The 53,482-nt window shown below is 59.8% G+C and carries 33 protein-coding genes, 16 pseudogenes and 1 riboswitch; of the genes and pseudogenes, 18 read left to right on the top strand and 31 right to left on the bottom strand.

The features are described 5' to 3' along the window. Nucleotides 1-68: 68 nt before the first annotated feature. A pseudogene (locus NKJ23_RS29495) lies at nucleotides 69-1,082 on the bottom strand (IS256 family transposase); the annotation flags it as partial. A gap of 144 nt (nucleotides 1,083-1,226) precedes the next feature. On the opposite strand from NKJ23_RS29495, the gene NKJ23_RS29490 reads away from it, so the two are divergent. Further along, nucleotides 1,227-1,472: a transposase gene (locus tag NKJ23_RS29490; RefSeq protein ID WP_352684109.1), complete on the top strand. Its 246-nt coding sequence runs from the start codon at nucleotides 1,227-1,229 to the stop codon at nucleotides 1,470-1,472. A 96-nt stretch (nucleotides 1,473-1,568) separates the two neighbouring features. On the opposite strand, the pseudogene NKJ23_RS29485 reads toward NKJ23_RS29490, so the two are convergent. Next, a pseudogene (locus tag NKJ23_RS29485) lies at nucleotides 1,569-2,305 on the bottom strand (IS5 family transposase); the annotation flags it as partial. A 141-nt stretch (nucleotides 2,306-2,446) separates the two neighbouring features. Between NKJ23_RS29485 and NKJ23_RS29480 the strand changes: the two are divergent. After that, complete coding sequence (locus NKJ23_RS29480) at nucleotides 2,447-3,484, top strand: IS110 family RNA-guided transposase (protein ID WP_352684103.1); 1,038 nt, start codon at nucleotides 2,447-2,449, stop codon at nucleotides 3,482-3,484. Between the two features lie 247 nt (nucleotides 3,485-3,731). Here NKJ23_RS29480 and NKJ23_RS29475 read toward each other — a convergent pair whose 3' ends face one another. From NKJ23_RS29475 to NKJ23_RS29445, 7 genes and pseudogenes are all read right to left on the bottom strand, one after another. After that, on the bottom strand, nucleotides 3,732-4,241 hold the full coding sequence (locus NKJ23_RS29475; protein WP_352684101.1) for an amino acid kinase family protein: 510 nt from the start codon (nucleotides 4,239-4,241) through the stop codon (nucleotides 3,732-3,734). 138 nt (nucleotides 4,242-4,379) lie between these two features. Then, nucleotides 4,380-5,075: an OmpW/AlkL family protein gene (locus tag NKJ23_RS29470; protein ID WP_352684099.1), complete on the bottom strand. Its 696-nt coding sequence runs from the start codon at nucleotides 5,073-5,075 to the stop codon at nucleotides 4,380-4,382. Between the two features lie 165 nt (nucleotides 5,076-5,240). Continuing rightward, a pseudogene (locus NKJ23_RS29465) lies at nucleotides 5,241-7,329 on the bottom strand (prolyl oligopeptidase family serine peptidase). An 875-nt stretch (nucleotides 7,330-8,204) separates the two neighbouring features. Further along, nucleotides 8,205-9,402, bottom strand: a pseudogene (locus NKJ23_RS29460) (IS256 family transposase). 216 nt (nucleotides 9,403-9,618) lie between these two features. Next, nucleotides 9,619-10,392: a 4'-phosphopantetheinyl transferase family protein gene (locus NKJ23_RS29455; RefSeq protein WP_352684097.1), complete on the bottom strand. Its 774-nt coding sequence runs from the start codon at nucleotides 10,390-10,392 to the stop codon at nucleotides 9,619-9,621. Between the two features lie 216 nt (nucleotides 10,393-10,608). After that, nucleotides 10,609-11,975 (bottom strand): annotated as a pseudogene (locus NKJ23_RS29450) (M16 family metallopeptidase). 17 nt (nucleotides 11,976-11,992) lie between these two features. Continuing rightward, entirely contained in the window at nucleotides 11,993-13,414 is a 1,422-nt protein-coding gene (locus NKJ23_RS29445; protein ID WP_352684096.1) for a M16 family metallopeptidase, read from the bottom strand. A gap of 975 nt (nucleotides 13,415-14,389) precedes the next feature. Here NKJ23_RS29445 and NKJ23_RS29440 point away from each other — a divergent pair. Both NKJ23_RS29440 and NKJ23_RS29435 read left to right on the top strand, forming a co-directional pair. After that, on the top strand, nucleotides 14,390-14,758 hold the full coding sequence (locus NKJ23_RS29440) for a hypothetical protein (RefSeq protein WP_352684094.1): 369 nt from the start codon (nucleotides 14,390-14,392) through the stop codon (nucleotides 14,756-14,758). 217 nt (nucleotides 14,759-14,975) lie between these two features. After that, complete coding sequence (locus NKJ23_RS29435; RefSeq protein ID WP_023679670.1) at nucleotides 14,976-15,188, top strand: cold-shock protein; 213 nt, start codon at nucleotides 14,976-14,978, stop codon at nucleotides 15,186-15,188. A 219-nt stretch (nucleotides 15,189-15,407) separates the two neighbouring features. On the opposite strand, the gene NKJ23_RS29430 is transcribed toward NKJ23_RS29435, so the two are convergent. Next, nucleotides 15,408-15,878: a Ros/MucR family transcriptional regulator gene (locus NKJ23_RS29430; RefSeq protein WP_352684092.1), complete on the bottom strand. Its 471-nt coding sequence runs from the start codon at nucleotides 15,876-15,878 to the stop codon at nucleotides 15,408-15,410. A gap of 554 nt (nucleotides 15,879-16,432) precedes the next feature. Here NKJ23_RS29430 and NKJ23_RS29425 point away from each other — a divergent pair. Together NKJ23_RS29425 and NKJ23_RS29420 are read left to right on the top strand one after the other, a co-directional pair. After that, nucleotides 16,433-16,747 carry a DUF982 domain-containing protein gene (locus NKJ23_RS29425; RefSeq protein ID WP_352684091.1) on the top strand — a complete coding sequence of 105 codons (315 nt, stop codon included), beginning with the start codon at nucleotides 16,433-16,435 and terminating at the stop codon, nucleotides 16,745-16,747. 781 nt (nucleotides 16,748-17,528) lie between these two features. Then, complete coding sequence (locus NKJ23_RS29420) at nucleotides 17,529-18,584, top strand: cytochrome-c peroxidase (protein ID WP_352684107.1); 1,056 nt, start codon at nucleotides 17,529-17,531, stop codon at nucleotides 18,582-18,584. 277 nt (nucleotides 18,585-18,861) lie between these two features. Here the strand turns inward: NKJ23_RS29420 and NKJ23_RS29415 are convergent, their stop codons facing one another. The 3 genes from NKJ23_RS29415 to pdxR all read right to left on the bottom strand — a co-directional run bounded on the left by NKJ23_RS29415 (nucleotide 18,862) and on the right by pdxR (nucleotide 22,291). Next, nucleotides 18,862-19,191: a helix-turn-helix domain-containing protein gene (locus NKJ23_RS29415; RefSeq protein ID WP_352684089.1), complete on the bottom strand. Its 330-nt coding sequence runs from the start codon at nucleotides 19,189-19,191 to the stop codon at nucleotides 18,862-18,864. 432 nt (nucleotides 19,192-19,623) lie between these two features. Continuing rightward, complete coding sequence (locus NKJ23_RS29410) at nucleotides 19,624-20,331, bottom strand: B3/B4 domain-containing protein (RefSeq protein ID WP_352458254.1); 708 nt, start codon at nucleotides 20,329-20,331, stop codon at nucleotides 19,624-19,626. Nucleotides 20,332-20,785: 454 nt separating this feature from the next. Further along, entirely contained in the window at nucleotides 20,786-22,291 is a 1,506-nt protein-coding gene (gene pdxR / locus NKJ23_RS29400; protein ID WP_352684105.1) for a MocR-like pyridoxine biosynthesis transcription factor PdxR, read from the bottom strand. A 74-nt stretch (nucleotides 22,292-22,365) separates the two neighbouring features. On the opposite strand from pdxR, the gene NKJ23_RS29395 reads away from it, so the two are divergent. Both NKJ23_RS29395 and NKJ23_RS29390 read left to right on the top strand, forming a co-directional pair. Beyond that, nucleotides 22,366-23,598 (top strand): trans-sulfuration enzyme family protein, encoded by a 1,233-nt coding sequence (locus NKJ23_RS29395; RefSeq protein WP_352684087.1) that lies wholly within the window; start codon nucleotides 22,366-22,368, stop codon nucleotides 23,596-23,598. A 52-nt stretch (nucleotides 23,599-23,650) separates the two neighbouring features. Further along, entirely contained in the window at nucleotides 23,651-24,553 is a 903-nt protein-coding gene (locus NKJ23_RS29390) for a dihydrodipicolinate synthase family protein (protein ID WP_352684085.1), read from the top strand. A gap of 355 nt (nucleotides 24,554-24,908) precedes the next feature. Here NKJ23_RS29390 and metE read toward each other — a convergent pair whose 3' ends face one another. After that, nucleotides 24,909-27,245 (bottom strand): 5-methyltetrahydropteroyltriglutamate--homocysteine S-methyltransferase, encoded by a 2,337-nt coding sequence (gene metE, locus NKJ23_RS29385; protein WP_352684083.1) that lies wholly within the window; start codon nucleotides 27,243-27,245, stop codon nucleotides 24,909-24,911. A gap of 95 nt (nucleotides 27,246-27,340) precedes the next feature. Then, a riboswitch (cobalamin riboswitch) is annotated at nucleotides 27,341-27,541 on the bottom strand. Between the two features lie 555 nt (nucleotides 27,542-28,096). Between metE and NKJ23_RS29380 the strand changes: the two genes are divergently transcribed. Further along, on the top strand, nucleotides 28,097-28,351 hold the full coding sequence (locus tag NKJ23_RS29380; RefSeq protein ID WP_352684081.1) for a hypothetical protein: 255 nt from the start codon (nucleotides 28,097-28,099) through the stop codon (nucleotides 28,349-28,351). Between the two features lie 317 nt (nucleotides 28,352-28,668). Here the strand turns inward: NKJ23_RS29380 and NKJ23_RS29375 are convergent, their stop codons facing one another. Continuing rightward, entirely contained in the window at nucleotides 28,669-29,502 is an 834-nt protein-coding gene (locus NKJ23_RS29375; RefSeq protein ID WP_352684080.1) for a helix-turn-helix transcriptional regulator, read from the bottom strand. Nucleotides 29,503-29,715: 213 nt separating this feature from the next. Continuing rightward, nucleotides 29,716-31,034, bottom strand: a pseudogene (locus NKJ23_RS29370) (MFS transporter); the annotation flags it as partial. A 289-nt stretch (nucleotides 31,035-31,323) separates the two neighbouring features. On the opposite strand from NKJ23_RS29370, the gene NKJ23_RS29365 reads away from it, so the two are divergent. Continuing rightward, nucleotides 31,324-31,998, top strand: coding sequence for a transposase (locus NKJ23_RS29365; RefSeq protein ID WP_352684078.1), 675 nt, complete (start codon nucleotides 31,324-31,326; stop codon nucleotides 31,996-31,998). 32 nt (nucleotides 31,999-32,030) lie between these two features. On the opposite strand, the gene NKJ23_RS29360 is transcribed toward NKJ23_RS29365, so the two are convergent. From NKJ23_RS29360 to NKJ23_RS29315, 10 genes and pseudogenes are all read right to left on the bottom strand, one after another. Beyond that, on the bottom strand, nucleotides 32,031-33,023 hold the full coding sequence (locus tag NKJ23_RS29360; protein ID WP_352684076.1) for an adenosine kinase: 993 nt from the start codon (nucleotides 33,021-33,023) through the stop codon (nucleotides 32,031-32,033). Continuing rightward, complete coding sequence (gene metK / locus NKJ23_RS29355) at nucleotides 33,023-34,306, bottom strand: methionine adenosyltransferase (protein WP_502902591.1); 1,284 nt, start codon at nucleotides 34,304-34,306, stop codon at nucleotides 33,023-33,025. The genes NKJ23_RS29360 and metK overlap by 1 nt, the downstream gene beginning before the upstream one ends. 108 nt (nucleotides 34,307-34,414) lie before the next feature. Then, nucleotides 34,415-35,684 (bottom strand): annotated as a pseudogene (glyA, locus tag NKJ23_RS29350) (serine hydroxymethyltransferase). A gap of 917 nt (nucleotides 35,685-36,601) precedes the next feature. Further along, complete coding sequence (locus NKJ23_RS29345) at nucleotides 36,602-37,426, bottom strand: hypothetical protein (RefSeq protein ID WP_352684074.1); 825 nt, start codon at nucleotides 37,424-37,426, stop codon at nucleotides 36,602-36,604. Nucleotides 37,427-37,655: 229 nt separating this feature from the next. Continuing rightward, a complete protein-coding gene (locus NKJ23_RS29340) occupies nucleotides 37,656-38,126 on the bottom strand; it encodes a hypothetical protein (RefSeq protein WP_352684072.1) in 471 nt (156 codons plus the stop codon). Between the two features lie 309 nt (nucleotides 38,127-38,435). Beyond that, nucleotides 38,436-38,558, bottom strand: a complete 123-nt coding sequence (locus NKJ23_RS29335) for a hypothetical protein (RefSeq protein WP_352684070.1) — start codon at nucleotides 38,556-38,558, stop codon at nucleotides 38,436-38,438. Nucleotides 38,559-38,573: 15 nt separating this feature from the next. Continuing rightward, complete coding sequence (locus tag NKJ23_RS29330; RefSeq protein WP_352684068.1) at nucleotides 38,574-40,106, bottom strand: Fic family protein; 1,533 nt, start codon at nucleotides 40,104-40,106, stop codon at nucleotides 38,574-38,576. 401 nt (nucleotides 40,107-40,507) lie between these two features. Next, nucleotides 40,508-40,717, bottom strand: a pseudogene (locus tag NKJ23_RS29325) (bifunctional hydroxymethylpyrimidine kinase/phosphomethylpyrimidine kinase); the annotation flags it as partial. A 14-nt stretch (nucleotides 40,718-40,731) separates the two neighbouring features. Then, nucleotides 40,732-41,892: a porin gene (locus NKJ23_RS29320; protein ID WP_352684066.1), complete on the bottom strand. Its 1,161-nt coding sequence runs from the start codon at nucleotides 41,890-41,892 to the stop codon at nucleotides 40,732-40,734. A 162-nt stretch (nucleotides 41,893-42,054) separates the two neighbouring features. Next, nucleotides 42,055-42,420, bottom strand: coding sequence for a hypothetical protein (locus NKJ23_RS29315; RefSeq protein ID WP_352474850.1), 366 nt, complete (start codon nucleotides 42,418-42,420; stop codon nucleotides 42,055-42,057). A 517-nt stretch (nucleotides 42,421-42,937) separates the two neighbouring features. On the opposite strand from NKJ23_RS29315, the gene hemN reads away from it, so the two are divergent. Then, nucleotides 42,938-44,278 carry an oxygen-independent coproporphyrinogen III oxidase gene (gene hemN, locus NKJ23_RS29310; RefSeq protein ID WP_352684064.1) on the top strand — a complete coding sequence of 447 codons (1,341 nt, stop codon included), beginning with the start codon at nucleotides 42,938-42,940 and terminating at the stop codon, nucleotides 44,276-44,278. A 221-nt stretch (nucleotides 44,279-44,499) separates the two neighbouring features. Here the strand turns inward: hemN and NKJ23_RS29305 are convergent. After that, nucleotides 44,500-44,729, bottom strand: a pseudogene (locus NKJ23_RS29305) (PIN domain-containing protein); the annotation flags it as partial. Between NKJ23_RS29305 and NKJ23_RS29300 the strand changes: the two are divergent. Continuing rightward, nucleotides 44,726-45,067: pseudogene (locus NKJ23_RS29300) on the top strand (transposase); the annotation flags it as partial. The pseudogenes NKJ23_RS29305 and NKJ23_RS29300 sit on opposite strands and share 4 nt — an antisense overlap. Before the next feature lie 4 nt (nucleotides 45,068-45,071). Here the strand turns inward: NKJ23_RS29300 and NKJ23_RS29295 are convergent. After that, nucleotides 45,072-46,034, bottom strand: coding sequence for an NUDIX hydrolase (locus NKJ23_RS29295; RefSeq protein WP_352684062.1), 963 nt, complete (start codon nucleotides 46,032-46,034; stop codon nucleotides 45,072-45,074). Nucleotides 46,035-46,181: 147 nt separating this feature from the next. Between NKJ23_RS29295 and NKJ23_RS29290 the strand changes: the two are divergent. The 6 genes and pseudogenes from NKJ23_RS29290 to scpB form a co-directional block, all read left to right on the top strand. Continuing rightward, nucleotides 46,182-46,398 (top strand): annotated as a pseudogene (locus NKJ23_RS29290) (3-methyl-2-oxobutanoate hydroxymethyltransferase); the annotation flags it as partial. A gap of 1,629 nt (nucleotides 46,399-48,027) precedes the next feature. Further along, nucleotides 48,028-48,771, top strand: a pseudogene (locus NKJ23_RS29285) (DUF3734 domain-containing protein); the annotation flags it as partial. 358 nt (nucleotides 48,772-49,129) lie between these two features. Continuing rightward, nucleotides 49,130-49,573, top strand: coding sequence for a hypothetical protein (locus NKJ23_RS29280; protein ID WP_352684060.1), 444 nt, complete (start codon nucleotides 49,130-49,132; stop codon nucleotides 49,571-49,573). A gap of 83 nt (nucleotides 49,574-49,656) precedes the next feature. After that, nucleotides 49,657-50,011: pseudogene (locus NKJ23_RS29275) on the top strand (type II toxin-antitoxin system RelE/ParE family toxin). Between the two features lie 347 nt (nucleotides 50,012-50,358). Then, a pseudogene (locus NKJ23_RS29270) lies at nucleotides 50,359-50,637 on the top strand (DUF1403 family protein); the annotation flags it as partial. A 51-nt stretch (nucleotides 50,638-50,688) separates the two neighbouring features. Then, nucleotides 50,689-51,396, top strand: a pseudogene (scpB, locus tag NKJ23_RS29265) (SMC-Scp complex subunit ScpB). 132 nt (nucleotides 51,397-51,528) lie between these two features. Here scpB and NKJ23_RS29260 read toward each other — a convergent pair. From NKJ23_RS29260 to NKJ23_RS29250, 3 genes and pseudogenes are all read right to left on the bottom strand, one after another. After that, nucleotides 51,529-51,894 carry a hypothetical protein gene (locus tag NKJ23_RS29260; RefSeq protein ID WP_352684058.1) on the bottom strand — a complete coding sequence of 122 codons (366 nt, stop codon included), beginning with the start codon at nucleotides 51,892-51,894 and terminating at the stop codon, nucleotides 51,529-51,531. Between the two features lie 282 nt (nucleotides 51,895-52,176). After that, complete coding sequence (locus NKJ23_RS29255) at nucleotides 52,177-52,872, bottom strand: IclR family transcriptional regulator (RefSeq protein WP_352684056.1); 696 nt, start codon at nucleotides 52,870-52,872, stop codon at nucleotides 52,177-52,179. Nucleotides 52,873-53,101: 229 nt separating this feature from the next. Then, nucleotides 53,102-53,482, bottom strand: a pseudogene (locus NKJ23_RS29250) (hypothetical protein); the annotation flags it as partial.

Below are 53,482 nucleotides of genomic sequence, written 5' to 3'. Positions count from 1 at the left end.
GAAGAAACAGGCTCACCTGAGCCGAACAAAGAAACGCAACAGGAATCGAAAAAGTCGAAATCAGGCTTGTCGATGTCATCCGTCGTGTAGATGATCCGGCGCACGCTTTCTGGGAAGGCGAAGAACGGCACGACGTGCTGCCAGTTGCGCCGCCAGCTCTGAGTGATCGCCGGATATCGCTAGCCCCAGTAGCCGGCCTCGAATTCCTCCAGGGCCTTCATGCCGGCTTCGGCGTCCTTGGCCCGGTAGATCGCACGCAGCGCCGGCACGACGGGCTTGCGGTCCTTCCACGACACGAACTCCAGGGAATGGCGGATCAGGTGCACGATGCAGGTTTGAACCACGGTTTGGGGGAAGACGGCGTTGATCGCCTCGGGAAAGCCCTTTAGGCCGTCGACGACGGCGATCAGGACCTCGGCGACGCCACGGCTCTTCAACTCGTTCATGACGCGCAGCCAGAACTTGGCGCCCTCGGTCTGCTCGATCCAGATCCCCAGTATCTCCTTGCCGCCGTCGGGCAGGATGCCGAGCGCAATGTAGATCGCCTTGTTGCGGACGAAGCCCTCGTCGCGAATTTTGACCCGGATGGCATCGAAGAAGACGAGCGGATAGACCGCATCCAGCGGGCGATTTTGCCACTCTGCCACTTCCTCCAGGACGGCGTCGGTGACGGCCGAGATCAGGTCCGGCGACACGTCTATGCCGTAGAGCTCCTCCAGGTGGCCGCGGATCTCGCGCACCGTCATGCCGCGCGCATACATGGAGATGACCTTCTCGTCGAAGTCTGGGAAGCGGCGCTGATATTTGGCGATCAGCTTCGGATCGAAGGTTCCGGCACGGTCGCGCGGGATCGTCAGCGTCATCTTCGATGTGCCCGTCAGCACCGATTTCCGCGAATGGCCATTGCGGCGATTGGCGCTGCCGTCGGCCTGCTCCTCATCGAGGTGCTCGTCCAGTTCGGCGTTCAGAATCCGCTCCGAAAGCGCCTTCTTCAGATCGTCAAGCAGCCCGTCTCTGGCGAAAACCTCATTCGGATCGCGACCCGCAAGCAGTTGGTCCAGAAGTTCCTTCTCAATAGCCATGTGATGATTCTCTCCTTTCCATCATCATGGCCTCGCGCACAGAATTCCTGACAGTCCCCACGACGTGAGAGACCTCCTTGTAGGCGTCGCCTTCCGAAGCGGCGCCTTTTTCATGTCCTACTCTTCGTGAAATCGATTGTTTCGATGCATTGCATCCACAGAATGGATGCACCCTTATCGATCAGATGGAGATTTCAGAGTCTTCGAATTGCTCGCGCGACGCTGAAATGGCAACAGCCGTTTGCCTACCTCATTCTCGACGCCCGCTACGAGAAGCTGCGCGAAGCCGGCATCGTCATGAGCGAACGGTGCCGATCGCGGTCGGCATCGACTCCGACGGAAGGGCGCCAGATCCTGGCCGTCGAGATGCCCAATCGCGAGAGCCGCTAGGCCTGGAAGGACTTCCTCGTTGAGTTCGGGGGGCGGCCGATTGCGCCGCTCATCTGCCCGTTTGCACGGCCGTCGGCAACAGCTGGTGGAGCGCCGAGCTTCCACCAGCAGGCCGTGGCGGTTCTCCATCAACCCATGTCCCATGAAGCACAACCTGGCCTCCTTGCCCCGCCCTTTGCGGTAGAGCCTGGCGTCGGGGTCGGTAGTCGAGGTGTGCGTCTCGTTCGATCGCCTCTCGCCGTGGAAGTCCGCTTCCGCATTGCGTCCGCCGCCGTCTGCCGGCGGTTCGCCATGACCGCCGCTTGGGCCGCCCTTTGGCTTGACGCTCTTCATCGAAGCCCAGGCCTCGATCAGCGTGCCGTCGACCGAGAAGTGATCCGTGGACAGGAGCTTCTTGACTTTGGGTTGCGCCAGCACGGCCGCCAGGAACTTCGCCGCGATATCGCCCTCCAGCAGCCGGTCACGGTTTTGGAGAACACCGAATGGTCCCAGGCTGCGTCGTCGACGCCGATGCCGACGAACCAGCGGAACAGGAGGTCGTATTCCAACCGTTCCATCAAAAGCCGCTCCGAGCGGATCGAATAGAACGCCTGCAAAAGCATCGCCCGCAGCAGCTTCTCCGGCGGGATAGATGGCCGTCCGATCGGCGAATATAGCGCCGCGAACTCACGCTCCAGCCTCGACAGGGCTTCAGTCACGATCGTCCTGATCGCCCGCAATGGATGATTGCGCCGAACCCGGACCTCAAGGTCCACGTAGCTGAAAAGTTCGCCAGTTCGATCGTCGCCGCCGCCACTCGCCACCTCCGAATCCCTTCGGAGCCAGTGAATCATTGCTGCGGTCTGGTGGCGAGGGCCTTTTTCAACAGATGGGGTGATTGGGGTCTCGCCCGAGTCAAATTGAGGGCGGCTGCTCCTGTCGAGATGTGAGAACGTGGTCGATGTAGATCGCCACAAACATCAGGAGGAGCAGCCATGAAGTATTTTGCCGGACTTGACGTGTCTTTGGAAGAGACCGCGATCTGTGTCGTCGACGAGAGCGGCCGGATCGTGAAGGAAGGGCGGGCGGCGAGTGAGCCGAGGGCGCTTTATGAAGCCTTGCGGAAAATCGATCTGCCGCTGGAGCGCATCGGGCTCGAAGCCTGTTCGCTGACAGCCTGGCTTTATGACGGTATTCGCGCCGAAGGATTGCCGGCGATCTGCATCGAGACCCGGCAGGCCAACGCGGCGATGAAAACGATGCCGAACAAAACCGATCGCAACGACGCCCGCGCCTTGGCGCAGATCATGCGCACCGGCTGGTATCGGCAGGTGCATGTGAAGAGCCAGCAGTGTCGGCTCTGGCGATCCCTCCTCGTTGCGCGACGCACGGTCCTCAATGAAATGCGGACGATCGAAAATGTCGTCAGGGCGATTCTGCGGGAGGCCGGCATCAAGCTCGGCACTCCAGGCCGCGCAGCTTTCGCCCATCGCGTGCGCGAACTGATTGGCGCAGATACGGTCATCATGGCGCTTGTCGAGCCGCTTCTGGCGATCGTGGCAACGATGTTGCGCGAGTTCGGGCGACTGACAAAGCAGGTCTTCAATATCGCCCGCAAGGAGCAAGTCTGCCGGCGCCTCATGTCCGTGCCCGGTGTGGGACCCATCACCGCGCTCGCCTTTCGTGCCACGGTCGATCAGCCGGACCGCTTTCGCCGATCGAGGGATGTCGGAGCGCATTTGGGTCTGACCCCGGCACGCTATCAATCTGGCGAGACGGACATTCAGGGCAAGGTAAGCCGATGCGGTGACGAGCTCGCCCGCACGGCCCTCTATGAGGCGGCTCATTCGCTGCTTGTGCTCAGCAAGAAATGGTCGAGCCTCAGAGCGTGGGGTATGAACGTCGCCAAGCGGCGCGGTATGGCCCGAGCCCGAGTTGCTGTTGCTCGCAAGCTCGCTGTCATCCTGCATCGCATGTGGAGCGATGCGACAGAATTCCGCTTCGGCAAGGCACCCGGCCCCGTATCGGGATAACGGACCAACGAAGGAGGAGTTGATTCCGCCCGAAGGGGCGTGATCCGGATCGTTCCCGTGGGGACGACGGGCAAGGCGATCTCGTTAGCAGGCACGATCCTGGGACGAACTCTCCCAAGGTCGTTCAACAGATTGAGAGGCCTCGCTCTACTGACCCCATCATGCGGCGGCTTAACGTCGACCGCGAAGAGAAGCGAGTGACCCGCGGGGCGACACGGTCCGGAAAAATATCAGGAGGAGCTTGACCTCAACGACCCCAATCAGAGAAGCCTGCTAGTCGAACATTGTCGTTCTCGTTGATAATGGATACGGCGCCAACTTTGAGAAGTTGTTGAAGGGTTAACCCCGCATTAAGGCAGCGATGCTGGTTGTCTGTATCTTCGCGAGTCAATAGTATTTTCCCACCGCCAAAACGATGGCGTTTCAAACTCTGTTCATAGGCACGCATGAGTCGAACCTTACCGATGGCGGCGGCCGTCTGCTTCTCGTCAACTCGCAGAGATCTGTCAAGATGATTGAAGTGACTTGAGCCGACCGCGACAGCACCAGAGGTGACGATGATCACCTGCTGCCCGCGTGCGAAAAATCGGACGACATCCTCTATTAGGGTCTGAAGCCAAGGACCGCGTATCTCTCCGGTTTCTGCATCGGCGATCAGTACCGAGCCAATCTTCACTATCAGCCGGCGAGCCGAAAGCAATCGGATCGGGGTTGCTGGTGCTGCCGTTGAGTGTTGCTGCACTAGAAGTGAAGACACGTCTCTCCAATCTCACCTTTCCTGAGCGGCACGGCCTTGGAGGGTATAAGGGCGCACGAGGCGCCCTTCTTTTTTCGTATCGGCTGCCAGCGCTTCTTCGTGGTAGGGGCTTCAACAAGCGGCATTCGCCTTCCGTTGTCAGAAGCGGTAGGTGACACCTGCGCCTATCAACCAGGGATCGAGAGCAGCCTTCCCCGTCAGCTTCGCGCCGTCCACCGTGACGTCGAAGTCTGGCTTCAGGAAAAGCTTCTTCACGTCGAAGTTGACGCCCCAATGCTGATCCACCATGTAGTCGAATCCGACCTGCAGCGCTGTGCCGAACGTGTTCTTAACGTTGAGAGCATCGGCGCTGCCGGCATCCTGCTTATAGAAGATCGTGTAGTTCACGCCGGCGCCGACATAGGGCTTGAAGGCGCCGAAATCGGTAAAATGATACTGCAATGTGAGCGTGGGTGGGAGCAGCCAAGCCTTGCCGATATTGCCCAGCCCGCCGATCGCTTCTTGGCCCTCGATGTTGGCATAGGTGGTGCCAAGTATGAGTTCGGCGGCGATGTTGTCGGTGAAGAAATACGAGATATCAAGTTCCGGAACCACCGTGTCCGAATAGGAAAGACCGGAGCCGGGCACCGTATTAACGTAGCCCGAATCCTCAGTGATGACCCCCAACGCGCGCAGGCGGATCTGCCAATGGCTAGGCCATTCCGTGACCGCGGCTCCCGCCGGCGGGACGCTCGCGGCTTGCGCAAGCTCGGCCGCGACGGCCTGCTGTCCCGCCAACATCAGGAAGATGGCCGCTGTTATGCCCCGTGCCACGCCCATTCGCTTTCTCTCCATGATATTCTCTCCTTGCTCTTCAGAAATGATACACTTTACTATGACTTATCAGGCTAGAATTACTTAAGGTTGACGGAGCGCTCATCCTCCTCTTGCGTGATCTGTGCACACATTATTTTGCCGTGCTCGCAATCGTCGAAGTTGCTCTTGTTCGGGCCCGGCCAACTATCGAAGGCCATCGACGTGCCAACCGATCACACTGCGAAGGAAATCGTTGCCTAGGGCAATGAATGCGGCCGCTCGCGATTGTCCTTGCCGTAGCCGTGACCGCCCGCGTCGGACTCGTAGAAGTAAGCGGGATAGCCAAGAGCCTGCAGCTTTGCGGCCCTCTTGCGCGCGTGGCCCGGGTGGACGCGGTCGTCCCGCTTCGTGGTGGCGAGCAATATCGGCGGATAAGGCTGTCCGGCGTCGCGGCCTGAGAGGCGAAGATTTCCTTTAGGAAAGTCCATTCCTCCAGCTTGTCGGGATCGCCATATTCGTCAATCCAGCTTGCGCCCGCCAAAAGCTTGGTGTAGCGGCGCATGTCGGCAAGCGGAATTTTACAGAATAGCGCGCCGAAACGCTCAGGATAGCGGGTTAGCATATTGGCGATCAGCAGGCCGTCATTTGAGCCGCCCTCGGCGGCAATCCGGCTCGGGCGCGTAATACCTCTTCGCAGGAGGTCGGCGGCAACGGCGGCGAAATCGTCATGGGCGAGACGCTTGCCCTCCCTGCGCCCGGCTTCGTGCCAACGGGTGCCGAACTCGCCGCCGCCCCGGATGTTCGCCACCACGCACGTGCCGCCACGGTCGAGCCATAGCTTGCCGATCGAGGAGTTGTAGTAGGTCAGGAGCGAAATGCCGAACTCCCCGTAGGCAGTGAGGTGAACCGGGGCATCCTTGTCCCCGTTCGCCGGGCCGACCTGGGTATAAGGGATCATTTCTCCATCGGTCGAGACTGCCTCGTGTCGCGCGATCACCAGCCCGGATGCGTCGAAATTCTTCGGGTTGCACTTCAGGATCACTGGAGCGCCGAGAGGCGGCGGGGCATTGAGGTCCAATAGGAGAAGCTTCGGCGGCGTAATCGGGTCCTGAGCCGAAACGAGGACCTCTCCATTGCTCTCGCGATGTTCCGCATCGAGCGACCAGAGGTGAACAGTTCCTACGGCGGGCACGGTGTCCAGCGCTCGGCGCGTCCATTCCTGGCTGTCGGGGGTGAACATCTCGAAACGCGGAACGAGGTTGACCAGGTAGGAGATGATGAGCTTCCCGTTGTTCCAGAAAAATGACTGCAGGGAGCGCCGGTCGCCTGGTTCAAAGAGGGTGGCAAAACTGCGCTCGCCGGCGAGGAAGGAGGAAAGCGATATGCCGATCAGCGCGTCCGCAGGGTGGGTCGTCCCTCCCACCGTCCAGGGCTTGCGCGGCTTTACCGCCAGCCAGTCGCCGAAGCCGCTCCACGTGGCGTGCTCAGGAAGGTCAATCCGCATCTTCGGCCCGCTCCTGTCGCCGATTCGGCCGATCTTCTTAAAGAAGGCCGGTCGCTCGATGAACCAAAGGCGCTCGCTCTCGGCGGTGCGGTCCAGTTGGCCAGACATGCCGTTGGACTCCAAACCGGTCTCAAAGATTACCGGTGCAGTGAGCGGATCCGCGCCACGCTTCCACAACCGAACGGTGCGCGCGTAGCCAGAGCGGGTGGCCATGCCGTCACCAAGCGCACTGGAAAGCAGAAGCGCGTCCGGGTCGAGCCATTCAATGCCGCCCTTGGCCTCGGGGAGATTGAAACCGTCGGCGACAAAGCTGAGAGACGCCAGATCGAATTCGCAATGCACGACCGCGTCGCTGCCGCCGCTCGACAGGCGCAGAATGGCTCTTTCTCGTCTCTCCTGCTCAAGCGACGCGCCGCCCCAGATCCAGTCCTCTCTGTCGCTAACGGCGAGTGCGTCCAGATCGAGCAGTAGCTCCCGATGGGGATCCACCTTCATGTAGGCGGCAAGGGTGGTCCGACGCCACAGTCCACGCGGATTTCCGGCATCTTGCCAGAAATTGTAGAGGTACGGGCCGCAGCGGGTGGTCAAGGGACTCTTGTCGGGACGATTGAAGATCGCAGTTAGGGCGTCACGGTCGCGATCAAACTGCGTTACACCGAAGTGCCCCAGGGTCCTGGCCGACTGGCTGGCGGCGCAGGCAAGTGCCCGTTCGCCTTCAACATTTTGTAGCCAAAGATAGGGATCATCGTCGGGAGCATTCAGTGTTGGGCGGACATTGAATGCGGTCATGTCCGAATAACGTGAAGAATGATGTCGAGTGGAAAACAAGCGCAAGGTTCTCCTTCAGCTGGGAAAAGTTCGTTTTTCGCGGTGGCGACTCCATGTTCGGCGAGCGTGATCATGGATGGTTTCTCCTCAGCCCAAGCATGGGTCGTGCCAAATGAGAAAACCATTTTAAAACAATGCGATCACCCTGATAGCGCTTGTCTCATGTCCGACATCGTCGAAAATCCGACAATGAGAGCAACCGTAGGGTCGCCAGGGGGCGATGGCGCACGGCTATGGCGCCGATTCCGCGGACCGGTCGATCTGCCTTGAGAATAACTCGACCTCAAGGTCTGGGGCCGGCCGTTGATGCGCGACGAAGACTTTGAACCGAAGCCTCGAAAACAGGGCGCTACCGGGCCGCAGATACCTCGATTGGGCGCTGCCATCAGCCAATCAAGCTCGTGGGGACAGGAGGGAAAGACGCGGCGCAAAGGGAACTTTCCATGGCACGGGGATTGGGCGCGTGCCGGCGTCTGCAGCGAGCTTGCGTCGCGGGTTTGCAAGCTGACGCGGCGCAAGCCCGCGCCGAGGATCCGCCGGATGGAACGGTTGTCTCCGGTCCGGAGCTGCTGGCGCTGACCGCGATGCCATTCTCCGCAAGGGCTAGCGAAGCTAGGAGGGCCACTGCGATCTCGTCCGCACCCATCCAGCAGGAGGCAAGACGTTGTGCCTCGATGGCTAGCAGAAATGCCGGTTTGACATCTCCTCAATAGAAATATCAGGTGTGCCGTGGCTCCTCGATTTTATCATGTTCATAGCTAGAACCAGATCGTGTCCCGCGGCGTGGTGTAGCTGGCGGCAGTGGTCGCCGTGCTGTCCGGCACGGGCCGGGCTGATCAGCGCGCCACGGCTGGCAGGCTGATCAGGGGATCATCGCTCATCTGGCTGATGGTTTCCAGCGTCATGTATCTGGCGCGCTGCACGGCCCATTCGTCGTTCTGTTCGAGCAGGATCGCGCCAACCAGGCGGACGATGGCGTCATCACTTGGGAAGATGCCGATGACCTGGGTGCGCGGCTTGATCTCGCCGTTGAGGCGCTCGATCGGGTCGTCGAGTGCAGCTTGGCGCGGTGCTCCTGGAAAAGTCATTTAGGCAAGCACGTCGGGCTCGGCGTCGTCCATGATTGTCGCCAGCTTCGGCACCTTCGGCCGGATCTGGTCGGCGACGGCGCGCCATTGCGTGCTTGCGGCCCCGGGCGTTTCCTGGGCGAAGGCCGTGGCGATGAAAGCGGAGACGACGCGGCGCCCGCTCTTGCCGGCATGGGCCAGCACGTTCCTCATGAAGTGGACGCGCGGCACCTCTGCCATGTCGCGCACAGCACCTTGGTGACGGCCGCCTTGATGCTTCATGGGCACCGGAGACGACGAGCTTGACGCCGCGCAGGCCGCGGCGGGTCAGCTTGCGCAGGAACTCCGTCCAGATCGGCTCGGCCTCAGACGTGCCGACCTCCATGCCCAGCACCTCGCGCCGGCCGTCCGCGTTGACGCCGACGGCGATGATGACAGCGACCGAGACGATGCGCCCGCCGCGGCGCACCTTAAGGTAGGTGGCGTCGATCCACAGATATGGCCAGTCGCCCTCGATGGGTTTTTCAAGGAATGCTTTGACCTTGCCATCGATCTCTTCGCACAGCCGCGAGACCTGGCTTTTGGAGATGCCGCTCATGCCCATGGCCTTGACCAGGTCGTCGACCGAGCGGGTCGAGATACCCTGGACGTAGGCCTCCTGGATGACGGCGGTCAGCGCCTTCTCGGCCATGCGGCGCGGTTCGAGGAAACCGGGGAAGTAGGAGCCCTTCCTGAGCTTGGGGATGCGCAGCTCGACGGTGCCGGCCCGCGTCTCCCAGTCGCGCTCGCGATAGCCGTTGCGCTGGGCCGTGCGCAACGGGTTCTTCTCGCCATAGGCGGCGCCGGTGGCGGCCCCAACTTCCAGCTCCATCAGCCGCTCGGCGGCAAAGCCGATCATCTCGCGCAAGAGATCGGAATCCGGAGTCTTCTCCACGAGCGCGCGCAGGTTCATCATGTCGTCGGTCATCGATGGTTCCTTCGAATCAGGTTGGTGTCAGCAACCCGACCTTACCGGCGAACTGTCGATGACCACCGCAAAGCCGCTCGCTCGCTGCAGCGCTATCGAGGGCGCGCTCGCGAGCGGCTTCGCTACCGCCGAGCTACACCACCTGATGGGACACGACCTAGAACCACGCAGGGTGGACCTGATTACCCCGAAAAGAGAAAAGGCAGACCGTTATATTTACATGCCTCTCGGCCAATCACACCTGCTTCGTACCGGACGCAGGGCTAGCCAAGTTAATGCCCGGTCGGCGGTGATATTAAAGCGGATGTCATAGGATTCGCCCGCAGGTAACTCCCGGCAAAGGGTTTGTGTTAGATGCAGCCGCAAGAATCCGTTTGCAGGGGGCGTCCGTAATTCAGCACAGTCGAACCCAAAAAAGCGCCGCACCAGCGGGTAGAGTCCTTTGAAGAGTGTTTCCTTTGCCGAAAAGAGCAGCGTTGCTAGCTGATCAGGAGGGAGCGCCGTCTGTCGCGCAATCAAGTCACGTTCTCGCTGGTTAGCCGCCATGGTCAGGATCGATTTCAGCGCATGGCCGCTGGCTATCGCTTCGACGTCAACACCGACTTGCCAGCGTGGATCGCATTTGGCGAAACAGACGCAATGTCCCCGTGCATGGGTTATTGAACCAACAGAGCCTTTTGGCCACACTGGGGCGCGGTCGGAACCGATGGCGATCTCGGCAGCATGTTGGCCCAGCGCCTGCAACGCCGCGCGCGCCATCGCGCGACCGGCCAGAAATTCAGCACGGCGTAGCGGTAGTGCAGTGGACAAGCTGGGAGGCAAGGTCAAGGCGAGCTTATGAAACAGATCTTCCGTGTAGCTCTTGAAATCGAACCGGCCGTGCAAAAGAACTGCATCGACGTATTCCGTGTCGTACAAGGTGACGTCTTTAAGAAATCCGAGCGAACGGGCAGAAAGAGCAATGAGATGCCTGACGGCTGAGGCACGCATGCCGGGGGGTGCCGAGCTCGCCGCCAGAGGCCTCATCGCCGTAGACCCGGTGATCTGCCCAATTTTGATTGATTGATGACCCAAGGCAGGAGTTCCGTTCTGACGCCAGCCTGGCATCATTGATCAAGTTCGCGACCGCTAGGCTAAGCATAGAATAGACAACGCTGCGGAATCGCGCCCGAAATGAAGATGAGGAAGATCGTAGTCTTCCGACTTTTATCCTTTGGCGTCCAAGGGCGGGCCAACGACCATAATGGTAGGCTCGGCAGAAAGCAGATTCTTCGCCGCTGCCTTGACTTGGTCGAGCGTCACCTGATCGATGAGGGCTGAGCGCCGCTGGATGTAATCGATGCCCAGATTGTTGAGCTGCAGGTCGACCAGCGTGGCTGGAATCGAGCTGGAGGAATACAGATTGTCGATGGGGAAGGCGCCGATCAGATGTTTCTTGCTTGCCTCGAGCTCGGCCTCCCTCGGACCCATCTTTGCCAAATCCTTCACCACCTGACGCACGATAGTCAGCGTCTCGGCGGCGCGGTCCGAGCGGGTCGCCGTCGTGACCAAAAGCTCATCGGAATGCTCGTAATGAACCACACAAGAGTGGAAGGCATAGACAAGGCCGCGTTTCTCCCGCACATGGTCGAACAGGCGCGAGGTGAAGCGCGAGCCGCCGAGGATTTCGTTCATCAGCACCGCGGCGAAGAAATGCGGCTCGCTGCTTCCGACGCCTGGACAACCCAATCGCACGGAGGTCTGCGGAATTCGTAGTTCACCTCCACCTGTTGTCCGAGTTTTGCGGAGACATCGGCAACGGGGGAAAGCGTCTGCTTCTCGCGCAAATCGCCGAACAGCTGGTCGAGCTTGTCGCTTACCGTCTCGGCGTCGATGTCGCCAACCACGGCAACATGGAGCCCGTCGCGAGCGAAAGTCGCCTTGTGGAAGGCGCCGAGATCGGCCGGCGTTATGCCGGCGAGGCTCACTTTGGTACCTTCGTCCGGCCTCGAATAAGGGTGCGTGCCGTAGATCGCGCACCGCCATTTGCGCTGGGCGATCGTCTCGGGGTCGCGCTCGATGGCGATGATGTCGCAGAAAATCTGGGCGCGGATGCGGTCGACCGCCTCCTGGTCGAAGCGCGGCCTGTTGACCGCGAGCCTGAGCAAATCGAAAGCAGCGTACTGTTGTTCGGAAAGCATGCGCATCGACCCATTGATGCCGTCGCGTTGCGCGCCGAAGCTCATTTCGAAGCCGGCATTGTCGAGCTTGACCTGGACCGCGTCGCTGTCGAGATCGCCCGCGCCCTCGTGGAACAGGCCAGGTCATTAGATTGGCGAGGCGTTCCTTGCCGGCCGGGTCCTGCGCGGTGCCGCCGTCTAAGACGAAGCGGATGGCGATGATCGGCACCGTATGCTCCTCGACCAGCCAGGCGGTGATGCCCTTTGCCGATTTGACTTCCTGGATATTCATCGCGCGGGCGGCGAGCGCCGGCAAGATGAGGAAGAGGATGGAGAGGAACACGGTGGCGAAGGCGCGCAGGTCTTCCCTTCCCCCACAAGGGGTGAAGGGAAGACCGGGCGGCGAATGCGCATAAGGATGGAGCTCATGATCAATTCCCCGTCTGTTGCTGCGGCAAAAGATAGCCTGTGGTCGAATGATCGAGCACCAGATAACGTGCGGCGACCGCCTTGACCTCGTCGGTGGTGACCTTGCGGACGCGGTCCGGCCTCTCGAGCACGTCCTTCACATTGCCACCGGTGGTGAGCGTCTTGCCATAAGTGTTGGCGATGTGGTCCAGCTCGTCGTGCGCAAAAATCACCGAGCGGATATAGCGGTCTTTGGCCTTGTCCAGCTCGTCGCTGGTGACGCCATCCTTGGCGATCCGGGCGACTTCGGCAACGGCCGCCGCTTCGAGATCGACGAGCTTTGCATCGCCGCGCGGCGAGCCGGAGATGGTGAAATTGGTGTCGTCTAGCATGGTGCCCTGGAAGGAGGCGCCGGCCGCCGAGGCTATGCCTTGCTTGACGACAAGCTCCTGATATAGCCGGCTGCGGTTACCGCCGCCGAGGATCTCGGCCAGCAGGTCGAGCGCCTCGGCCTCGCCGGGCTCTGCCGTATGATAGGACGGCACCACCCATTGAGTGGAAAAGCTCGGCACCAAAACGCGCGCATCGGTCAGCGTCACTGTGCGCCTGGTGTTCTGCTCCGGCTCGACCGGACGGTTGCGCGGGGGCAGGTCCGGCCCGCGCACAACCTTGCCATAGGTCTTCTCGGCCAGCGCCTTCACCGTCTCAGGCTCTACGTCACCGGCCACCACCAGCACGGCGTTGTTCGGTCGGTAGTATTTGTTGTAGATGGTGAATGCGTCGGTGCCGTTCAGCTTCTCCATCTCCTGCATCCAGCCGATGACCGGAATGCGGTAGGGCTGGTTCTGCCGCAACGTCGCGTTGACCTCCTCGTCCAGCAGAGCATGCGGGTTCGTCTCTCTGTGCCAACGGCGCTCCTCCAGGATGACGTCGCGCTCGGTCTTGATATCATCGTCGTTGAGGATGAGGTTGAACATGCGATCGGCCTCGAAGCCCATCATGTCACCCAACGCCGAGGGCGCCACCGTCTCGAGGAAGGTGGTGTAGTCATAGTCGGTGAAGGCGTTATTGTAGCCGCCGATCGCTGAGACGGCTCGGTCGAACTCGCCGGCGGCGTGGTTGGTCGTCGCCGTGAACATCAGGCGCTCGAGGAAATGGGCAAGGCCTGATTTGCCGGGTGGCTCGTCGGCGCTGCCGATTTTGTACCAGACCATATGAGTGACGATCGGCGCGCGATGATCGGGGATGACGACCACTTCCATGCCGTTGTCGAGCAGAAAACCCGTCACCTTGCCGCCGGCGGTGGCGGCCAGAGCCGGAGCGGTCGTCACCAGGGCCAGCGCGGTGGCAATGAACGCGTTGCGCAGCCAGGCGGACGATCGATGGCTCCGGTTGTGGTGGCTGGTCGAAAGGCAAGGTTCGAGGCAAAGTGATTTGTTCCTCATTTTGATGAAGTCGCTGCGTCCCCGTTTCCCCGCGTGGGAGGATCGGCGGGCAGCGCCGAGCCAGATAAATAAGCTCTTCATGGGGCCAGGCCTTACCCGAGCCTCATCTTTGGATCGACCCAGGAGACCTGTGGCGGTATTTCTTGGTGAGGTGATCATTAGACGGATTCTCCTTGGTCCGCGACGCCTTGCGGATGACCAAGCATGCACCGTGCCAGATCAGAAAGCCGTTCGAGGCATGTGGACAAATCGGGCTCTGCCATGTTGCGCATCCGACATTGTCGGACATCGGACAGGGCCGAACGCGACGCGCGCGCGGCTGAGGATATCTTCTTCGTTCGGAAGACGATTGGGCGCGCTGCCGGGGGAGGGGTATAGGATGCGCTTCGAATGGCCGCTGCACTGACGGTGAGAATGGAGATGTTGGTCGCCCCAGCGGAACCCTGTCCTCGACAGCCAGACCGCGTCGATGCTGAACGGCAGAGGCGTGAGCACCCCAGCCAACTCGAGCGCGGAGCCTGCTCGCGTGCTAGGACGGATCTGATCCAAAAATCGGCGAGTTGGGCGATATCCGCGAGGCGCTGGAAAACGAAGATCGTAGGACTCGGGGGGAAAAAAACGCTGCGGTTGCGCGGTTCTGGCGTAATGCGCCTGCCGCGAGGCCGTTGAGCCTGATGAGTTGCTGCGGGAAAGGGGAGTGTTTGCGCGGGACCTTGGTCAACGTAAGAAACAATCGTCGAGCTCGCCGTGGATGGGGGCATGCAGGCACGTTTGTCGCTGGAGGACAGCAGCACGGAAGCTGTCCGCGCTGGCCGTCGTCGCTGGGTACCAAACTGAAGAATTTGGCGGTCGCGATCGAATTCATCTGCGTAAATACCGCCTGGCTGTGCTCGGTTTGCCGGCGAACAGATTTTGCCTTCTTTGCGGCTGCAAACGCATCCCCGGCGGCGTGGTCCCTAAGGTCAAGAGCATCGGGTGAGTAACAGCCTGATCCTGCTCAATCTGATGCGCGCCAACCGCCTCGCCGGATTGTGGAACCGCTCGCGGGTAGCTTCTACCACAAACAGCAAGGTCATGAAATCAAGTAGGAAGTCGTCGATCGCTTGGGCGATTGTTTCTGACTTGCCCTTGAACTGGTCCAGCAAAACGCGCGTTATCGATCGCTTCCACGCTGGTGGCATCGATCAACCCCTCGACCCTCTTGAAACAATCCAATTCGAAACTCCTTCAAGCGCTTGCCAAGCCGTTATGCACGAAGGTAGCTCCGTGAACTACCCGGCCTTTGACCTGGCGGCACGAGCAGCGGTCGGCCTTACGTCCCGTGCCTCCAAGCACCAGCCCTAGAGGTGGCGCTGAGGAGCGTTGGAAGGATCAGGCGCTTCCGGCCATGCTCGAGCGGTAGTGTAGGACAGTGCTTGCTGGCGACTACGGCCAAAATGGAGTGCGCCAGCTGATCGGGGCTTAACAATTTTTCGCTTTTTGCTGCGCCCAAGTCTCGGCTATGAGTCAGGCAGGCCTAATGGCCTGCCCGACGTTGCAATTGTTAAGGAGGAACACGTATATGCCTACTGGAACGGTAAAGTGGTTCAACAGCACCAAGGGGTTTGGATTTATCCAGCCCGACAATGGCGGTCCGGATGTTTTCGTCCACATTTCCGCTGTCGAACGCGCGGGCCTCTCGACCCTCGCTGACGGCCAGAAGATCAACTATGAGATCGAGCAGGATCGCCGCACCGGCAAATCCTCCGCTGGCAGCCTCAGCAAAGCTGGTTGAAATTTTCTCCTGCGTCCTGGCAAGAGTGGGCGCGTAGGTCCGGAGGTCCTCACGGCCGCTCGATAGGAGCGAGCAAAAACTGAGGGCAGCAGATTGCTGCAGGCGTCGCGAATTCCTCATGAAACAAAAAAGGAAGGCGGGGTTGGCCCCGCCTTTTTATATGACGCGCAGATTAAGCCGATGGCTGCAACGCTCCAGAACGAATCTCCATTGCCGAAATCAAGCCGCGACCTTCTTGCGGGTTCGCTTCGTCGGGGCCGGCTCCGGCGCTTCCGGCGCTTTCGGTTTGCGGCCGAGCCCCATCGTCTTGGCCAATGACGAGCGCGCCGCGGCGTAGTTCGGCGCGACCATGGGATAATCCGCCGGCAGGCCCCATTTGGCCCGATATCCATCCGGCGTCAGCCCATAGTGGGTCGACAGATGGCGCTTTAGCGATTTGAATTTCTTCCCGTCCTCAAGGGAGATGATGTAGTCCGGTGTCACCGACTTCCTGATCGGGACTGCAGGCGTAAGGGCAACCGGCTCTTTTGCAGAGACACCTCCGGCCGTCCCTTTCAGAGCCGCGTGCACTTGGCCGATGAGGGCAGGGAGATCCCCCACCGGGATCGGATTGTTGGAGACATAGGCTGAGACGACATCGGCCGTGAGCTCGATGAGGGTGTCGATGTTTTTTTCGGCTTCTTCTGTCATGAAACTCTCCAGGCGGCGTGAAACACAGTCGGCGAAGCGTCGCTTCATAGTGGCGGTCGCCGCTGAAAGCAACAAAGGTCTCGACACGATTATTGCGATGCTCGTCCAGCGAGATCTATGGCGCGGTATCCCGCCGTCGTGATCGTTGATCCGTCCGTTGTTGGTGACCTGCCGCGGTGCTTGCGCATTTTCAGGCGCGTCTCGGCCGTAAGCTTTGCGCCGAAATGACCAGTAATCTCGAAACGAAGCGGGCTATTTCTGTTTCGCCATCCTCTCTTTGGCTGTGAAATCCATGGCAGAGCAGTGGCAGCTTCCTGGTGGCGCGCGGAGAAAGTATCAAGCGTTGATTCGCAATGGTCGAAACGATGTAAATTCATCCGGTGAGCCGCTCTCGCAGCAGGATGTTAGGGATTGGCCCGCTGGTAAACCGAGGACATCACGCCGCTGCTTTGCTATTGAACCGCTATCGCTGTGACAACACATTCCGCAATGGTGGGCGGGTGTAGAGGAGGCGCCTTACGCAAACTAGCGGTTCAGCAGGTCGGGAGGAACGCATGAGCTCAGGGACTTTCAGGAGCCCACTTTTCGTAAGGCGTGCAGCGCACATCGTGCAAGAGATTGCCAGTCCTGCGGATGCTATCGATTTTCTCAACGAATGGCCAGAAGATGGCAGAGACCGGATCTACGAAGCCGCCCTCAGGGCGTGCTTTGATGCATACGAATACCTGCGAGCGCAGCGCGCAAGACTTTTTTCCGCTTTGGGGAACAGGTCGCCATATTGGAAGATGCAACCTCCGCGATGCAATGGCTCGCTGCCTGCATGTCGGGCAGTGGAAAAGCGCAAGTATAGGCGTCGCAGCCGTATGTGAGGCTGGAGTGGGTACGCCGACGAGGTTATTGTATCGAGATTTCGCCGGCATCTGGAGCGTACTATAGCGAACAAACAATATTTTGCGCCCTATGGCGATGTTAATCATCTTGTTGTATTTTTAAATCAACTTCTCGCGATAGGATTGCAACGCCTCCGGTGTGAGAATCACTGCGTGGGACTTGGTTCTCAAATTCATGATGGTAAATTACCGTGTAATGATTGCAAAGCAGTTGTCCCATCGAAGCAAAATGATAAACGAAGCCAAAATTGTGCTCCGTCGTCTGCCAATATTCGCTCTATGGAGGCCTACAAGCCAATTAAAACAGCTACTCGGGCGCCTCTGAAATTCGTGTAATTCTGCTCACCCCAAACGGCCCTCTACAGTCGAAATAAGATCGTCCCGCAAAAGTGCTACAAGACACTATCGCGGATCGATTTGGGCCAAGGTCGATCTGGCGAAGGCAGGCGGAAGTCGAGCAGGACCTGCTGCGGAACAGATAACCGGCCCCAAACCGAATCCGACACGGTGGCCCCGATTTCTTCATAGTTGAAGGCGCAGAGAGAACCGGAGCACGGCTCCGGCGCCGCCGCTTGCCGAGCAGCGATCCTTCGCCTCCCAAAATCCAATCGAGAAGAGCGTTCAATTCTGGGACGGTCCAAGCTCTGCCGCAAAAACAGGTGTCAGACCACCCGGTCCTCTCCCGCAACTGATCTAGCGCAGGGCGTTCATGAGCCGCATATCCCAGAGTGGCTGCGTGCACGACGCAGCGAGATCATTTATGAAAATCCTATTCAGTACGATGGCTGTCCCCTTGCTGACGGCCACCGCCTTTGCTGCGGATTCGATCCCCGCAGACCTCAGAGAAACGGCAATGGCCACTTTCAAGGCTTTGCCACCCACCACGCCGGCAGTCGCCAACAACCCGATCACCCCGGAAAAGATCGCTCTCGGCAAGGCACTGTTCTTCGATCCACGCGTCTCTGCGTCAGGCGTCTTGTCGTGCAACTCGTGCCACAACCTGGCCACCGGCGGCGACGACAATCACGAAACCTCGATCGGCCATGGTTGGCAGAAGGGACAGCGCAACGCGCCGACTGTACTGAACGCTGTCTTCAACATCGCCCAGTTCTGGGATGGTCGTGCCGAAGACCTGAAGGCTCAGGCGAAGGGACCGGTCCAAGCCGGGATCGAAATGGCCAATACACCGGGCCAAGTCATCACCACGCTCAAGTCCATGCCGCAATATGTCGAGTGGTTCGATGCAGCTTTTCCGGCTGAAGCCGATCGGGTCACCTTCGACAACCTCGCCAAGGCAATCGAAGCCTTCGAGGCGACACTGGTCACGCCGGCCCCCTTCGACAGTTTCCTGAATGGCGATGACGCCGCCATGACTTCCGAACAGAAACAGGGCCTGGCGCTTTTCATGGACAAAGGCTGCTCGTCCTGCCATGCCGGCATCAACGTTGGTGGGGAAGCCTATTACCCATTCGGCCTCGTGGAACAGCCCAGCGCCGAGGTCCTGCCGGAAAAAGACAAAGGCCGATTTGCGGTCACCAATGCAGCCGAGGATTCCTATGTTTTCCGCGTGGCGCCGCTGCGCAACGTTGCACTCACCGCGCCATACTTTCATTCGGGCAAGGTTTGGGATCTGAAACAGGCCGTTGCCATCATGGGAACCACCCAGCTTGGCGTGGTACTGGCGGACGAAGAAGTCGACCTGCTTGTTGCCTTCCTCAACTCGCTGACCGGAAAGGCACCCGAGGTCGCCTATCCCATCTTACCCGCCGAAACAGCGACAACACCCCGGCCTATAACCCAGATCTTAGGAAAATAAACGGCCAGCTGACTGCGGAACATCGCAATCGACAATGATTGCGACTTTTACTGGACGAGACGAGTCGCGACGTCCATGAGATCGCAAATGGCTCGTTTCCAAAGTGCAGACACTGCTTCCGTCACCAGCTCGTTGCGATGGAATCATGTTTGGGATCTGGCGTGCGACATGCCAAGGAAGGCGTCTGACGCATGAGGCTCGCGCGCTGGCGATACCGCGCGGCGGCCGGCCATCGCGCTGGCGGCCGAATTGCCGCGCGCCGAAGTGATCGGCCCCCTCAGGGTGATGGGGCAGCCACTCCGTCCTCCATGTCCAGCGATTCTTCGACTGCTTCCGGATTCCGGGCGATGGTCCAAAGGAGAGTATTCCCCGCTACATCCGGTTTCGAGCGACCTTGCTCCCAGTTTCGAAGCGTTGCCAGATCGAGGCCATACCTCACGGAGAATGCCTCCTGAGAGAGCTTCGTGCGATCCCGGACTTCGCGAACACTTATCGGCCGCGGCGCATGAACCTTCGCGATCACGCCTGCGGACGACAGTTCATTCTTCAGTGCCAACAGGTCGTCGACGCAAGGAACCGTCACGAACGCCTTGCCGTGATCGACCATCTCCGTGAGTATCGCGTGGGCCGTCCTGAGCGGCAGCTGTCTCTTAACGAGAATCCGGGCGGCCTCAGGAGTATTCGCGCCGTGAAGAAAACCGAGGCTCAGTCGGACGGGAGAGCCTGACGACACCGGGACGACGTCCCGGGTTCGCACCCTTGTCCGTATCGCTCCATGAATTTCGATTTAGTCGACATTAAGCTTCTCCGCGATCACTCGACCGAGCTTGCGCAATTTGGACCATCCCCACTGGAGGCATCGCGATAAAAGTACGCCAAACAACGCTAAGGGAGAACAAGCAGTGATCTGATTTCGTTCGACGCTCGTTTTCGAGAGCCGTTCTGGGTCGTTCGCAATCAACTGTGTAGGCCAGCGGAGCGAGCAAGGAGCGCCAGATCCGGACAGGGCTGAGTGGGGTGTTTCTCGGCGGGCCATGCCCTAAGGGACACGAGATGTAGTGGATTCGTCGATCCGCGCTGTTTCGATTCGCGCACCCGGGCACAACGCTTGGATAAGTCCCATCAGATGCTCTCCGGTGGCCGTCATCTGTTTAGCTGACATTGGGCCGAGGGCTTCCAGCACGAGCCACATGGCGCGGGTATCGACCGTGACCATGGTGCGCCGCCCCTGCCGCCAGTTCCAGCGGCGGCACGTGACACCGGCATCATCGCACCAGATGACTTCGCCCGGTTCGGGATGCTCGGTTACCATTTCACCTTGCTGGATCGTGTCGAATGGCTCCGCTCCCTTCGCAATTAAAAGTCTCGGGACCCCCTGGTAGAGATCGAGATCCTCCCCGCCAATCGGAACGCCATACAACACGCTGACGGCATTGTAGGCATCAACCAGTGGGGAAATCCGCGGGAGAGAGCCATCTTTCCGCACCCGCTTGAGAAGCGCGGCGGCCGAGCACGGCGTTCGATTGGCCTTTGTGCCGAAAGCCTCGTAGGCAACGGCCCACGCCGCAAGATGCGCGTCCCTTTGGGCGTCATCGCGAAGCGCCGCCTGTTCCGCCGCCGCAATCGTGTCGTTCAACGCCTGTGCATCCGGCACGTCGATTTCAGCGTTCCGCACCACAATGCTGATCAGATGAAAATCCGGGTAGCGGGCCTTGATCTCGGGGGCAATCAATGGCGTGAAAGACATGGGATGCTCTTTTCTCATGGGGAGGCTTTGCGCTGCGGGTCGTTCGGGAAATGTTTGAAGAAAGGTGCTTGTCGAGCGTCCAGATCTTCTGGCATCGGCATGGTGCATGCCGCACCATGCGCTGGATAATTCCATCATTCGGCCGTGGACAAGGCCTGGTAGAGATCGTCGATTATGTCTTGCGGGTGCTCGAGCCCGCTCGGCCGGCAACAAGCTACGCCTCCGCCAGATCCTCCATTTCATAAAAGGCAGCGGGCGCGATATGGATGTGAAGCAGTTTTCCTTGCCGCATGCATCGCTCTCGGAAATTCGTCTCGCACGAAAAATCTGCCGCCAAACTGGCCTGATCAACAGCACCAGTTGCATGGCGTATTCCCAGTCCAGTTGGCTTTGCAACGAAATGCGGTTCAGCCCAAGGGTCGGTTTCCTCGCCAGCACGCCACGTCCCGCCGTTTTAGCCACCGTGTCCCGGCAACGCGTCTTGCACCTGCTTGACAACCGCTCGCAGGATCTCAACGCCCTTCTCGATTTGCCGAATGCTCAAGGCGGCATAGCCCATGACAAGCCCCACGCGATCGATGTGGCCTTCGTCCGATTGCCGCTCGTAAAGGGGCGAGATCAGGTGCAGCCCCAGGCCCGCGCCTCGGGCGGCTTCGACCAGGGTCGTTTCCCGCGATCGCGGCAGTTCGTCGAACCAAACGACGACGTGCAGACCAGCCTCTGCTCCCTGGACAGCGATGCGATCTCCGAAGCTGCGCCGCAAGGCGCCCAACAACGTCTCCCGACGCTCGCCGTTCAGCCTGCGCACACGCCGCACATGGCTTTCGTAGCCGCCACTCTCGATCAAAGAGGCCAGAGCCTCCTGTTCAGCCACCGGCGAATGCCGGTCCGCGAATTGTTTGGCGGTTGCGAAGACCTCCTGCAATTCCGGCGGGACGACGAGGTAGCCGATACGCAGCATCGGCGAGAGCGTTTTGGAGATCGTGCCGAGATAGATGACAGCCCCGTGGTCCTCGAGACTGTGCAGCGGAGGGACCGGATTGATGTCGTAGCGATATTCGCTGTCGTAGTCGTCCTCGATCACGTAGGCATTATTGTGCCGCGCCCATTCCAGAAGCTGGTGGCGGCGCGTGATCGGCATGACGCCGCCCAGCGGAAACTGATGCGATGGCGTGACATAGGCCAGTCGTGCCCCGATCCCCGCCAGCAACTCCGTCTTCATCCCGTCCTCGTCGACGGTGACCGGGACGGGCGAGGCACCCGTACTGGCAAAGACCTGACGCGCCATCCTATAGCACGGGTCCTCGATGACGAAGCGGTCGGCGGGATCGAGAAGCAGGCGAGCGCACAGATCTAGGCCCTGCTGCGAACCGTTGACGATGATGATCTGCTCGAGGTCGCAGCTCAGGGTTCGGGCGCGCCAGAGATAGCCCTGGAGCGCCTGGCGCAGCCGGCGCGAGCCGCGAGGATCGTCATAGGCAAGACGCAACGGGCGCTGCCCCATCGCCTTGCTCATCGCACGTTTCCAGACCAATGCGGGGAAGTCTGACGGCGCCAGGTCGCCATAGCGGAAATCGACCTTCAGTCCAGTCGGCAGATAATCCGGCCAGGGCGGCGTAACGCGCAGTCGTTCGCCATAGGCGGACAGATGAAACGGGCCGACTCGTTTCGCGACGGTGCGGCTCGTCTCAGGACCGATCAGCGAGGATGCAACGCGAGGTCGTGCGCCTTGACGGACTTCGATAAAACCTTCCGCAGCCAACTGCTCGTAGGCGACCGTGATCGTGGTTCGCGAAACGCCGAGGTCATTTGCCAGGGCCCGAGAGGATGGCAGCTGGCTGCCGGTTTCGTAGACGCCGCCGAGGATTTGCTCGCGAAGGGCTTCGTAGATCTGGCGTGCACCCATCGCGTGCGAGCGACCTGCAGAACCGGCACTTGAAGACTGGACCATTTCATTCATCGCCAACTGGATATTTCCCATTGGCCAGTTTGCCGTCAATCTTTCGGAAACCCAAGAAAGATCTTAGAGGCCGAATGACCCGATCCTATCAATCCGAAACCGATGCTCTCACGCGGTCGCTCAACGACACCGGTCCCGGATTCGCCACTCGGGCGATCCATCATGGCTACGATCCGGCCGGCTTTTCCAATGCCGTTCAGCCGCCAGTCTTCTTGACCTCGACCTATGGATTCGAAAGCGTGGCAGCGAACGAGGCCGCCGCCGCGCTTGGCGGAAGGCTCTATGCGCGCGAATACAATCCGACGACGGAGATCCTCGAGCAACGGCTCGCCAATCTGGAAGGAGCCGAGGCAGGTTTGGTCGTTGCCTCGGGGATGGCGGCTTTCGGCACACTGATCTTGTCGCTCCTGTCCCAAGGCGATGAACTCATCGTCCACAAGACACTTTATGCGAACACGCTTGCCATGGTCGAACAGGCGGTCCCCCGCTTCGGCATCAAGGTCGTCGCGGTCGACCTGTCCGATCCTCACAATCTCGATGCCGCGATCACCGAGCGGACCCGGCTTGTTTTCTTCGAGACGCCGGTGAATCCGCTGAGCCGCATCCTAGACATCGCTGCCATTGCCGAGCGCGCCCACGCGCGCGGTGTAAAGGTTGCAGTCGACAGCACCTTCGCCTCCCCCGCGCTCCAGCGGCCGCTCGAACATGGGGCAGACCTCGTGCTCCACTCGCTGACCAAATACATCAATGGGCACGGCGATGCCCTTGGTGGGGCGATTCTCGGCGACGCGCAAACGCTCCGCACTCTGCACGAAACGGGCCTGCGCTACATCACCGGCGCAGCGCTCTCGCCCATGTCAGCCTTCCTGATCCTGCGCGGTCTGAAGACGCTCACGCTGCGCATGGAACGGCACAGCGCCACGGCCCTTGCGGTGGCTCAGGCGCTCGAGGCGCACCCGGCGGTGGCATGGGTGAGTTATCCCTTCCTCGACTCGCACCCTGATCAGGTGACGGCGCGAAAGCAGATGTCCCAAGGGTCGGGCATGTTGGCCTTTGGCCTCCACGCTGGGTTCGAGGGCGCGCGGCGGATGATGGACCGGCTCAACCTGATCACCCGGGCTGTCAGCCTCGGCGATGCCGACAGCCTCATCTATCATCCGGCAAGCCTGACCCGTGCTCGTCAGCCGATCCGCAAGGATGCGCATCTGGCCGATGGAGTCGGCGAGGACCTCATGCGTCTCTCGGTGGGTCTTGAAGACGCCGAGGACCTGATCGCCGACATGCGGCGGGCTCTGGACGCCTTGTGATGACCTGTGGTCCGGCCAGTCCCGCGCTCGCGTACAAACCCGGAGCCTTGCCATGGCATTCCTGAGCGGCCTTTCCGCGTTTCCCATCACGCCGACCGATCGTGACGGCCGTGCCGATACCGTTGCTCTGCGCAAGCTGATTGCCAGGCTTTGCGCCGCTCAGGTCGATTCCATCGGTCTTCTCGGCAGCACCGGCACATACATGTATCTGACGCGCGAGGAACGGCGACGGGCGCTCGCCGAGACCTTGGACGAAACCGGGGGACAAATGCCGGTCGTGGTGGGTGTGGGCGCGCTGCGCACCGACGAAGCAGTGAGGCTCGCGCAGGACGCTAAGGCCCTTGGGGCTGCCGCGGGGTTGCTTGCCGCCGCCTCTTACACCCCGCTCACTGATGACGAGGTGTTCGAACATTTCTCGACGGTGGCGTGCGAGAGCGGCCTGCCGATCGTCGTCTACGACAATCCAGGAACGACGCATTTCCATTTCACCCCAGCACTCGTCAGCCGCCTGGCAAAGGTGGGTGGGATTGTCGCTATCAAGAATCCGACAGACAAGGGCGATGCGATCAAGAGCCATCTGGCCGACCAGAGGCGCACTGTGCCGGAAGGGTTCTCGATCGGCTACAGCGGCGACTGGAACGCCGCAGAGGCCATAATCGCCGGCGCCGACACATGGTACAGCGTCCTCGCGGGCATCCTGCCCGAGGTCTGCATGACGATCGTCACGGCGGCGCAACAGGGCGATGCGGCCGAAGCGCGACGGATCGATGCCGCGCTGGTCCCGCTCTGGAGCCTCTTCAAGGAGTTCTCGAGCCTTCGCGTCGTCTATGCACTTGCCGAATTGCTCGACATTTGCCGTGCCGACCCCCCGCGTCCCATCCTGCCTCTGCCCTCAGCAGCGAAGCGCCAGATCGCCGCCGCGTTGGAACGCTTGCCATCGGATGTCGACCGGTGAACAGCGAACCCGGCGGCCAGCGAAGGAACCTGTCATGTATGTACCCGCATTTCGATGAACCGAGCCGAGAAGTCCTTTACGAACTGATCGAGAACAACGCACTTGGCATGCTAATAACCCATGGCGGAGCGGTCTCGACGCCAATCACATCCCCTTCGAACTCGACACGTCACAGGGAGAAAACGCTACCCTTTACTCCTGCGCGATTAATACACGTGCCGAAGGAAAGTGCACATTCTCGCTCGAGTGACTTATTTCAAAGGATGTGATCGCGTTTTGGCACATTCACGGCCGACATGCGGCAGGCGGTCACTCACCACATGGTGAGCAACCAGGACCCTCCGGCCTACACTTTCTACCGGAGCCCACGTGCTGCATCGACCATGTTCATGAGGGCAGGGCGGACCTCCTCCCATTTGCGTGTTTTGAGGCCACAGTCCGGGTTTACCCACAGTTGGGAATCCGACAGTCGCTCGCGGGCAAGCATGACGAGATCCGAAATCTCGCCGACTTCCGGGACCCGTGGTGAGTGAATGTCGTAGACTCCGGGCCCGATTTCATTCGGATATTTGGAGCTCGTGAAGGCGTCCAGCAGTTCCATTTTCGAGCGCGACGTCTCAATCGAAATGACATCCGCATCCATTTCAGCGATCGCGTCGATGATCTCGTTGAACTCCGAATAGCACATGTGAGTATGGATTTGAGTGGCGTCCTTTACACCCGTTGAGGCGATCCGGAAGCATTCGACAGCCCAGTCGAGATAGTCGTTCCAATCAGACTGGCGCAGTGGCAATCCTTCGCGAAACGCGGCCTCATCGATCTGGATCATCCTTGCGCCGGACCATTCGAGATCCCTCACTTCGTCGCGGATGGCGAGCGCGATCTGGCGGCATGCTTCGGAGCGGGGTACGTCGTCGCGAACAAATGACCAGTTGAGAATGGTCACCGGGCCTGTGAGCATTCCCTTCACAGGGTTTTCCGTAAGCGACTGGGCGAACTGCCACCAGCGCAGCGTCATCGGATTGGGCCTCGATACGTCGCCGAAGATGATGGGGGGGCGCACGTAACGCGACCCATAGCTCTGCACCCAGGCATGCTGGGTGAAGGCGAAGCCGGACAGCTGCTCGCCGAAATGCTGTACCATGTCGTTTCGTTCGAACTCACCGTGCACCAGCACGTCCAGCCCGATCTCTTCCTGCCAGCGAATTGCAGCCTCGATCTCCTTCTTCAGGAAGGTCTCGTAGTCGACATAGCTCAGCTGGCCCTTCGCATGAGCGGCCCGCGCCCTGCGTACCTGCGGCGTCTGCGGGAAGGACCCGATGGTCGTCGTCGGGAACGGCGGCAGCCCGAGCGTGCCGGCCTGGACTCTGGAGCGCTCGGCAAAAGCGCTCTCTCGTCGCTTCATGCTGTCGTCAATGCTGGCGATCCGTCCCTCAACAAGCGGGTCATGGATCTTCGTGGATGTCACGCGAGTGGCGGCAGCCTCGGCAGACGCTTTCAACGCGCCTGCCACCGCATCTCTGCCTTGAGTCAGGGCCCGGGCCAGCAACACCAACTCGTCGGTCTTCTGGGCCGCGAAGGCGAGCCACGACCTGATGTCCGCGTCGAGTTCGGTCTCCATGCGCAGGTCGATCGGCACGTGCAGCATCGAGCAAGAAGGCGCGATCTCGACGCGGTCCAAGGGCCAGCCGGCGACGATCGGTTTGATGCGGTCGAGAATGGCGGGCAGGTTCGCACGCCAGACGTTGCGGCCATCGATCAAGCCAAGCGAGAGCACCAGATCCTTCGGTGCGAGCCGACCCACGGTTTCCAGCTGCTCGGGAGCGCGCACGAGATCAATATGCAGCCCGGCCAGGGGCAGAGAAACCGCGGTTTCGAGATTGTCTCCCAGCGGCCCGAAATAGGTAGCCAGCATGATCTTCAGCTCGGGCGCGGCTTTCGACAGCTGGCCATAGGCGAATTCGAACGCAGCTCGTTCGTTCGGGTTCAGATCGAGGACAAGCGCTGGCTCATCGATCTGCACCCAGTCCGCTCCCGACAGCTTCAGCCTCTGCAGGAGTTGCTCGTAGACGGGCAGCAGCCGCGGCAGGAGCGCGATGGGATCGAATCCTTCGGCAGGCGATTTCGCCAGCTTGAGGAAGGTGATCGGTCCAAGGATGACTGGGCGTGTGTGAACGCCGAGAGCTTTAGCCTCGATGAAGTAATCGACCGGTTTCGTCGACGAGAGGGCGAACGTCTGATCATCGTTGAGTTCCGGCACAATGTAGTGATAGTTGGTGTCAAACCACTTGGTCATTTCCATCGCGGTTACATCAGACCGATGAGCCGCCTGCTGGTGACCAGCGTGTCGACAATCCTCCGTCTGACCCTGGTTGCCCCGCGCCATTGCGAAGTAGATGTCAAGTGGAATCTCGCCGCTATTCCAGCCGTAACGGGATGGAACGGCGCCGACCATGGCTGCGGTGTCGAGCACATGGTCGTAGAGCGAGAAGTCGTTCGACGGGATTTTCGACACGCCGCGATCGTGCTGCTCCTCCCAGCTAGCGGCACGGAGCGCCTTCGCGGTCGTGAGAAGGTCGGCAGCGGACGATTTTCCGGACCAGTAGCTTTCAAGCGCGAATTTCAGTTCTCGCCGACGACCGAAGCGGGGCACGCCGAGCGTTGCTACAGGAATTTGCTGAGAGACAGTCATGCCAGACCCCGATGGTTGGGGCGTCGGTGACAAGGAAGGCGCTAGCAGGCCGGCACGAACGCCAGGCTGCAGCGGCCACCGAGACACCCCGCCCGTGGACGTAATTCGCCGTGGCAGGTCTCCTGGCTCGCGGGGTCATAGCCTCTACCCGTCTTCCCAAGGCTATTCGCCTCAGTGACATGAGTGGGGTTGGCTCGCCGCTAACAGTTGCGGGGGCAGCGCCGGCATCGCACCGGCTTCCCTCTTAGCTCCGCTGCGGCAGCGCCGTACGGAGAACCACGACGCGGGAGACAATTACAGCAGTTCGCTTCTTTGTCAACGTCGCATAGAGAAATGTTTATGTCGTTATGTTAAATTTCCGTTGGCATGTTCCAAAGGTCGCCTCGAAAGCGAAAACTGTGGAAGCCTTGAGCGGCCGGTAAATCAAAGCAATGACGCACGGCGCCCTTGTCCAGGAGGATAGGAGTTCGTCGGCTGCCGGCAGCAAACATACCGGCAAGCGCCGTGGTGCTGCTTAGCGCATCATGCGAACCACCTCGGCGTCGAACTTCGGCTCCGAGGTTCCGACCGCTTCGTTGGTGATCTGCTCGCGACCATATTCGGCTCAATGGCGAGGCTGTTGCCCATGTGGAAGCTGTTGGCCGTGATGCCCTCGGTGATATGACACAACGATTTCGGGGGGAGCACACCGAGGCCAGGCGCAGCGGCGTGTTCCGAAGTGATCGAGGCCAATGTCTCGAACTGCTTGTTCGCAGCCCACCGGCTCAAGGTAACCCGGCTCAAACCACCGGGCCAGCTCAAGTCCTGTCCAAATGAGGCCTGAGCGGCAAATCGTCGTGCACGCGCACGGTTTGGCGTTCGATCTTGTAATGCGTCTTGGGCGGACAATCGCCACGGTGCAGCGCGCAGAAGCGGTCCCCAATTGGAAAGCCGCGGGCGGTGAGGGCAAGCCAGCGCCACTGGCGGAAGGGGACTTGGACCTGTTTGCCCTGCTGGACCACAAGTTCGCGACACAGGGCCTCAAGGAGAAGACCAAGAGTGATTATGCGCGGGACCTCGCCAAATTCATCAAAAGCAGCGGGCAGTCAAAGTTCGGCGCCGATTGACATGGAGATAGCCATCGCGGCGGACCGCCCAGGCGGACCGCAAGCCGGAATACAACCGGGTGCAGGCGGCCAAGCTCGTCCACAAGATGGCGTCGGGGACACACCGGCGATGGGAGAGCGGACCGTGGAGTGCAGGAACTTTACGCCTATCCACGCTCCCGTGGACGTGTCCTGCGGCACATCGGCAGCGATATTGAGGAGGCAGTTGAGCTTCTGGTCGAGCACTCTTACCTGCCACTACCTACGCTTAACGTCATCTCGTACTGAAAACGCACCACGCAAGGTCGAGATGTAACATGCGCCCTTCGTGGATGGTTCTAAGCTTCCTCGGGCGCGGTCAATCTGTGATAACGGTCGCTTGGAACCTCCATCACCGCGGCGCGATCAAGGTTGGCGTATCGCGCTCGGTAGTAACCTTCTTCCTCCACTTCGGCGAAACTACACTGGGGAACGTCAAAGGTCGCAGCTTCCAATCCGAAGAAAGTCGTAGCGGTTTCTTCATCCAAGAAGTTCCACTCATCTTCTCCGTCGTCATATGTGACGCGAACATAGGAGGCCATGCGCACGGCTTCCTGATCACCCATCTCTGCGATGATGGCATCGCATTCTTTCTTCAGCTTTCCTGAAACCTCACCCTTATCCCAGTCATCCAAAGCCCGATAGATTTCTGGATGATAATACTCTGGCATCTCCTCTACATCGTCACCGACAAGCTCAATGGTGCGGACATATTGCGGATTTACCAAGAGTATTTTGTTGTCAAGGCTCCAACAATACAGCCATGGCCTGCTTGAGTTATTTCTACGAAGATTATGAAGTTCCTTCAACTGACGTAAAATCGATTCACGCGCCTTTTCATCGATAGGATATTGGCGGCTGCCAACAGTCGTCTTGATTCTGAGCGTGCCGTATCGCGTTTCGGCATCGGCAATTGCAAACGGGCTCGTGCGCCACTCCTCGACATCAATCTTCCAGCCCAGCAGCTCCTCGACCGTGCATTTCAACGTGAGACAAAGGTCCTTGATCTGCTCAACGTTCAACTGCGATTTGCCTGTTTCCCAACGGGCCACAGTCTGTTGCGTCGTTGCCATCTGCTCTGCCAAATCTTTTTGAGTCATGCCCAGTCGAACCCTAAGCTCTTTCATGTTCATAACTCACCTCGCGTGTTCAACACACGCATTGTGGATGAATTAATCTAACACGTCAAGCGTGTTCAAAAATCGCAGCATGTGTTTTTTAGGGCGTCTTCGAGGCTCCGGCAGCCGTTCGTGACCACTTGCGCAAGACACAGGGCTGGTACACAGCACGAATGGGCGATCAAAAATTACTGCTGAAATTCAGATAATTATTGTGGGCGAGTCTGGATCTCTCTGATCGACACGATAGTCGACCATCACCATGATCGGACCGCTTCGTGGCCGCAGGTCAAGTTGCAGCGTCGGTTCGCTGAACTTGTTGGTCGGATCCAGATTGAGCGTTTCAAAATCCGGCTGACGCAGAAGGATGCCCATCAGTCCCCCAATCACAAGAACCAGCTGGCGGACGAGCAAGGCTCCCGAAACACCTTGGACATCCGCCAGTTCGCCCCAAAGCCAGCTTCCCGCCGCCATGCCGCCGTATGTGGCCGTCTGATAGAGAGAGGGGGCGTCCAACCACCCACCGCGGCGCCGAAAGCTGCACTGTGACGTTAAACAGCGAGAATGATTGAATCCAGGCCGCACCGGCTGGCATGAGGTTGAGACAGCTCAGCCCAACGTGCTCGCTCCATGCCCGAAAGAAGCAGCTGATCGCCAATACAAAGAACGCACCGCGAATGACCCATTCGTTGGAGAGAACTTCTCGGACCCGCCCGATGAGGAGCGCGCCGCAAATCGCTCCCAGGCCGAAGAAGCCGAGCATCACGCCGTAGGTGACTGCGGTCCCTTTGATCTGTTCGCGAGCGACCAACGGCAGGAGAGACAAAATGACAACGGCGGTGAGGCCGAAAATGAAACTCCGGCACATCACCTTGAGAAGGTTCGGCGACAAGAGCACGTAACGGAAGCCCGCCGCCATCGCACTGCCGAAAGCCTCCCGCGGCAGCGCTTGTCGTGCCCGTTCGGCTTTCCATCGCAACAGCGCAGCGATCAGAGCGAAGTAGCAAAGGACGTTGAAGAGGAACGCGAAGGCCGCACCGGCTGTGGCCACGATTATGCCGCCAATCGCCGGCCCGATGCTGCGCATGAGATTGTAGCTCATGCCGTTGAGCGCAACCCCGCTTGGCAGGTGTTCGCGAGGCAGGATATCTCCCATGGAGGCTTGCCAAGAGGGATCGTGCAATGCCCAACCACAGCCGATTAGGAAGGTGAGACCCAGAAGGGTCCAGGGTGTCATTCCCCGCATAGGTCAGGAACGCCAGGAAGGCGGATACGCAGACCATCAGCAGTTGCGCAGTCAACATGATCCGGCGACGGTCAAACTTGTCCGCGAGCGCTCCCGCCGCGAGCGAGAAGATCATGTAGGGGAGGGTGGTCGATGACTGGACGAGCGCCACCATTCCATGGGAGGTGGCGATGCTCGTCATCAGCCAAGCTGCCGCCGCACCTTCCACTAGGGTGCCAAGGTTCGAAATGAGTGCAGCCGACCATAGCGAACGGAAGGTCTTGTGCTCAAAAGGAACGAGTGAAGATGTTCTCTTCGCCATTGTGGGAAGCCTCGGGATTGACCGCGGGGCTGGATTTGTTTCGCCTCACTCAACCATGGCCTCGCCGTACAAGCCAAGCTGCCACAGTGCGCGCCTGCTAACCCAGAAAACTTGGCGGCCTTACAGGCATGCGCAGGACGCGCGAAGCCGCTCAAATCTCCCCAGATGGGTCAGCCATCGAAGACCGGCATCACTTGCCCGTTGAGCGGCTATACGATAATGCTCCGCGCTAAGCAGGAAGCGCCAAAAATTCGAGCGGCGACTTCATACTCCTATTCAGGAAGGAACTATGAGGCGGCAGACGCGACCATTCACCGTGGAAGTCAAACAAAAGCGCAATTATCAAAAATCCGCACGTTCCATCTGGGGCAATTTCGACATCGCCGCGGCGATGGCCGAGACAACAAAGGAAGTCGAGCCGTTAAATCGTCAGCTTGTTGACTCTACTGTAGTGGTCCTTGATGCTGAACCTTTGCACGAACCGCGAGTGGAGCATTTCATGGCCAATCCCCTGGAAACCGGGTCAGCAGTAGTTAGCGAACCGGCAGACAAAACGGAAACGCCAAAACCGAAGACGAGAGCGCGGCGGTCGAGGAAGCCAGAAGCTGAGGCGAGCTCGCCTGCCCGCAAGAACGGCGCCAAGCCGATATCCGCGGCCACTGAAGCACCGCCGTCAGCGCGAACAGGCCGAAAGAGCTACTCCGCGAAGGATCGTGCCCAGAAGCTGGCGCAGATCGAGACCTCGATCGGTGGCGGCGCTACTCTCAAGAGTGCGGTGAAGCAAGCCGGCATCTCGGAACAGACATATTATCTTTGGAAGAAGGCGGCGGCGCCGGCGGCGGACAGTGACGGGCTGAAGGATCTCGTCGCGCTCGAGGAAGAAAACAAGCGGCTAAAGAGCCTGCTTGCCGATCGTCTCCGCAAGGAGAATGCGGAACTGAAGAAAAGGCTCGGGCTGGATTAAGAATGATGGGCAGCTGGTTCTTGGCTCCCCACCTACAGCAATACCGCCTGCTCCGCCTCGCGACGCAGATTCTGCCTTGGCCTTGGGCCGATCTGCTGGATGACCAGCCCGGCCGCCAGCGAGCCGAGATCGCCGCACTGCTTCAGGCTGCGGCCTTGCGTATAGCCGTAGAGGAAGCCGGCGGCGTAGAGGTCGCCGGCGCCGGTGGTGTCGACCAGCTCGCGGATCCTGGTGGCCTCGATGGTGACGGTCTCGTCGCCGCACACGATGACCGAGCCCTTTTCCGAACGGGTGACGGCGGCGATCTTGCAGTCGCGGCGGATCCGCGCCAGCGCCTCGGCGAAGGAAGCTGTCTGGTAGAGCGACTTGATCTCGTGGCTGTTGGCAAAGACGATGTCGACGGTGCCGGAGCGCATCAGATCGAGGAATTCGTCGCGGTAGCGGTCGACGCAGAACGAGTCCGACAAGGTCATCGACACTTCGCGCCCGGAGGCATGGGCGAGCTTCGCCGTCTGCCGGATCGCTTCCTTGGCGCGCGGCGGGTCCCATAGATAGCCCTCGAAATAGGTGACCGCGGCGCCCGACGCCTTGTCGGCCTCGACGTCCTCCGGGCCGAGCTCGACGCAGGCGCCGAGATAGGTGTTCATCGAGCGCTCGCCGTCCGGCGTGACGAAGATCATCGAGCGCGCCGTCGGTGGCTCGCCGCTGAGCGGCCTGGTGTCGAAGGCGACGCCCTGGGCATGGATGTCATGCGCGTAGATTTCGCCGAGCGCGTCGTTCGAGACCTTGCCGAAGAAGGCGGCGCGGCCGCCGAAGCTGGCAACGCCCGCCGCCGTGTTGCCGGCGCTGCCGCCCGAGGCTTCAATGGCCGGGCCCATGCGGCTGTAGAGCAGTTCGGCGCGCCTCGTGTCGATCAAATTCATCGCGCCCTTGATGATGCCGTTGGTCTCCAGGAACGCCTCGTCGCACTGGGCGATGATGTCGACGATGGCATTTCCGATACAAAGCACGTCATAGTCCGGCATCAATGTCTCCGCGAAAATCCCGACGGCTTCTTGCCACGCCGGCCGGCCGGCGGGTCTGGCGAGTTGGAATGGGCTTTCCGGATGCCAATCCATTCGGCGTCGGCCCTCACGGGGGCGGCGAGTCCTGCCTCGCGACGCAATTCGTCGGCCCTGTCTGTCTTCTCCCAGGTGAACTCAGGCTCTTCACGGCCGAAATGGCCATAGGTCGCGGTCTTGCGGTATATAGGGCGTAGGAGATCAAGCATCTTGATAATGCCTTTCGGTCTGAGATCGAACAACTCAAGAATGAGGCGCTCGATCCTTCTTTCCTCAACCCTCGCTGTCCCGAACGTGTTGACCATGGCAGAAACCGGACTGGCCACGCCGATTGCGTAAGCAAGCTGCACCTCGCAGACGTCCGCAAGTCCGCTAGCGACGATATTCTTTGCAACATACCGGGCCGCATAGGCAGCTGAGCGGTCAACCTTGGACGGGTCCTTGCCCGAAAAGGCGCCGCCGCCGTGACGACCCATCCCACCATAGGAATCGACGATGATCTTGCGTCCAGTGAGACCGCAGTCGCCGCGCGGCCCGCCGACTACGAACCTCCCCGTCGGGTTGACCAGAATTCTGATGCCTTCCGTCTCCAGGTGGGTCGGCAGGACAGGCTTTATGATTTCCTCAATGACGCCCTCGCGGACCGTCTCTTGCGAGACCTGCTCGTCATGTTGGGTCGATACGACGATGGTATCCAGGGCGACCGGGCGCAACCCGTCATAGCGCACTGAGACTTGGGATTTCATGTCAGGACGCAACCAGCCAAGCTGTCGTGCTTTCCGGACATCTGCCTGTCGTTTCGTCAAGCGATGAGCGAGCTGGATCGGCAAAGGCATCAGAGTATCGGTTTCGCGGCATGCGTAGCCGAACATGAGGCCCTGATCTCCCGCTCCCTGTTGGAGGTCCTGCCCTCGTCCCTCGTCAACGCCCTGGCTAATGTCGGGCGATTGCTCGGTGAGTGCATGAACGACGGAGCAACGCCGGCCGTCAAAGCCGACGGCCTCATCGTCGTATCCAATATCCAGAATCGTATCGCGCGCAACTTGGCTATAATCCACCCGCGCATCGCTGGTAATCTCGCCAGCCAGAACGACCATCCCTGATTTTACCAACGCTTCACAGGCGACGCGCGCCTTGGGATCGGTGCGGAGGATGGCATCGAGGATGGCATCCGAGATGTTGTCGGCCAACTTATCCGGGTGTCCCGCGCCAACCGATTCGGAAGAGAACACGAACTGCCTAGCCATGAAATGCCTCGCTTCGGGTGTTGGAGTTGTATGGGGCATGTTGCTTAGCCCACCTTACCTGTCGGTGATGCCCGGGACCTCGAACGCAGCGCACAAGTCGGCAACGTCTCATCGCACGCAGGCATGGAGATCTTCGTCGTCTGGCTCGCCGGAGGACGGAGTCAATGAAGCCAGCAATTTGCACCGTGCCCATTGACGTCACTGCTGGCGCCCCCAGGCGAATTCCGCTTATGACCGCAGGATGGCGCGGGTCGCCCGGCACCATATTAAAGCTCGTAATGATGCCTGCCTTCGCTAACCGCTTGGCATAGGCCTTGCCTGATAGTGGTCGATCGCGAAGATCAAGGATCAGCATGTGATTGTCAGTGCCCCCGGTGACCAGGTCATAACCTCGGTCCAGAAGCGCCTGGGCCAGAGCCTTGGCATTTTCGACAATCTGTTGGCCGTAACTGCGGAAGGACGGGTCCGCGGCTTCCCGCAAAGCGACAGCTAGCGCCGCGATAACATTCATATGGGGGCCGCCTTGCAGTTGAGGGAAGACAGCGCGATCTATTCGTCTGGCGAGATTGTATTTGCCCTTCGAATGATACAGCGCTTGATAGCGATCTTCATTCCTTGACAAAATGAAGCCACCGCGGGGACCGCGAATCGACTTGTGAGACGTGCTGCTGACGACGTCGCAATGGGGTACGGGATTCGGATGCGCTCCAGCGACAATCAGGGCACTGATGTGCGCGATGTCGGCCACGAGGTAGGAGTTCGCCTCCAGAGCGATTTCTGCCATTGCCGCGTAGTCAAAGATACGGGGATAAGCAGTACCGCCAGCCCAAATGAGCCGAGGCCGTTCGCGTTTTGCTGTTTCGCGCAAACGGTCATAGTCAATTTGCTGCGTCTTTTCGTGCAGCCCATAGGGGACGCGCTTATAGTCTGTTCCGGAAAAATTGATGGCCCAACCATGAGTGAGGTGGCCCCCTTCCGGAATTGGCAAACCCATCACCTTGTCACCGGGGCTTAAAAGCGCTCGATAGACAGCCTGATTGGCCGGCGAGCCGGAATAAGGCTGGACGTTGGCGTGTTCGCTGCCGAATAACGTGTTCAAGCGCTCAATGGCGAGGTTCTCAAGCTCATCGACGATCTCGTTTCCCGCGTAGTAGCGCGCAGCGCGGTACCTCTCGGCGTACTTGTTCATGAAAATCGAACCGGTTGCTTCCAGCACGGCCGAGGAGGCAAAGTTCTCAGATGCGATCAGTTTGAGCGTCGTCCGCTCCTGCCGCTCCTGTCTTAGAAGCAGTTCGTGAACGCGGCAATCAACCGCCGCCAAGCGAGACCGTCCGTAAGTGTCGGGCTGCGCGATGGCGCTGTCGGCGGAGTTGTCCATGGTAGCTTCGCGCTCCAATTGGATTGATCTATTTCACGGTCAAGCATGCGGTCCCCTTCGGCCGCGTGTCTCGTACCGCTTCGAGCCGTTGAAGGTCTCGTTTGTGATAGCCATCGCCGTGGGGCAGGAGATCAACCAACAATTGAACCAGCCCGCCGTCCTTACCTCCTGTTTTGAGATTGTACGAGCACCACGGACGTTGTTCGTTGCAGTAAAGAAAGTCGGCTCTGGCCAGCAGCCGGACGTGTCGTACAACGTGCTCACGACGCAGACCCAGAATCTCCGCTAGCTGGCAGACAGTTAGGTCGGCGTGCGCGCAAAGGCCTAGAATTCGAAGGCGATCTAAATGCGCTGCCGTCCGTAGACGACTGACCAGTGTCAGCATTGGTCAGGACCAAGCCACTTGGAAAGCCTGGGCACTCGTCCTACTGAATTTGTCATTTCGCGTTCTCCACAGATGTTGCAGCTTTCGAACCAAATAATATGGTTGCTTGTCCACCGACCGGACAATCTCGGTGGCCGTGAAGATACTGTTTTGAGCCGATATGGCTGTGTCGAACAAACAAGATGGGCGCTCTTCTTGCAATTGCCTTTAGCCGAAATTGCACGCAGTTCGGCGGGTCGGAGAATAAGCCACGGTTCGGACCCCACTGACTCAAACGTTGCAATAAGCCTACCATTCACAGCGAACTGGAGTCGCTAAGAGTCTATGAATTTCCTTGAAGGATCTGTTGCAACGTTTGCGCAGCCCGGTCTTGCTCCCGGCTTGCAGCGGTCAATCTCGTGCAGACTGACCGTGATGCAAAGATGACACGGAAGGTTCGCTTTCAATCCGATCTTCTTCCTGGCCAAGTAGTTCGTAGTCTCATAACTGTGGCCTAGACAAAAGCTGGGCTAATCAGCGAGGTATGATGTCGTTAGCGTGGTTGGGCCACCAGCAGGTCGACGCCAAGATCGACACGCGCAATTTCCCGCGCTCCGAGAATGTCAGTGACTGCGCGCTCTTCCTCGGGCGGTCTGGCTGCGCCGTCTAGAATCTGAATGCGTCTCGCGCCGACCCGTTCAGCAATGAGCTGTTCGGCTTGCCGCATTGACGGCGAAGCAAGCTCAAGTACGTTTTCGCGCATCTCACGCGCCGCCTCGCCGACTTCCGCAAAACGCTTCTCGGCGAACTGCTCCTTAAAGAGCGCAGCGAGATCATCAAATGTTTGAACTTTGGTGGGCTTGGGTTTCGAGCAAAAATATCCAGTTGCCAGTCCAGGTTTATAGGCAAGGCTGTACGCTTTGTCGTCTGGCAAGGGCCCAATATCCCCTGGTGAGACGAAAATGGACTGCCGTGCTACGGTTGCTCCATTATAAGAGCGGTCGAAATCGCTGATGTTTGCAATACAAGGAGCCGCATAGAAGACGTTTGACGGATAGCGCGCCTCAAGCCGAAGAAGCAGTTCATGCTGACGCGACACATCCCTGCGCATCATCGCAATCCGAAAAAATGGTATCGACAAACCGGGACAATGTCCGCTCGCAATCTCAAACGCAGTTCCTCGCTTCATCAGCTCCGGAAGCTTGTACTGGAAAAACAGCGGAACCCCTGGGAAATTGATGCGGATGTCAAAGCCAGAATGCCCCTCCTGTATGAGGTTTGGAAAGACCGGCGCGCCTACAGGTGCGGCTGACGATGACCGGATAAAGTTTTCGGTGAAGGCATACCCAAATGAGAACTCCGTGTAGCCCACCTTCATTCAATTCTGCTTTCGTGCTGAAGTTTATCCGGGGATCTTTGCCTGCAGCCGAGCAGACCATATAGCAGAAAAAACTATGTATAATTGCGATAGTCTGAGCTTATCGATTCCTCGGATAGGTATTTAAAGAGCTCACCCACTCTTCTGGTTGCTAGAATGGGAATGGGAAGCTTCTGATTGATCTGGGTCGAGTTCCAGTTGATTTTGGTAAGCGACAAAACCTCCTGCGCTATCTCAGCGATTCCCGGCGCAGATCGCCGATAAGTTTCGGGCTTCGCGAACAGCGCCAGAGTGCGTAGCCGATATCTTCAACCGGGGCGGCGGCTTCTCCCTCGCCAGTGCCGAGCGCGATCATATGCGTTGCGCATTCGGCCAGCGCGCCGTCAAGGCGCCCCGCTTCCGTCGCGCTGCCGTAAAGGTCCAGGAACCACGCCAGCGAATAAGACCAGTCGGCAGGCAAGTCCTGCGCATTGTGATCCCTTGCGACGACGGCCACGACGGCGTTGCGGCCTTCGGGCGTGCGGGGCTCTATCCCAAGGATCGGGTATAATTCGGGTGTCGGCTGCTGAAGGATACGCGCCGGCACGAGCGACACTGCTTTCTCCAGCGAGGGAGGAAAATCCTCCAGTTCTTCGGCCAGTTCGGCAGCTTCTCTCCTTCGTCCCTCGCGGCGCGCTTCTACATATTCTGCCGCAACCACGGCAACGGTGCGCTGCGCCCGTTCAGCGGTGCTGGTGGCAATCAGCTCGGCCGGAATGTCACCATCCTTGATCGCCCAGTGCGTACGTGCTGTTCGAACTGTTGAATGCCCAGCCGGTCCGCAATTCTCAACACCGCTGACCGGTCGAGAAAGGCATGTTTCGGATCGGGCTCGAAGGTGAAGGCCAGTTCGTGTCCGCGCCGAACGATATTGCGTATGCGGCTGTGCCGGACCACGCGCGCGTGCGGGCCTCCCGCCCCGACTTCGTACATCAAAAGCGCCGGGATTTCCTCCAGCCGGCGCAATGTTTCAGGGCGCGAGGTCGATAGCCTCGGCCTCGGCGCCGCTAGATTCCTTGAACCGGTCAATGGTTGACGTGAACGGCGGCGTTTCCCACCACTCGCCGCGGCCCGAGACAAGCAAGTTAAACATGGCACACCACCGACCTCACGCCGCCTTCTCCATAGACCACTTCACCCGTTCGGCGAGAAAGGCGGCGAACGTTTTCACATTCATATTGCCGCTCGCCTCCTCCAGCCCTGCGAGGTAGGCCTTCCGGTCATCGACTCTGACGACTGTCCAGGGGTAACCGCCTGAAGCCAGCATCGCGTTCATGAGGAACCGCGCCATTCGTCCGTTGCCGTCCGGATAGGGGTGCACATAGCCCACAAGCCAATGCCCCAGCACGGCACGCACGGAGGCCTCCTTCTCCGCCTCCAGCAGGTCGAACAGCTCATTCATACCATCGGCCACCGCTTCGGTACGCGGCGGCACGTGCTGCGAGCCGCGCAGGTACACAGGGTGATTGCGATATCCCGCAAGCGCGCTGGCTTTGAGGATGCCGGCGGTCACTGACGGCACGAACAGCTCCCGGTACCACTCCCGGTGAGTGTCCCGCGTCAACGCGCCGGCTGGCTTGCCGTTGATGATCGCGGCAACAGAGTCTTTGACCTTCTGGAATGCGAGGTAGTAGCCACGCGCGGCAAGCGCATCTCGGTTCTTGCGGTCCTCTTCATCAATCTCCGGATTCCAGCTCCCCTCGCGCACCCGGTCGATGAGTTCCGGGGTGACGCTGTACCCTTCTATCGACAGCGAATGGTAGGCGTCGCTTTCGTAGATATCCTCGACGAACTTCATATAGGCGTCTTTGTCGGACGGCAGTCCGGTTGCCTTCGGGAATATCTCGATGATGGCTTCGCGCTGCGATTGCCAGATCGCGCGCAGGCGGGCGACCAACGGCGGTACGCCCGCCGCAATAGTTGTCACTCCAATTTGTCCCGCGAACGGATCGGATTCGCGCACGTCATAGCCGGCGGCTTTGAAGGCGGCCACGATTTCATCGGCAAAGGAGTCGCGTCCTACGCGACGGAAGGCCCCCGCAAGCCGTCCCGCCACGGCGGAATGGCCGCCATCAAGCAGCAGGGCCAGAACGGTTGATACGTCGCGCACCGACGCCATGGCGATCTGCATCTCGATAGGCGCGCGCTGGAAGAACGCTTCCGGCACCCGGGTAAGGGCGGCCTCGACAGTGAACACGCGCTGGCCGTTTTTCTCTGTCAGTTCGGCCGGCATCTCCTTGACCTTGAGGTCATAGAGCGAAGTGCCGAACAGCAGGTCGATTTTGTTATTCGTGCCTTTGGGGGTGTTCACCACCACCTGAGGCGGAATAGTGGGCGCTTCCGCGTGCAGAAGCAGCGACTGCTCCGGTGAGAGGAACCAGTCCTTGCCGAACCGGTCATTGCAGTAAAGGGAGCAGAACTCCCAGAAGCTCGCGTACCAAGGGGTGGTGTCTTGCTGCCGTGCCTGCGGGCCGGTCGACATGAGCCAGCCTTTGATAACATCGCGCAGGAACCCGTTCTGCAGCAGCCGCTCCCGGTGGACGCGGGTCAGCTCATCTGATTTGAATATGCGCCGCCCACCCTCCTGCAGCTCTTTGAGGACGGCCAGTGATACAGCGAGTTTTTCATGGGGCTTGGCCATGGCCGTGCCTTTGCAACTTTTAGAGCTGTGCGATTACAAGTATATAGTGCTGATAGACGACAAGTCAATGATGCTGTGGAGTTGCAAGTTTTTTAAGTCGTGCGATAACAAGTTTTTTATGCGATAATCGGCAAATGCGATCGTTTCCATAGCCGCGCGAAGGATCGTTACCCGGATGGGCCGAGACCCAGCTCCCCCGCAGGCTACGCAGGGGCTCGGGGCGAGCCTAGAGCCTGGCCCTCCGAAGCGCTTCGAAGGAGGACGCGCCTCTTTGAAAAACTCGCCCGTTGTGCATCGGGGGTACCCGTAAACGCGAATTCTCAAAGGAAAGACGCTCCTTACCTCTCCCTCCCGCCACGATCATCACGGCCGCGCCCGCGCTCACTACGCCGCGACGCCCGCGAGATCGCTGCACGCATCTGATCGGCCACCAGACCGGGTTGCAGATGAAGGATGTCCGTGACGCTGTCGTATGTTTGCACCGTCACCGCAGTGACGGCAAGGCAGCTGCGCACGCCCATGGAGGAGAGCGTCTCGATATCGCGCGCGATTCCGGCACCCCCACTGGAGTCCGATCCGCCGACGACAAGTACATGCGATGCCTGCCTCAGCGCCCTTTCATCCGTTAGAATGAGCGTTCGAAACGCAGGATTCCGCCGACACTGCTCTTCTTGTTGGCGTTGGTCCAATTCATGTTGGAAGCGCCGTCCACCTTGCCGACGGCGAAGTTACCGTATTGGCCATAGTCGAGTTCGGCCGTAACTGTGAAATCTGGAAGAAACGCATAGGCGACGTTTGCAGCGACACCATGGTTCTTGAGCTGATCACCGGAGAGCTGAAGGTTGAACGAAGTTGTCTCGTTGAGCTTGTAAGTGGCGCCAGCCCAGAAAGCCCAGTTCCCGCCCCAACTCTTATAGAAGCCGCGACCATGAGCGTCGATGGCGTTCGTGGAGTCGTCGTTGAGCTTGCCGTTGGAACCGTAGCCGAGCATTCCGAACAGCAACAGTTCGTTGGTGACATTGATGTCGACACGGACCTTGGCGGCCACCGATTCGTAGTTGCTATCATAAGCGGCAACGCCGGTGATCGCGCCCCAGCCATGTGTGTATTTCAAGCCGCCGACTACGTGCGGTGCGTAGCTGTCGATTGTGCCGACCACGCCCGAGCCTTCTTCGAGCGAAACCACGGCCGAAAAGCCGTTCCCGGCGTCGAAGTAGTACTGAACCACATTGGTATCGAAAGCGCCGTACGGAACCGGCGTCTGGTTGAGTACGTCACCCGCGCCACCAATAAACATGTCGAAGGCCGACCAGTCCTTACCAACTCGGAGGCCACCAAGCTGAATCCAGGCGAAAGTCAAGGTGCTGTCTCCGTTGAAGGCATGGGACCGAGAACTGTCCGAAACCGAAGTGTGGCGGTTGCCGAAGTTCATGCGGGTTTCGGTGTAGGTCTTCAACGTGCCGAGTTCGGTCTCCTGGCCGGTCCAAGTTTTCAATGTGAAGCGCGTGTTGTTTTGCCATGTGCCCTGATGCTCACCAGTCCTCACATCCGAGGTTCTTGCGTGATCAACCAATCCGACATGGCCCAAGCCGACGTCGTAACGGACATAGCCGCCGATGCGCACGCAGGTCTCAGTGCCTGAAATGTAGACGTAGCCCGAGCCGTAGACGTCGCAGACTCTAACGTACTCAGTCGGGTCAGGCTCGGCAACGGCGGTCACGGCGCGAGCGTCGGAAACGGCAATCAGTGCCGCAGTTGAGCCGAGGAGGAGGCTCCTAATGTTCATTGTTGATCTCCGTTCAAAGAGTAAAAGGAATGGACGTCAGTGATGAACTCTTGCTAAGGAAACAGTCGATAACGATGCGCATTTAGTTGAATTTGAGCAGTTTTGATGCGCTCGTCGCGCCAGATATTCATCAGAAATTCAGAATATGATTGGGTGTTATTGTTACAAATATGCGATTGTTATTACAAATATAATAATCGCCGAAACGACGCCATCCAACATTTCTGTACAAATCATCCCCGTCATCTCCGCTAGTTGTGGGCGGGCCGTCACAAAGGCTTCCACTGCAAATGACGTGCCATCCTGACGACGCAGCTGCGGCTTGAAGCTCAAGTGTGCCGGCGGACCTTGGTTCGCTCTTCCTTCCTTTTTGCCTTGCGGATCAACCCAAGCACGAACGGCAAACGTTTCGGCTACGGTTCGTCTGTTCGCTTCGCGACAGTTTCGTTCAATGGCGACAGCTTTGTTTGCTGTGAGCCCCGACGTTGAGACATCATGCGGCGGCACCGCTCGGTACGACGCCGTCATTTTGGCGAGCGCGATGATCGGTAATCACGCGCTGAACGCGCAGCCTTGCCTCCACCACGGAGTCAGTAGGCGCGCCGGCCTGGCATTGCGGCCGACCTGACGGTCGCGTCGAGCAGCCTCTCGTCCTGATAGACGGCGCGCCACAGCTAATGCTTCTTGCCAGCAATTCACACAACGAGCTCATCGAGATGCCAGAGATCACTATGGGGCTGCGCTAGCTGGCGAGCAAAGTCTGATCCCAACGCCGTGTTATCTCGTTGGATGCGGCAGCCGCGCTCAGCAGAATCTACGCGACCAGGCGCAGGCTGAAGGGAAGGGATGGTGGAACCAAACGGTGCGCGTGAGGGTCGCGGCGGGAACAGCCATGGCCAGTCGCTGACCGTCCAGCCAAGACTGAACGGCCGCTATTGCTGAGAAATACAACTTTCGAGCCCAAAGCGGAACGGACTGACATAGCGCAAAGACATAGGCGGGCGCAGCGGTAAGGTTGGTGGTTATCAGCATGGGACGGTAACTGTTGCAGACCACAAAATATCGCGAGGCCGGCCTGCCTTGGTACACTATCTATCCGACTGTGTCGGAGTTCTCTGGGGCGGTCGGCGCCGAGGCTTATGAGGAATGGCTCAGGAACCTGCCGGCGGACGATCCGGTGTCGCTCTATTTCCACGTTCCGTTCTGCCGATCAGCTTGCTGGTATTGTGGCTTCCCCACCACCATCACCCGCCATGATGCGCCGATCATCAACTATCTGGCGGCCCTGCGTGACGAGATCCGTTTGGTCTCGGAGCGAGCGCCGCAGACGCTGCCCGTGAGCGACATGCATTTCGGCGGCGGAACGCCGTCTCTCATAGGACCAGCCGAGTTCCTGGCTCTGATGGAGTTCCTGCGACGCCGCTTCGCTCTCACGAAAACAGCTACGGTCGCCATCGAGATCGATCCACGCACGTTCACGCCCGAGATGGCGGAAGCCTTAGGAGCGGCCGGCGTGAACCGCGCGAGCCTCGGCGTGCAGAGCTTCGATCCAATCGTTCAAAAAGCGATCAACCGGATCCAGAGCGAGGCCCAGACGTCGGCTGCCGTGGAAATGCTGCGCCGGCATGGAATAAGCCGCATCAACTTCGACCTCATCTTCGGTCTCCCGCATCAAACGGTGCAGTCCTGCGTCGAGACCGCGAGGGCGGCGGTCGCAATGCGCCCCGACCGGCTTGCGGTGTTCGGCTATTCGCACATCCCGTCGCTTATAAAGAATCAGCGCCTCATCGAGGAGGCAGTTCTTCCGGGCAGCGCTGCCCGCGCCGAACAGTATGCGGCCGTGGCCGTAACGCTGATTGCCGCCGGCTACCGCGAGATCGGGCTCGACCATTTCGCCTTGCCGGACGACGAGCTCGCGCTGGCACAGAAAACCGGTCGCCTGCGGCGTAACTCGTTGGGCTACTCGGCCGACACCTGCAGAACCCTGATCGGTTTCGGAGCGTCGGCTATCGGCCGCATCGGCCAAGGGTACGTTCAAAACGAAGTTACACGGGATTCCTATATCCAGCATATCGGAGCTGGCCGTCTGGCGACGTCAAAGGGCTATCGCCTCACCGACGACGACCGCGTGCGAGCCGCAATTATCGAGCAACTAATGTGCGATCTCGAGGCCGATGTGCAGGCAATCTGTGCCGCCCACGGATCTGATCCGATCCGTCTTCTCGATTCAGCTGAACGCTTGGCGATGCTGGCCGAGGACGGGATAGTGGACTTCGAAAACGGTTTTGTCCGCGTACGGCGGGAGCATCGCTTTGTGATTCGTGCTGTCGCTGCCGCGTTCGATGCTTTTCTCGATCGGGATGGCCGTAAGCATAGCCCCAGGTGAGGGCAAGCATCCAACCGGAAGCTAAACTCGACGCCCTTGGCCGAGCATGAAGCGCGCGTCAAGGATGCGAAAAGCAGAGCTGATCCGCCTATTTCATCTCATCTTCAATGACATCGACCTCGTGGCTGCCACCGAGGCGTTTCCATATTGATCGTGGTAGGTGCGGGATATCTGGGTGTTTCGCCGTCAGCGCATGAAGATCCCCGCCATGTGATGGGTCAGGAGATCGCGGTGGCTGCGATCAGCCCGTCCATCGATGACAGACCGTGGCCACGCCGCTTCGCGAGGCCCGTCAGGTCGCCCCAGGCGCCAAGGCAACCAGTTCGTCCACCGGCAGGACTCTCGACTCGAAGCGCTGCGGCAGGTCCCGGGCGAGCCATTCGGCCAGTGCGTCACGTTTCCGACGTTTGTCCATGAGGGCAGCGCCGCGCCGGATCTCGGCGATCGACACAGACCCGCATTGACCCTACGCGGCTGGTCTTCCTGGATGAAACATGGGTCAAGACCAACATGGCGCCGTTGCGCGGCTGGGGTGTGCGCGACAAGCGGCTGATGGCCCACGCACCATATGGCCATTGGAAGACGATGACCTTCATCACCGCGCTGCGGCATGATCGGGTGGAGGCGCCTTGGGTCATTGACGGACCCATCAATACGCAGGCCTTTCGCGTCTATGTCGAAACCGAACTCAACAAAACACTGAAGCCGGGCGACATCGTCATTCTCGACAATGCCGGTTCTCACAAGGGCCAAGCCGTCCGCGACATCGTCAGGGCTGCTGGCGCAAGGCGGGTCAAGCCCGCGACAGCGGCAATTTTGTTCCGGCTATCACCCTCTCGTCGAGAACGGCGTGACGGAAGCGATAAAGTTGCGCCGGCCGGCCGCCGGTTTCCGCGGTTGTCTCACCGGTTTCCTCGACCAGCTCCTGCTGCTCGATTAGCCGGCGAAAGTTCGGCTTACGTACGAGCCTGCCGGCAAGCGCCTCCACGGTGCGCTGCAGCCGCAAAAGCGTGAAGACCGGCGGCATCAGTTCGAATACGACCGGCCGGTATTTGATCTTGGAGCGCAGCCGCGCAATGCCGGTCGCCAGGATGCGACGATGATCGGCGATCATCGATCTGCCCGAGACCGAGGTGGGCGCAGCGGAATGTCCGGCGCGTATTGCTTCCTCCACCAGGGCGGCTTCGTAGAGCAGCTCATAACGTTGAAGCGCGAGTTCCTCGTTCCAATGGCGGTCGTCAAAGCCGAAGGCGATGGCCGCCCGCCGTCGTCGGTCGAGGCGTGTCGTACTGTCGTCAGTGCCATCCGCCCATTCCATCAGGCGCGGCCGCAATTCGTCCAACACGACCGCCGGTGTGCCGGAGCGGTGATCCTCCCACGGGAAATAGTCGTACCAGCTTCCCCAGTGTCGCCCGGCCGGGTCGCCAGCTTCGTCTTGGTGGGTGAGCGCCAGATAGCTGATAGAGACCACGCGGTCGTCAGCGCCAACCCTGTCGCGATCGGCGAAGGTGTAGAGCTGTTCGATATAGCCGAGCGGCTGGCCGGTCTGTTGTTCCACCCATCCCCTGAGGCCCGACTGCAGCGAACGGTGAGCAAGCTCGAACGGGCCCGAGGGCAGGGCGTTTGCCTGCGGGATGGTCAGAACGCAGGGGGCGCTGCTGTCCATGGCGACCACAACGGCGATCAAGTCCGCATTGACGTCGTTGGCCTTGCCTCCAGCTCCGCCTTTCCTAATCCCTTTTGCGCGTTCGTCCATGGTCCCCGAGGTTGTTGAGCAGAGCCCTGCCGCGTAGGCGGCTGAACCGATTGAATTCCGTTTTTGTCTGATAATTGTCGGCGCGTCAACACCACCCGTCGTGGCGATTTTAGCTCTTCGCAGCTGCATAAAAAGTGCCAACGCGACATCCGTGCTTGGGGAAGGAGGCCCATTGAGTGCGCCGATTCAAAGCTCGTCGATCGACATTGCGACGTTGTTCTCGTCGGCGACAGCGCGGCATAGTTCTCCACGGCTTGGCGTCGACGCTGGGCGTGACGCTGGAGATGATGATCATGCACGGTCAGACCTGCGCCGTGGCCTGGAGCCGGCGCAAATGGTCGTCGACCCGCCGTTCGGTTCCTTTTGAAGAAACCCGGAGCAGGCTTTCCGCAATGCCTGATAAAGCCCTTCCAGTGCGCCCGCGCCAGCATCATCGCACTCTCACTCCAACACAACCTATGCGAGTCAGTAAATCGACTCGGCGGCACTATTGTTTCAGGGGAAATGAATCTAGTTTCAAAGGGTTCGGCCGATACGCCGGGCACAGCTGAGGCCTTCACGGTCCTTTTTGACATAAACGCGCCCGATTGAGATTACCTTGACGGTAGCGCAGTGCGCCATCCATGCCAGTCGAGATGATCTCTTGATATTGCTCAATACCCGGGGTGGTTGACAGTGGCGCCGACGCATGGGCCCTGACCGAGGAACTGCGCGAAAAGTTCGAGTCGCTAGCCCCCGACCTGGGCCGCAGGCTAACACCGTCAGCTCGATCCAACCTCGTCCGTTTTTTCCAGGCGAGAGCGAATTGGGAGCAGCTAACGTGAACCGACCGTGGGTTTTTCTCACTGCCGGGCTGCTGGATTGGGCGCGGACTGTCAATGGGTCGCTCGACTCTCTGCAGGGTGCTCTGATGGTGTGGACCAGCAGCAGGACGAATTCGTCCCCAACATCGCTATGCGAGGCGAAGCCGCTGCGTCCTATCGACGGCGAACACGCGCATCGATTCCAGGGAGATCGAGTACTTCGAATGTCTGGCTCACCTCATGCCAGATTGCCGCAGCTGATTGGGTGACTGTGTAGTCCGCCAAAATCAAGTTCTCGACTAACCATGGGTCAGGGTGCAGATGCCACGAGCAGTGAGACCCAACAGCATAACATCTTCCGAAAGCAATGCCGTGCGCGGTCGCGTCCCCACAGGTGCATGCCATGGGGCGAGCGGCGAGGGTGTGGCAGGGTTGGCTGAGACAACTGAATCCTACGCCAAATCAATCTTAGACTACATCCGCCAACCTCTCAGACGCTCCGTCGTGCATAACACGGGCTTCTGTAACGGGCCTCGTCTTGTCAATCCCTCGTAACTTCGTCCGCTGCCGGGCGTCTTGCTTCTTTCCGCAGTCGGCGCCTCGGCCGCTGCCTGATGGGATCTGATCGGGATCGGCTGGCCAATCTAGGACGCGCAGTCATCAAACGAGCTGCTCCCGTCTTAGCGGCCTAACCGGGTCCACCGTCCCGGCAAGGGACGTCGTAACGGCAGGACCTGGTGTCGATGCCCGCCGTGTTCCTACCTTATCCTCTCATCGAATGCTTCACGACACGACTGCCGCAGGACGGCCTGTCTGCAAAAAGCCTTCAGCGCTGCGCATCACAAGCTGTTAATCGAGTATGGAGCTGAGTTGTACTTACTCCGCTGCTTGCGCATCTTCAAAAAGCTGTCTTCGTTCCTTGATGGGCTTATCGACCCACCTGCCTGCGGACCTCGTGACGAGGTGCGGACGCTTGGGGTGCTGCTGGCGCTCAGGGTGTTTCCGCAACTCCGCCTACCTTTGCCGGCTCTAGGCGTTTTTGACCGGCTTGCTGACGTCGGCCACGCCCCTAGTTCCGAGTGCCTGGAATTGCTTGGCCTGCTCCACAAAGAGTTCGACCCGTTTGCGCAAAAAAGGTCGACTGCAGCGCGATAAACTGCGACGGCAGCTTGGCGCCAACCAGCGCCTGCGCCACCAGCTTTTACGACACCGCCGAACTCAAGGACACGCTGGAGAGCCTGATCGACTTCGAAGTGCTTAACAACGGCAAGAAGCGGCTCAGCGTCGGCGCCGTCAATGTCAGGACTGGCAACTTAGTCTATTTCGACACAGACAAGGTGCGCATCGGCCCGGAGCACATCATGGCGAGCGGCGCGCTGCCGCCGGCCTTCCCGTCGATCCGTATCGACGGCGAATATGACTGGGACGGCGGCATCGTCTCCAACATGCCGCTGCAATATCTGCTCGACCAGAAAGAAGACCGTTCTTCCTTGGTGTTCCAGGTCGACCTGTTCAGCGCTCGTGGCGTGCTGCCACGCAGCATGCCCGACGTGCTGTCCCGCCACAAAGACATTATGTATTCGAGCCGTACACGCCAGAACACTGACAACTTTCAGCGCATCCACGCGCTCAAGATGAAGCTGCTCGACGCGCTGAAGCGCATGCCGCCGGATCAGCTCAATGATGGCGAGAAAGAACTGATGGCTGACTATTCCGGCGCTGGCGTGGTCAACATCGTGCACCTGATCTACCAGCACAAAGGCTATGAAGGCCATGCCAAGGACTATGAGTTCTCCGGTACCTCGATGCGCGAGCACTGGGAGACAGGCTTGGAAGACACGCAGCGGACCTTGCGCCATCGGAAGTGGCTGACGATGCCAACCAATGTCGATGGCGTCGCCATCCGTGACCTGCAGCGCGAAGACCCGACCTGAGATCTTTGCCGGCGCTTCGCCAGATTGACGATCCCCAACGCGCACACTTCAGACGCGTAGGAATTTCCCTTGGCGTCGGCTTGAATGACACGAGCTCGAACACCGTCGGAAACAAGCTAAAAACGAAAAGGCGCCGAACCTGACCCGACGGGATGGACAGCCTCCGATCCGACAATCGGGCATCTCACGGCGGCTGCAGGCTTAGGCCTGAACTCATACAACGCCAGCGCGACGGCGCGCTACCCGCGGGAGGTGATCAAGAAGTCAAGGCAAATCGTCGTAGATCCCTATCGCAAGGCCAGGTGCGGGAGATGGCCCGGGAAATCATGGCCAAGGACCGCCATGACCGGAATACGGCATGGCCGTCAACTCTGCGGGCGCCATCGCGCGGGCCCCGGAAAAGGCGTATCGCCAAGGCTTTGAGGACAAAAGGTCGGGCCGGCCGCCGCAGAACCAAGAGCCGGCTGCGCAGGACGGTCCGCTCGACTGGGCACTGATCCCGCCGCGCCCGCGAAATGCCTTCTGGAGCATCTTCCTATTCACCTTGGGACAGGGAGAGTCGCCACCGGAAATGGGGCTATCTCGCGGCGGCCACGACCGAGCGCGGAACGCCGGGATGGCGCCTTGTCGTGCCAGGCGTTTGGATGGCGACAAGTCAGTCGGCGAAAAGATGATCATTCCGCTCGTCCGTTTGGGCTTGATCGAGCCGGCCCCGGAGCCTCAATGCCTGGCGCTTTCAAAGCGCGGCGCCGAAACATGGTGGCTGTTCCATGCGCGCGGTGCCGATACCCCGAGGATCTGACTGACGTATAGAGCTCTCCGTGACGCGTCGGCCGATCGGTGTTTGGCGCCGGCACGGCAACGACAGGGTAATCATAGCACCAGGTGCTATTTACAGCCAGGCCGGAACGGACCTTCGAGACGGCATGGTTTGTCAAGGCGGCGCGCAAGGCGCGGATTTCAGACACCATTTGAACCAGGCGATCGAACAGGTGGCTTTGGGGCAGGACGACGATCTTGGCGACGGCGTGTTCAAGAAGCGCCTGAAGGACAACCGGCACCGCGCGATCGTTCTGGCCAAGAGTGGCGATTTCTGGGTCTACGTCTATCTGTTCGCGAAACAGGACTGGGCGAACAGAGTTTCGTAGGCTGGCCGCGCTGTACCGGGCGAAAATAGAAGGCCGATCAGGTGGCTGAGCTAAAAGCAGGGGTCCTGTTGGAGATCGGTGATAACGACTAAGCGAAAGTTGAAGAGCGAAGCCTTCGAGGCGATCCAAAGCGTCGTGGAAGGCATGTACCGGGCCGGAACTCGACACGGTGACGCTGCGCAGTTCGACGACAGCTGCCGGGCGGTGCCGTAAGAAGTCGCGCCGGACGAGATCAAGGCGCTGCGTGAGTACAGCCATGTCGGCCAGCCGATGTTCGCGCGCTATCTGAACGCACGGGCGGGAGGTGCTGCGCACTGTCGTTGCCAAAAGCGCCGCCGTGCGTCATCCTGCTCGCGACGATTCTTCGCGCGCCCCACACCACCATCCCCACTCCCCCGGGATCGGGCTGTCCGCTCTCGCGGCACCGGTGCCGTCCTGGCTGCGCAGGGCGGTTCCAGACCGCAAATCCTTGCCGCACAACGCTTGGAGGAGATCGCCATTGCCGCGGGCGCTGCCATCGGCGCGCTCGATGCGGTTGTTCGCCGTCAGGAACGGTGGGCCGGCGCCTGGCGGCAGCGGCTGGCGTGGCCGCCGTGGCGGTGACGGCCAAACAGGCGGGGAGGGTGGAGGGTGACGCCGCATTGCGTGATGCCGTGCTGCTGACGCGACAGGGTGACGACGTCGGTCCCCCGGTCTTTTGCTCCTCGCCTGGAACCGTCCGTGAGTTCACCGGCCGGCCAACCTTCCGCATCTACGGGCTGTGAAAGCGATGGCGGAGAGTGCGGCCAGGCGACAAAGGCGAGCAGGGAGGCGACGGCCTCCCTGCTCGCGAGCTCGATCACCTGCCGCCGGAGATGCGCTGGCGCGAATGGAGGAACCGCGTCGAGGCGACGATCTTTGCTGCCAGCGAGCCGGTCAGCCGCGAGACGCTGGTCCGCATCGTCGGAAAAAGCTGCAGCATCGACCTTTTGATCGACGACATTCGCGAGGAACTGTGCGGCCGCCCCTACGACCTAGTCGCCGTCGCCGGCGGTTTTCGGCACCTGACCCGGCCGGCGTATGCCGACGCCATCCGCAGTGCATTTGGCACGGCCATCGGCGGCAACGAGCGGGCGGGTGACCTGACGCAGTCGGATGTGCTGGTGCTGATGTGCATCGCCTACTTCCAGCCGATTACGCGGGGAGAGCTGTCGTCCTTCTTCGGCAAGGAGATCAGTCGCGACCTGATCGGTCATCTGCGCGGCGCCGGCCTGATCGCCTCCGGACCGCGCAGCCCGACGCCGGCGCGCCCTACACCTATGTCACGACCAAAGAATTCCTGCAGGAGTTCGGGCTCGACACGCTGCGAGATCTCCCCGACATCGAAGCGCTCGAGGATGCCGACCTGTTGTCGAAGGAGAAGCTCTTGGCGGGCGACATCATGCCTGGGTTTCCCAACGATGCCGACGGGGATGCAGGCGTCGCCGGTGATGAATAGCTCGCTGCGTCGCCGAGGTGGGCGGTTCGTGGTTCGAGAGTTCATTCGCGCGGGATTGCAATTCCCCGGAGATGCTTTGATCCGATTCCACTGGCGGCGGCACGCGAATAGACATCGCGCAAAACCGCAAGATCAGCCCCGGTCCGGGTTGCCCCACGCCCCTCGTCGATCACTTGGCCATCTCCACGTTGCAGAGTTGTCAATCGACTGTTCAAGGCGTCGTGCCGAGGCTTTGACGATGACCTTTGATGCCCTGCGCAGACCGAAAGTGCATCGGGCGCAGAAGTGCTGCGGCGTCAGTTCGGTCGGGTCGAAGGAATCCAACCCCGCTTCGACAGGCGGGACATCGATCTCGAAGACCACACCAAAATCCGAAACAGCCGGCCGTGGAGCTCTCCGCCAAATGGCGAGATTTTGCGTCTGTTTGAGCAGTCGCTGCAACAGGTTAAAGTCACAGCCGCCCCGCGCAACGCGAGTGGCCCGGATGCGAACAATCATCGACTGCGATCTCCTCGTGCTGGATGAAACGTTGCTCCCGCGCGCCATCTCCGAGGACGCTGCGGCGCAGTTTGTAGCGCTAATGGGTCAGGGTCGCAGCCATGCGCCGGCGTCATCGTCACCTCCAATCGGGTCGTCTAGGACTGGGGGGCATATCCGCGAGACAATACCATAAGCACGACGAACTCAAGCAAATGGCAATGATGCATCAGCCGATCGAGTATCGACGGACGCAGCTATCGCCTCAAAGAAGCCGCTGAAGTCCTTGCCCGGGAAACAAGGTCAAACTAACAATTCCACTTCTGCCCTGCCTGCAGGTGGAGGAGTTTGACTGGCACTAACCGGCGAAATTCGAAGTGAACGGCGGGTTTTGTACTGCTTACGGGCAAATCGAATTGGAAACTTGACGCACAGCTCTTCGAAGAGCTGCGTGGTGTTGATGTCTCCAATCGGGTGAGCGTCGGCGCTTATGATTCCATTGGCTTCTTCAGGCGGCAAAAAAGCCAGAATTGCAAGGCTTGCTGAACCGACCCCCAGCGGCACCTGGCTACACATGTGACGGGCCACGCTGTCAATGGGGTAGGTCCCCTCTTGCCAGTCTAAGCACACACTATGGAAGCCGCTTCGCGCCACCAGAGAGACAGAATTCCCCGTTTTGGCTGCCAGCCGCAATAGCGCGGGGCGGCAGCAACGACGTAAGGTCGTGCTTTCAACGGCCTTGACTCCGAGCGTGTATAATAACAAACCCAAGCGGTAACGCCTCGTTGAGGGATCCCTCTCAAGTAGTAAATGCCGCTCAAGCGCGCTAACGATCCGATGGGTTGTTGACATGGTGAGGCCGAAAGTTTTCGCCATTTCGTGCACGCGCGCCCCTTCGTCCCCCACTTCGGCGAGATAATTTAGAAGAGCCACTGAGCGGTCGAGAAGCTGTGCGCTCTTTACGTGTTCTGTTTCAATCTTATTGATTTGCCTTCTCACGATGGTACCTCTCGAGGTTGCAAAACCGGTCGACTGCCAGGGTACTCGGTGGAAAAAACGGTGTGCCAAGTTCTGCCGGAGGCCGGCTGTTTTTTGCAATCAGGCGAGATGCTTGCGGTGGCAGACAACTTATCGAGGGCCGGGAGGTTGAGAGGGCTCAGATGGAACAAACAGATGTACATTGGCAGGCCAGGCCGCGATTAATGTAGTCACGCGGCGCGAGTGGCGCCTATGATTGAAGGCGATCGCAATATTCGGCGTATTTAGCTGCCAACTCCTCCGCGCGATTTTCGCACTCATCCAGCGCCATTGCTTCGCAATCATAGTCAAGCAACTCACGCAGAATTCCTGCCGATTCACCTGTGAAGCGCACGGTACCGTCGCTCTCGACCGCCTCGATCCCATCGTACTTCTGGCATTGCGAATTGATCTCCACCGCATCGTCCAATGATAAGCCTTGGGGCAGTTCGATCGAAATACCAGTTGGAGCAATCCTAACGGGATAGCCTCCCACGAGACCTAGTAGTCCCGGCGCGTGAACTACACGTTCCAAGTGGTCGGCAAACGCACGTAGAATCGCTATCGCTGACGAAGCGGTGACGGATTGCCC

Source organism: Mesorhizobium sp. M0184 (assembly GCF_040322215.1).
Taxonomy (GTDB): domain Bacteria; phylum Pseudomonadota; class Alphaproteobacteria; order Rhizobiales; family Rhizobiaceae; genus Mesorhizobium.
This window is presented reverse-complemented; position numbering and strand designations above follow the sequence as displayed.

Coding starts and splice junctions, on each gene's coding strand:
- NKJ23_RS29320 (WP_352684066.1), bottom strand. CDS start 41,892: ATGAACATTAGGAGCCTCCTCCTCGGCTCAACTGCGGCACTGATTGCC.
- NKJ23_RS29490 (WP_352684109.1), top strand. CDS start 1,227: ATGCATTGCATCCACAGAATGGATGCACCCTTATCGATCAGATGGAGA.
- NKJ23_RS29455 (WP_352684097.1), bottom strand. CDS start 10,392: ATGCGTGCCTCAGCCGTCAGGCATCTCATTGCTCTTTCTGCCCGTTCG.
- NKJ23_RS29330 (WP_352684068.1), bottom strand. CDS start 40,106: ATGGCCAAGCCCCATGAAAAACTCGCTGTATCACTGGCCGTCCTCAAA.
- NKJ23_RS29345 (WP_352684074.1), bottom strand. CDS start 37,426: ATGAAGGTGGGCTACACGGAGTTCTCATTTGGGTATGCCTTCACCGAA.
- NKJ23_RS29260 (WP_352684058.1), bottom strand. CDS start 51,894: ATGATTGTTCGCATCCGGGCCACTCGCGTTGCGCGGGGCGGCTGTGAC.
- NKJ23_RS29420 (WP_352684107.1), top strand. CDS start 17,529: ATGAAAATCCTATTCAGTACGATGGCTGTCCCCTTGCTGACGGCCACC.
- NKJ23_RS29365 (WP_352684078.1), top strand. CDS start 31,324: ATGAGGCGGCAGACGCGACCATTCACCGTGGAAGTCAAACAAAAGCGC.
- metE (WP_352684083.1), bottom strand. CDS start 27,245: ATGACTGTCTCTCAGCAAATTCCTGTAGCAACGCTCGGCGTGCCCCGC.
- NKJ23_RS29470 (WP_352684099.1), bottom strand. CDS start 5,075: ATGGAGAGAAAGCGAATGGGCGTGGCACGGGGCATAACAGCGGCCATC.
- NKJ23_RS29480 (WP_352684103.1), top strand. CDS start 2,447: ATGAAGTATTTTGCCGGACTTGACGTGTCTTTGGAAGAGACCGCGATC.
- NKJ23_RS29410 (WP_352458254.1), bottom strand. CDS start 20,331: ATGTCTTTCACGCCATTGATTGCCCCCGAGATCAAGGCCCGCTACCCG.
- NKJ23_RS29280 (WP_352684060.1), top strand. CDS start 49,130: ATGGCCGTCAACTCTGCGGGCGCCATCGCGCGGGCCCCGGAAAAGGCG.
- NKJ23_RS29375 (WP_352684080.1), bottom strand. CDS start 29,502: ATGAACATGAAAGAGCTTAGGGTTCGACTGGGCATGACTCAAAAAGAT.
- NKJ23_RS29295 (WP_352684062.1), bottom strand. CDS start 46,034: ATGGACGAACGCGCAAAAGGGATTAGGAAAGGCGGAGCTGGAGGCAAG.
- NKJ23_RS29430 (WP_352684092.1), bottom strand. CDS start 15,878: ATGACAGAAGAAGCCGAAAAAAACATCGACACCCTCATCGAGCTCACG.
- NKJ23_RS29390 (WP_352684085.1), top strand. CDS start 23,651: ATGGCATTCCTGAGCGGCCTTTCCGCGTTTCCCATCACGCCGACCGAT.
- pdxR (WP_352684105.1), bottom strand. CDS start 22,291: ATGAATGAAATGGTCCAGTCTTCAAGTGCCGGTTCTGCAGGTCGCTCG.
- NKJ23_RS29425 (WP_352684091.1), top strand. CDS start 16,433: ATGAGCTCAGGGACTTTCAGGAGCCCACTTTTCGTAAGGCGTGCAGCG.
- NKJ23_RS29395 (WP_352684087.1), top strand. CDS start 22,366: ATGACCCGATCCTATCAATCCGAAACCGATGCTCTCACGCGGTCGCTC.
- NKJ23_RS29360 (WP_352684076.1), bottom strand. CDS start 33,023: ATGCCGGACTATGACGTGCTTTGTATCGGAAATGCCATCGTCGACATC.
- NKJ23_RS29415 (WP_352684089.1), bottom strand. CDS start 19,191: ATGGTCGATCACGGCAAGGCGTTCGTGACGGTTCCTTGCGTCGACGAC.
- NKJ23_RS29315 (WP_352474850.1), bottom strand. CDS start 42,420: ATGACGGCGTCGTACCGAGCGGTGCCGCCGCATGATGTCTCAACGTCG.
- NKJ23_RS29435 (WP_023679670.1), top strand. CDS start 14,976: ATGCCTACTGGAACGGTAAAGTGGTTCAACAGCACCAAGGGGTTTGGA.
- NKJ23_RS29445 (WP_352684096.1), bottom strand. CDS start 13,414: ATGAGGAACAAATCACTTTGCCTCGAACCTTGCCTTTCGACCAGCCAC.
- metK (WP_502902591.1), bottom strand. CDS start 34,306: ATGGCTAGGCAGTTCGTGTTCTCTTCCGAATCGGTTGGCGCGGGACAC.
- NKJ23_RS29335 (WP_352684070.1), bottom strand. CDS start 38,558: ATGTTTAACTTGCTTGTCTCGGGCCGCGGCGAGTGGTGGGAAACGCCG.